Below are 57,671 nucleotides of genomic sequence, written 5' to 3' on the forward strand. Positions count from 1 at the left end.
GTCTTGTAGGGAACCACCACTCACAAGCGTCGCCGGTCTCCTCGTGACACGCGGCGCTCACAGAAAGGGCCGGTCAACGACCGGCCCTTTCCAGTAAAGATCCGCAAACCTATTCAGCCGCGACTTTGATCACGGGTTGCATCCGTGCCAGCACCTCTTCGGACAAGTGGCACTTTACCTGATGACCCTCGGCCAATGTCTGCACTGGCGGTACATGCGACTCACAGCGACCGTCAGGCACTTCGGACTTCCAGCGACACCGTGTCTGGAACGGGCATCCCGGTGGCGGGTTCATGGCCGAAGGGATATCACCCTCCAGTACGATGTGCTGCTTTTCGACCGATGTATCGGCGATGGGAACAGCACTCAGCAGCGCTTCGGTATAAGGGTGGTAGGGGGGTGCAAAAACCTGGTCAGTTGTGCCCAGCTCGACCACGTGGCCCAGATACATCACCATTACCCGGTCGCTGAGGTATCGCACGATGGAAAGGTCATGGCTGATGAACAGCAACGTGGTTTTGTGCACGCGCTGAATTTCCATCAGCAGGTCGGTCACCGCAGCTTGCACGGAAACGTCCAGCGCTGATACGGGCTCGTCGGCCACCACGATGCGCGCATCACCAGCAAAGGCGCGAGCGATACCAACGCGTTGCTTCTGACCACCTGACAGCTGACGCGGCATCCTGTCTGCAAAGGCGCGCGGAAGTTTCACCAGATCCAGCAGTTCCAGCATCCGCTTCTTGCGATCGGCCTCGGAATTGCCAACACCGAAGATCTCCAATGCACGGATGATCTGGCGCCCGACGGTCATCGAAGGGTTCAGCGTGTCGAACGGGTTCTGAAACACCATCTGAACTTCACCAACGGTCTTTGCGTCACGCTCTTCTATGGGCACTTGTTCGATATTGCGGTTGTCCAGCAGAATCTGCCCATCCGTTGCCGTCTCAAGACCCATCAAAACTTTGGCGAACGTGGATTTGCCGCAACCGGATTCGCCCACGATGGCCAACGTCTCGGATTCATGCGCCTCGAAACTGAGCGTTTCGTTTGCTTTCACAACCTTCTTTTCGCCACCGCCGAACAGGGCGTTTGCCGCAACCTCATAGTATTTCTTGAGGTTGTCCATCTTCAGAACGACCCTGCCGATCTCACCTTTCTCTTTCTGTTCACCCACCGTGATCGGTGCGTTCCAGTCGATCTCTTTGAATTTCAGGCAACGGGTATGGTGCCGGTCATTTCCGGGCACTGCCTCCATCAGGATGTCCTTGGCGTCACAGCGACCCTCTTCGAAATAGTCGCAGCGCGGGCCGAAATTACAACCAGGGGGCCGCTCATGGGGTAGAGGAAAGTTCCCCGGTATAGCCACCAGCGGGCGCGAATTCTTGTCGGCCCCCGGCAGCGGGATCGACCGGAACAGGGCCTGCGTGTAAGGATGCTGCATCTCATCAAACACATCCTTGATCGAGCCGCGCTCGACCGCCTCACCTGAATACATGACGCAAAGCCGGTCGCAGGTTTCCAGAACCAGACCGAGGTTGTGCGAAATGAACAGCATCGAAGTGCCGTATTTCTTACCCAGATCCTTCACCAGTTCGACCACGGCAGCCTCAACCGTCACGTCAAGTGCCGTCGTTGGCTCATCAAGGATCAGCAGCGCCGGTTTTGACATCAGTGCCATCGCGATCACGATCCGCTGTTGCTGACCGCCTGACAGCTGGTGCGGGAACGAGTTGAGCATTCGCTCTGGGTCCGGCAGGCGCACATCGGTGACAACTTCCAGAGCGCGCGAATACGCTTCTTCTGCGCTGACGCCCTCGTGAATCATGGGCACTTCCATCAGCTGCTTGCCGATCTTCATCGCCGGGTTCAGCGAGGCCATCGGCTCCTGATAGATCATCGCGATCTCATTGCCGCGTATGTCGCGCAATTCATCTGAACTCATTTCCGCCAGATCACGACCCTTGAACTTGATCGTACCGCCAACGATGCGACCGTTTTTACCAAGGTCCTGCATGACGCCCAGCGCCACCGTGGATTTACCGCAACCAGATTCACCGACCAGACCAACAGCTTCACCGGGTTGCACACTGACAGAGAAATCCATCACGGCCGGAATTTCCCGCAGGCGGGTAAAGAAGGAAATCGACAGCTTGTCGATCTCAAGGATCGGGCCGTCATAATCCGCCATCTTGCTCATCTTGTATCTCCTCACCAGATCGAGGGGATCCCATTCATCTGGCTAAAAATATCTCGGGGGGTCCGGGGGGCTGGCCCCCCGGGCGCTTTCACATCAGTCCTTCAGGCTTTCTTCGCGCAAACCGTCGGCCAGCAGGTTCAGACCCAGAACCAGCGTCAACAAGGCCAGCGCGGGCGGCAGAGCAGGGTGCAGGTAGATCGACAAAAGCTTGCGCCCCTCGTTGATCGTCGACCCCCAGTCAGGGCTTTCGGGCGGCAGGCCCAGCCCAAAGAAACCTAAGGTTCCCAGAAGAATGGTGGTATAGCCAATGCGCAGGCAGAAATCGACGATCAGCGGGCCACGCGCGTTGGGCAGGATTTCCCACAGCATGATGTACCACGGACCCTCGCCACGGGTTTGTGCTGCCGCCACATAGTCACGGGTTTTGATGTCCATCGCCAGTCCGCGCACAATGCGGAACACGGTGGGCGAATTCACAAAGACCACCGAGACAAAGACCACCAGAATACCGCCTGGAATATCGAAAAGATCCAGATAGGTCGGCAGACCCCAGATACGATAGGCGTCGGTATTGATGATGTAGCCACCGGTCGAAATCAGAGACAGGTAGAACCAACCTGCAACCCCCAAAACTCCGATCAGCAGCGGTGTTCGGAAGTTCGGTCTGGTATAGTAGCGTGAGTTCAGCAGCACGCCGAGGAATATGATAGGGAATACGAACAAGACAGCCGCCATGTAGTTCGGCACACCGGTCGCAACGATCTCAGGTGTGACCAGCAGATAGAACAGCAGGATCACTGGGAAGGCCAGGATCAGGTTTGCAAGGAAGGACAGCAAAGTATCCAGCCGACCACCGTAGTAGCCTGCCGGCAGACCCAGCGTGATGCCAACCATGAAGGCAAATATCGTGGCAAGCGGGGCGATCTGAACAACAATCCAAGCCCCTTTGACCATGCGGCTGAACACGTCGCGGGCCAGGTTGTCGCCACCCAGCAGATACCAGGCGTATTGACCGTCCTCCAGATTGGACAGTGGCGTCCCTGGCACTTTGTTCTTCATGCCCGAGACCTGCGACAGCGGATCATGTGTAACGATCAGATCCATCGCGCCGAAAATCCCGGTGAAGACCCAGAACATCACAAGGCCAAAGCCAATCATGCCGATTGGACTGTCAAACAGTTTGCCGTAGAGGCCAAGCTTGCGTTTGAAAGCGATCGACATGGCATAAAGGATGATCAAAGACACCCATACGGGCAAAAACTGCTGGGACATGGCGCCAATTATTCCGGCGCTGGTGCCCATCAGAACGCCTAGCACAATATAGGCGAGTGCGATTCCTACACTGGCCAGGAAACTGTAACGCAGCGCCAATTGTATCAGTGTCCGCAGGCCTGAGCTTGAGCTCAACGTACCGTCCGGGTTCACCGTCATCTGGTCTTCGGGCAGCACGATGCTGGCCAGCATCCATACGGCAATGGACAAGAGCATCAGCGCAAGGCCAAGTGCAAAAAGCGGGTTCAGGAAGGCGATAGAGCCGGTCCAGGTAAGTGGTTCCATGATCTAACCCTCCTTAAGAAATGCGTATGCGCGGGTTGAGGTAGACATAGCCGATATCAGAGATCAGCTGGGTCACCAGCACCACAAAGACCGACACGACCGAAATTGCCAGTAACAGCTGAATGTCGTTATTGCCCGCGGCCTGAACCAGCGCCCAGCCGAAGCCCTTGTAGTTGAACAGGGTCTCGACGATCACCACGCCATTCAGCAGCCAGGGGAATTGCAGCATGATGACGGTGAACGGTGCGATCAGCGCATTACGCAGCGCATGTTTCATGACGATATTGGGGAAGGACACACCTTTCAGACGCGCCGTCCGGATATATTGGGCGGTCATCACTTCAGTCATCGAGGCGCGGGTCATCCGGGCAATATAACCCATCCCATAAAGCGCAATGGTCAGGACCGGCAGGAAGAAGTTTTCAAAGGTCGGGTTCTCCATCGCTTGCGTGGCCGTACCCTTGAACCACTTCAATCCAACTGCAGAAGAGGTGAAGATGGCGATAAAGATCACGCCCGAGACGTATTCCGGTGTCGCCGTCGTTGTGATGGCGAAGGTCGACAACGTCCTGTCGGTGGCAGATCCTTCTTTCATTCCTGCCAAAACACCAAGGATCAACGCAGACGGAACCATCAGCAGCATGACCCAGAGCATCAGACGGCCAGTCAGAGCCAATCTGTTGCCAACAACGGTCGAAACCTCTTCTTTGAAGACGGTCGAATAGCCCCAATACCCTTGCAGGATTCCGCAAAAATTCGGAGATTCCTCGGCGGTTTTGCCCGGCAGAATGCATCTTCCCTGAACGGTTCCGTCTTCATTCGTGTACCGATATGAGGGCAGGACACCCAGCCATTCGCCGTATTTTATCGGAGTGGATTGGAGGTAACCATTTTTGTTCAGGTAGCTCTCAACCTGCTCATCCGACATCCGAAAGTTGCCCTGCGTTTTCGCCAGCTTTTCGAGGTTCGGATAGAGGTTGGTTAAGAAGAAAACCAGGAATGTCAGACACAATGCCGTCAACAGCATGATGCCAACGCGCCTTAGAATGAAAAGTCCCATATTTGCCCCTGTGGGTCGGCTAGCGCGGGTTTCATGGAACGCCACGCTTAGCTGTTATTATTTGTTCGCCGCATTCAGGAAGAAGAGGCCGCGCCGAGGTGGCGCGGCCTTTTGTGTTTTGGCTCAGGACGTAAAGCCGAACTTATAAAGCTGCGGCAGGTCAGCGATATGCTTTTCAACACCCACCAAATTGTCGCGATGATGGCGCATCGCAGTCCGCCAATAAGGTTGGATCGTGACACCTTCGTCGATCATGATCGCCTGCAGTTTGGCCATCACTTCGCGACGCTTATCTACGTCCGCGATCGAGTTTGCTTCAGACAACAAGGCGTCGAACTCTGCATTGGCAAAACCTGATTCATTCCAGGCAACACCTGACTTGTAGGCCAGCGCCAGAACCTGGGTGCCCAATGGGCGGTGGTTCCAGTTCGTCGACGAGAAGGCGTATTTCGTCCAGTCGTTCCAGAAAGTTGATCCCGGCAGAACTGTGTGCTTGGCCTTGATGCCAGCGTCGTTCAGTTGCGCTACAACCGCAGCTGTGGTGTTACGACGCCAGTCATCGTCGATCGATTGCACTTCATGCTCAAAGTCACCCATACCCGCTTCGTCCATCAGGGCTTTCGCGCCGGCAGGATCATACGGAATGCGAGTTACGGCCGAGTCATGTTCAGGGTGCATTGGCCCGACGTGGCAGTTGTCAGCCGGAATGCCATAACCCGACATACCCAGTTCCAGACACACTTCGTTGTCCACCGCCATGGCTAAAGCCTGACGAACGCGCTTGTCGCCGTAGATTTTGTTACCGTTTTCGTCCTCCGCCAACTGGTTCGGTCGGATAACGATGGTGAAGCCCGACGGGATTTCCGAGCGCACAAGCCCAATGCCGTCGAAGATGTCGACGAATTCGCCAACAGACTCCCAGTTCATGTCGATCTCTTCGGCCTCATAAGCCGCAAGGAATGCAGCCGGGTCAGTGCCGTAGTCGATGAACTCGATGCGGTCTATATAGCCGCCTTTGCCGGCCTCATAACCCCACCATTCGAAGCCTTCGTTGCGCACCAGTACGCCTTTGACGCCAACTTCGTGGCTGTCGGGCAGCATGAAGCCTGTGCCGACCGGGTTTGAAAGCATGTCGTTTGCATCAAAGCTGCTATGAACGATAGGAGCGGGATAGTCCGCCATGCCCGGGATGATCGTGATGTCAGGCGCGTTGCACTTCAGTTTGACAGTATGGGAGTCGACAACGGTGATTGCACCGTCCGCAGCTTGCTGAGTGCTTTCGTCGATAAGCGACGCCATACGCGATGCCATCGAGTTGCCTTCCAGACCAGCGTCACACCATCCTGCGATGTTGCGGGCCACGTCTTCGGCTGTGAAATCGTCGCCATTGTTCCACTTTACGCCCTTGCGAACGTTCAATGTGTATTCGGTGGCATCGGCGTTGGCTTCCCAGCTTTCCAGCAGCATCGGCTTGAACGAGCCGTCGTTGTTGTATTCGACGAGGTACTCCAGCCAGCCTGCTGTGAAAGTAGCAATTTGCGTCCAGTCATAAGTCCGCGGATCTTTGAGCGCGCGCACTTCCATCTGATAGCGGATGGTGCCGCCGCGCTGCGGCTCTTGCGCCGCCGCAGGCGACTGCAGACCGATCAATCCATAGGCTGCCGGTACCGCGACACCCAGCGCCGTCGCGCGGGCCAGAAATTCCCGGCGGCTAAGCTTGCCGTCACGGTATTCCTGCGCGTGCATCTCGGCCGCCCAGTGCACCTTGTCTGTGGTGATTGCCGTATTGGTCATAAATGTCTCCCTGTGACATTGATTTTGTTGATTTGTTATTGTTCTAAGCGACACGGGCTTGTCCTGTCGAAAGAAAGAAGGGTTCCGGTTTTTGGACTCTGTGCATCCCCATGCCGCTATTCGGCACCAGAATTCACTTAACGTCAACGTTCGGAATCGACATAAAATGCACAAAAGCGACGTTCCCGCAGTGTTGATACTTTGGCGCGGATTTTGTCATGTGGCGCTTCGTCAGGAGAAATCCTTGCGGAGATTCTGTGTCAAATCACTGATAACAGACGAAAAACTAATTCGTTTCCGTTGATCCGTTTACTTTGGTTGTCAAATCTTGTGGAATGAACAACACCAGATATCACTTTGAGAAATCAACGTGATTCCATGTTTTCATTCTGGCCCGGAACCACGTGCGTTGGCGTTTGGCAAATTGCCTGGTCGAGATCGTGGCCCTTTCACGGGCCTGATCCAAAGTCAGTTTTCCATCCAGATAGGCCATAAGCTCTGGCACACCAATGGCTTTGCAGGCGGGAAGAACGGGGTCGAAACGATCCCGCATGGCGCGAACTTCGTCGATTGCGCCCAGTTCCAGCATCTGGTCAAAACGGCGTTCAATCCGGTTCAGAAGCCACGCTTTGTCGACGTCGAAAACGATTGGAACCACATCTTTCAGCCGTAAGATTGGCGGTGGAGTATCGGCCTGCCAGGACATCAGGCTGCGCCCCGTGGCACGCTGCACTTCCCAAGCGCGCTGCACGCGCGCGCGGTTCTGTATATCCAGACCAGCCAGAGTCTGTTCGTCAACCCCGGCAACAAGATCAGCAAGGGTCAGTAAGTCTGCTTCGGCCCGCACCTGCACTGGGGTAGCAGGGATCTCGGCCATGCCTTCGGTCAGGGCCGTGAAATACAATCCTGTGCCGCCGACGATGATTGGCCGCTGGCTCCCGGTCAGCAGTGGCACCACTTCACGCAGCCAGTGACCGGCTGAATAATCCTGATCATAGGCGATGTGACCATAGAGCAGATGCGGTGCGCGTTCTTCTTCTTCGGCAGATGGTCGGGCCGAAATCACGCGCCAACAATCATAAACCTGACTTGCATCGGCATTGACGATGACCCCGCCATGGCGTTCGGCGATCTCCAGTGCCAGCGCTGATTTCCCGGATGCTGTCGGCCCTGCAATCAGGACAGGCTTGTCATCAGGAATAGGGGGCAATTGCCGAAATATCGCGTCTGTTGATCGCCGGGTCATATGCGGTTGCCTCAATCCTCACCAACCGCATTGAACCTGCGGAGCTTTTGCTTCATTTTGCGCCGGAAATTAACCCCGTGCCAGCCCGGAGCGCAACATGAGCCTTTCCCCGTCTTCTGAAACTGCCGAAACCCCGAAAACCACATACAAACGTGTCATGTTGAAAATTTCAGGAGAGGCATTGATGGGGGATCAGGGCTTTGGCCTGCACCCGCCGACAGTTCAACGCATCGCGCAAGAGGTGAAATCGGTTCACGATCTGGGCGTTGAGATCTGCATGGTTATCGGTGGCGGAAACATTTTCCGGGGCCTGAGCGGGTCTGCCCAGGGTATGGAGCGGACCACAGCAGACTATATGGGGATGTTGGCCACGGTGATGAACGCGCTGGGAATGCAGTCTGCCCTGGAAGAGATTGGGGTGTTCACCCGGGTCATTTCGGCCATTCGGATGGATGAGGTGTGCGAGCCCTATATCCGCCGTCGTGCCGTGCGGCACCTTGAAAAGAAAAGGGTGTGCATCTTTGCTGCCGGAACCGGTAACCCGTATTTCACCACCGACACCGCGGCGACATTGCGCGCCAATGAAATGGCATGCGAGGCGATTTTCATGGGCAAGAACGGTGTTGACGGCGTTTACGACAAGGATCCCAAGCAACATGCCGACGCGGTGCGCTATGACACGGTCACCTATGACGACGTTCTGGCCAAGCGCTTGCGGGTCATGGATGCGTCGGCCATCGCGCTGGCGCGTGACAACAACCTGCCTCTGATCGTCTTCGGTCTGGATGAGCCCGGTGGTTTCCGTGGTATTCTTGCAGGCGAGGGGACGTATACCAAGGTTCAGGGTTGAGGCCCGAACGAGACTTGGCCCAGAGTATGAGCAACTCAGCCCTGGCAGTCCCGCCGGGGCTTTTTCTTTTGCTTCAGCTTGACGGTCGCGGATGGCGCTGTCTAAGTAACGGTGTCCTTCTGCGGTGAAGGGCTGCCCGGTGTTTCGTCAGTCCATGACGCAAGCACAGGCTGGGCTGGAAGACCTGCCATGATTTCTGAGATGTCCGGAAACATGAGCGGGCATCTTGTTGATATGACAGCACAACTAAGGAGCAATGAGGCATGAGCTCTCTGGATATCAATTTCGTTCGGGCACAGTTTCCGGCTTTTTCCGAACCCAGCCTGAAAGGACAGGCGTTTTTTGAGAACGCGGGCGGGTCTTATACCTGCAAGCCGGTGATCGACCGTCTGACTCGGTTCTATACACAGCGAAAGGTTCAGCCCTACGCCCCGTACGAGGCCAGCCGTCTTGCAGGCGCAGAGATGGATGAGGCACGCACGCGCATGGCCGCCATACTGGGTGTTGAAACCGATGAGCTGAGCTTTGGCCCTTCGACAACTCAAAATACCTATGTTTTGGCGCAAGCATTCCGGCAGTGGATGAAACCTGGCGAGGCGATTGTCGTGACCAATCAGGATCACGAGGCAAATTCGGGCCCTTGGCGCCGTCTGGCCGAGGCAGGGATTGAGGTGCGGGAGTGGCAGATCGATCCGGAGACCGGATCACTGAACCCGCAGGATCTGGAAAACATGTTGGACGAAAAAGTGCGTCTGGTCTGTTTCCCGCATTGTTCCAATGTCGTGGGAGAAATTAACCCGGTCACCGAGATCACTGCGATTGCCCACGCTGCAGGCGCATTTGTCTGCGTGGACGGCGTATCTTATGCCCCGCACGGGTTTCCGAATGTTGGCGATCTAGGGCCGGATATCTATCTGTTTTCGGCCTATAAAACGTACGGCCCTCATCAAGGCTGCATGGTCATTCGCCGAACATTAGGAGAGTTGTTGCCCAACCAGGCGCATTATTTCAACGCCGATGTTCTGTATAAACGCTTTACCCCGGCAGGCCCGGATCATGCCCAGATTGCGGCAAGTGCAGGTATGGCCGATTACGTCGAGCTTCTGTGTGCTCATCACGGCGGGCCTGACATGGGCGCGGCAGAGCAGGGTGCATTTGCCCATGATCTGATGCGCGCGCATGAGGTGTCCTTACTGCAACCGGTTCTGGACGCGGTAACGGATCGCAATGCGGTGCGTCTGATCGGCACATCAGACGCCACCCGGCGCGCGCCGACCGTTGCGCTGTCGTTGAACCGCCCGGCTGAACCTGTTGCAGCGGAACTGGCGCAATACGGCGTTATGGCCGGAGGCGGCGACTTTTATGCTGTGCGCCCCTTGAAAGCGATGGGAGTAGATCCGGCACAGGGCGTTTTGCGGGTCAGCTTTACGCATTATACCTCGCAGCAGGAGGTTGATCAGCTTTTGGAGGCGCTTGAACGCGTTTTGTAATCCACTTTCCGCCGGGATTCGTAGAATGAAGAAAACCACAGGGCGGATATGGAAAACGAGCATTCTCCGATCATCTTATGGTTCCGACGGGATCTGCGCCTGTCGGACCATCCGGCATTAACTGCAGCTGTCTCAAGCGGTCGTCCGATCATACCAGTTTTTGTTCATGACCCTCTTGTGCGACACCTTGGCGCGGCCCCGAAATGGCGGTTGGGGCTGGGTCTGGAGGTCTTTAGCGACGCTCTGACGAGGCTGGGTAGCCGCCTGATCCTGCGGCGTGGAGATGCGCTTGAGCATTTGCAGACACTTGTTAAAGAGACGGGCGCAAAGGCTGTTTTTTGGTCGCGGGCCTATGATCCGGCGTCGATCACACGCGATACGCAGATCAAAACGGCTCTGACCGAACTGGGGGTATGCGCAAAGTCTTTTTCCGGTCATTTGCTTTTTGAGCCCTGGACGGTATCAACAAAACAGGGCCAGCCGTTTCGTGTCTACACCCCTATGTGGCGCGCGGTTCAGCGGCGGGACGTGCCCGCGCCGGATGCGTTGGTGTCACGCTTTGCAGCGCCAGCGACTTGGCCTTCCAGTGACAGACTTAGCACCTGGCAGATGGGTGCGGACATGAATCGGGGTGCTGCAATCGTGCGTCCCCATGTCCAACCCGGCGAGCAGGCCGCCCGCGATCGCCTTGAGCACTTTCTCGACCATGTCCCCCGTTATTCCACTGACCGTGACCGATTGGATTTGGAAGGAACATCAAACCTGTCAGAATACCTTTCATTGGGCGAGATCGGGCCACGTACAGTCTGGCACAGGGTTCAACAGGCTGCGATGATGGGAACCCCCGGCACTGAGGCATTTCTGCGGCAGATGGTCTGGCGTGAGTTTGCCTATCACCTGATGTATCACTCACCGCATCTGCTGACCGAAAACTGGAAAGCGGAATGGGATGATTTCCCCTGGAACGTCGATCCGCACCATCCTGAAGTTGCCGCCTGGAGGCAGGCCCGAACCGGAATTCCTGTCGTCGATGCTGGCCTGCGACAGATGTATGTGACAGGCCGTATGCATAATCGGGCCCGGATGATTGTTGCCAGCTACCTGACCAAACATCTGATGACACACTGGAAAATCGGGATGAGTTGGTTCGAGGATTGCCTGATTGACTGGGACCCGGCCTGTAACACCATGGGCTGGCAGTGGGTTGCTGGGTCAGGCCCCGACGCGGCACCTTTCTTTCGCATATTCAACCCTCAAACGCAGGCGGAAAAGTTTGATCCGCAGGGGTCTTACCTGCGGCGCTGGATCGCCGAAGGCCAGACGAAACCCAGTGACATTGCGCTTTCTTATTTTGCTGCGGTTCCCCGGTCATGGAACCTGTGTCCGCAGGCGGATTATCCCGAACCTGTCGTGAAACTGGCGGACGGTCGAAACCGCGCCTTGCGTGCGTATGAAAGCCGAAAATCCCACTAAGGAACTGAAAACTTGCCAGAAACAAAATCGCGCCCTAGCCTGATAACTGTACCGCAGAGGGGAGAGCGGATGGTGCTGACGACGACAGAGGGGCAGTCGGATTTGCCCAGGTATTTCGCCCAGGTCTTTAAGATGCTGACCCGAATGGAGTCGGGGCGGTTGGACATTACATTGCCCGATGGCCGCACTTTTCGCGCTGAGGGGCCCAAGGCAGGGCCCGTCGCCCAGATCGACATTCACAACGGAGATGTTTTTGCCCGCCTGATCCGCGAAGGCGAACTGGGTTTTTCTGATGCCTACCTTGAGGGACATTGGAGCACGCCAGACCTGCGCTCATTCATGGATCTGGTCCATTTGGGGTCTGAGACCGTCTATGACGGATTCACTGGGAAATTTATTGTTCAGGCCTATGAACGGCTGCGGTTCTGGCTTCACCGTAATAACAGGACGCAGGCGAAGAAGAATATCTCGTACCACTATGATCTAGGTAACGACTTCTACGGTTTGTGGCTGGATGACACGATGACCTATTCCAGTGCCATTTTTGAGACCGGGCAAGAAAGTCTGGAGAAGGCGCAAACTGCCAAATACGCCAGCCTTGTCGATGAGATGGGGGCCAAACCCGGCGACCACATTCTGGAAATCGGATGCGGATGGGGCGGTTTTGCCGAATATGCCGCGAAAGAACGGGGCCTGCATGTAACCGGCCTTACGATCAGTGAGGAACAATTTAAATATGCGAAAGAGCGTATTGAAAAAGCAGGGCTTTCGGATCAAGTGACGTTCAAGTTGCAGGATTATCGCGACGAGCGTGGACAATATGATGGCATCGCCTCAATCGAGATGTTCGAGGCGGTGGGCCAAAAATACTGGCCGGTTTATTTTGAAACCGTTCGTGAGAGACTGAAGCCGGGGGCACAAGCGACCTTGCAAATCATAACGGTGGGTGACCACCGCTGGGATTACTACAAGAACGGTGTAGATTTCATTCAGAAATACATCTTTCCGGGCGGAATGCTCCCATCACCTTCGATCCTGCGGCAACAGATCAATCAGGCCGGTCTGAATGTGGTGAAGTCGAAAGAATTCGGCAAAAGTTACGACCTGACACTGCGGCGGTGGTATGAAACGTTCAACGCAAAATGGGAACAGATCGCAGATCTGGGGTTTGATGAGCGTTTTCGCCGCATGTGGAATTATTATTTGACGGCATGTGGCGCAGCCTTTGACACGCGCAATTGCGATGTGACACAGATCACCGTAGCAAAGCAAGTTAACTGACGGACCGTTATATGCCCACTGCCTCGCGTCTCGTAGCCGCCGTTTGCCTCATCGTGCTGGCCTTCATTGTCTCTGGCATGATCATCGAAAACGGTGAAGAAGGTAAGGATTATGGGTACTTTACCGTGGTCAACATGGCCCTTGGTGCGGTTTGCGGGTGGGGCATCATGGGTAAGCGGGCCGGGCGCGGTTGGACTGCTGCGATCAACAATGGGCTGACTGGTGTCGCCTCGCTGATTTTCTGGGCGCTGTTCGTGCAGGGCTGTTATGAAATGTTCCGGCTTGCCATGCGCAATCGTTACGGTGGCCCGTTCGAGGCCATACTGGCCATTTTCAAAATCGGGATTGAGTACGGTAAGCTGCTGATTTATCCGGAAATCCTGATTGCATTCCTGATTGGTGCCGTTGTCTCGGGGCTGGCCACAGAACAGGCCAACCGTTCGTGGCGCTGATCCGTTTCCTTACAAGAGAGATCGAATTTGTCTGATTTGTTTTTTTATGGAACGCTGCGGCACTTGCCGTTGTTGGAACGCGTTCTTGGTCATCCTCTGAGCGAAAGCAAAGCACGGCCCGCCCGACTTCGAGGCCATGCTGTCCATTCTGTTCAGGGGCAGGATTTCCCGATGATCCTGGAAACGGAAGGCGCCAGTGCCGAAGGGTTGCTCGTGCAGGACTTGTCGCCTGAGGATCTGGCCAGGCTGGATTATTACGAAGGGTCTTTCGACTATGATCTGAAGCCTTTGAAAGTCGAATTAGAAGACGGGACCGAGGCCGAAGCGCAGGTCTTTTTTCCGGCACCCGATGCATGGAGACCGGGTGATTTGTGGTCGCTTCAGAACTGGGCGGACAGATTGGGCGAACTCACAACGCTCGCGGCTGAGGAAGAGATGGCCTATTTTGGGAAGGTCGCCCCCCAGGTCATGGCCCGCAGTATTCGCGCCACTCAAACGCGTGCCTGGTCAAAGATTATGGCCGGGCAGCGGCGAACCGGTGATCCGCGGGACATCGCAAAAGACGTGATCGTGCATCGCCATGACCGGGTGTACCTCGATTATTTCGGGATGGAGGAAATCGATCTGCAACACCGGCGGCATGACGGCAGCATGGGTCCGGTGCTGCGCCGTGGAAGCTTGTTGCAGGGCAGTGCGGTCGGCGTTCTGCCCTATGATCCGGTCCGTGATACCGTTTTGATCGTGGAACAGTTCAGACCGCCGGTTTTCCTGAACAACGATCCGGAACCCTGGCTTTGGGAAGCGGTGGCCGGGATGATTGATCCGGGCGAGACACCCGAACAGGCCGCGCATCGCGAGGCGATGGAGGAGGCGGGTATTCGTTTTGATAGGCTGGAATATGCCGGCGGGGCCTATACCTCGAGCGGATCTTCCACCGGGTTCATGTATCTTTATGTTGGCCTGGGTGAGTTGACACACACCACAATCACTGGCGGCCTGGACACAGAAGGTGAAGACATCCGTAGTCAAATCTTGCCGTTCGATGAATTCATAGACTTGACGGATCGTCATGTTTTCAAGGATCTACAATTGGTGTCTCTGGCTTATTGGCTGGCCCGCCATCGGGACAGATTGCGCGGGTGACTATCCCGCTTGTGGTCGCGGCGGTGCGGCTGTAAATCTTCGATGGTACAAAACGACAAGGGGCCATCATGCGCATTGCACGAGATCTTGCTGACGCAGTAGGAAAAACACCGTTGATCCGGCTGCGCCGCATCAGTGAAGAAACTGGTTGCGAAATTCTCGGCAAAGCCGAATTCATGAACCCCGGTCAATCGGTCAAGGACCGTGCTGCACTCTATATTATCCGTGATGCCATTGCGCGGGGCGATTTGAAGCCCGGCGGCACCATTGTGGAAGGCACCGCAGGCAATACTGGTATTGGCCTGGCGCTGGTGGGTGCGTCAATGGGGTTCAAGACCGTGATTGTGATCCCGGAGACCCAGTCGGAAGAAAAGAAAGACATGCTGCGGCTGGCAGGTGCACAACTGGTTCAAGTTCCGGCCGCACCTTATCGCAACCCCAATAATTTCGTGCATTATTCCCGCCGTCTGGCCGAGGAATTGGCGCAGACGGAACCTAATGGGGCGATCTGGGCCAACCAGTTTGACAACGTGGCGAACCGTCAGGCCCATGTTGAAACCACAGGGCCCGAAATCTGGGAACAAACAGCAGGTAAGGTCGACGGGTTTATCTGTGCTGTCGGGTCGGGCGGTACGTTGGCCGGGGTTGCCGAAGCGTTGCAGCCCAAGGGTGTGAAAATCGGTCTGGCCGATCCTATGGGTGCGGGTCTCTACTCTTACTACACCACCGGTGAAATCGCGATGGAGGGCGGATCGATTGCCGAAGGTATCGGACAGGTGCGGATAACAAAGAACCTGGAAGGGTTCACGCCGGATCATTCCTATCAGATCACTGACACCGAGGCGTTGCCCTATATCTTTGACCTGCTCCGTGAAGAGGGGCTGGTTATGGGCGGGTCAACCGCGATCAACATGGCGGGCGCCGTGCGTCTGGCCAAGGAAATGGGGCCGGGCCACACGATTGTGACTGTCCTTTGCGACTATGGCACGCGGTATCAGTCCAAGCTGTTCAACCCGGATTTCCTGCGCGAGAAAGAATTGCCGGTGCCGGATTGGATGACTGAAGCACCGCGCAGCATTCCCGGCGTTTTCGAGGACGTGTGATGCCTGGGCACGTTCGCCTGTTTCTGACACTGGTATTCCTGTGTCTTGTCGGGCTCGCAGGCGGTGCTGTCGCGCAGCTGACCGACAGGCAAAGTGAGTACTACCGGGGCTGGATAAAAACGGCTGATCGTGCCGAGTCCGTGATTGAAGCGAACCGTGCGTCAAACGCTGCGTTTGAGAATTTACGTTCTGAAATAAACGGTTACCGAGAGGACTTTAACAAGGCACGCAGCGCCAACACAGACCGTATCGCAACGCTGGAAAGCCAGATCAAGGCGCTTGGTCCGAAACCCGAAGGGGACGCGGCCGAACCTGAAGACATCGCTAAATTGCGAACTCATCTTAATGAGCAGCTCAACAGTTTGCGGGTGCCGCGCATCATTTCCGAAGAAGCTTATACCCGCGCAAATGGATTGATCAGTGAAATCGATCGGATCATCCGGACGCGGCAGACAAAACAATTCTTTGAGCGCGGGCCGTCACCGATCAACCCCGTATATTGGGGACCTGCATGGCAAGACGTAAAAGAGGCGCTTCAGAGCCTGACAAATGAAACAATTACCAACCTGCGTTCGGACGTAGTGAAAGAACGTATCCGTGATCGTGGCTTGGGAATCCTGTTTCTGGTGATCCTGGCCGCGGTTTTACTGATCTTCGGCAAACGTTGGTCCGAGCGGGGCGGCGACTATCTGAGGTTGCTGGGCGGAGCGGGCACTGGTGTTTGGTCCTTCATCATTTCTCTGTTGCGGATTCTGTTGCCATGGATCGGTGTCGTTGCCGCCATCGCCGCGATCAGTCTTTCGGGTATTCCGGGTCTGCGGGGCAGTTTGTTGCTGGAAAAAATCCCCTACTGGGCGGCAATTGCCTTCTTCTACGACTGGATTGGCCGACAGATTTACGTGATTGGCGCTTCACAAGGATTCAAGCGCCTGTCTGCTGCTCGGATTACCGAATTGCGGATATACATTGATCTGTTGGCTTTGATGTTGATCCTGCACGAACTGGCGCTTCTGTTTCAGCAGATCGAAAACGTCTCGGATGCGACCCGTGCGGTTATTAGCTTTCCCGTGATCGTCGGAACGGCATTGCTTTTGCTCCGCGTGCGGCAGACCCGAACGAACGACCGCCTGCTGGACCAGACGGCGTCTACGCGGGCCGCCGGATTCAGCCAGTTGTTGGAATTCCTGCGCAAGGCCATGTTCCTGCTGGGGATTGCAACACCCGTTCTGGCAATCGCCGGGTATACCAATGCGGCCGAAGCGATCGTGTTTCCGGCGGTAAAAACGCTGGTTCTGATTGCCGCACTGGCAATTTTTCAACGGTTCGTCAGTCAGATATACGGATGGATCACAGGGCAGGGCGACGCTGCGCGCGACTCTCTTTTTTCAGTCTTGGTGGGCTTTGCACTGGCCATCGTCGCGCTGCCTGTTCTGGCAATATACTGGGGTGCGCGTGAAACGGACCTGCTAGAGGTGTGGTCACGTCTGCTGCTTGGCTTTGACATCGGCGGTGTCATGATCTCGCCCAGCAATTTCCTGACATTTATCGCTGTATTCGCAATCGGATATACGCTGACACGGTTGTTGCAAAGCGGGTTGCGCAACTCGCTGTTGCCCAAAACCAGCATCGATCCGGGCGGGCAGAATGCGATTGTCGCTGGCTCGGGGTATATCGGGATCTTTCTGGCTGCGTTGGCTGCGATCATGGTCGCGGGGTTCGACCTGTCATCGCTGGCAATTGTTGCTGGTGCACTGTCTGTCGGTATTGGCTTTGGCCTGCAGACGATTGTGTCCAACTTTGTGTCCGGCATCATCCTTCTGGTGGAACGGCCAATCTCCAAGGGTGACTGGATTGATGTGAACGGGATGATGGGCTACGTGCGTGACATTTCCGTCCGCTCGACCCGTATCGAGACGTTCGACAGATCGGATGTGATCATTCCCAACTCGGACCTGATCAGCGGTGTTGTCACCAACTATACGCGTGGCAATACAATCGGCAGGGTGATTGTTCCGGTCGGCGTCGCATATGGCACTGATACGCGTCTGGTCGAGACCATCCTGAGTGAGGTTGCGAACAACCACCCGATGGTTTTGGCCAACCCGGCACCCAGTGTGGTGTTTCAGGGGTTTGGAGCGGATGCATTGGATTTTGAAATCAGGGCGATCCTGCGGGATGTGAACTGGGTTCTGTCCGTCAAATCCGACATGAACCACGAAATCAACCGACGCTTCCTTGAAGCAGGCATCGAGGTGCCGTTTGCACAGCGTGATATCTGGTTGCGTAATCCCGAAGCTTTGCAGACCTCAAACAAGGTGAAAGCGGCTGGTTCTGCGTCCAAACAGAAGGCAGATGAGTCGACGACAAGAGAGCCAGTTGAACTGACCGAATCTGATCTGGACCCCGACGCTGGCGATGAATTCTGACGACCTGTCCGAAAGCTGAAGGGTAGCCTTTCCGGTGGTTTGGCGCACCGGAAAGGCGACCGGATTTAATTGATCTTTCCCGTGATTTCGCCGAATTGGGGCCTTGCAAATTCCATGACATTGGTCCAAACATCGCCGGCACGGAGAGGTGGCCGAGTGGTCGAAGGCGCACGCCTGGAAAGTGTGTAGGCGGGGAACCGTCTCCAGGGTTCGAATCCCTGTCTCTCCGCCATTGCCCCTTTGTACAGAGAACTATGTCTGCCCCGGCGTCTTGGCTGTGCAACGCAGTTTCGTGAACCACGCCAGATTTCCGAAAGCCCAGGATCGTGTACCCTGGTCGCTATTGCTTTCCCTTAAAAGAATACCCGGTAAACCGGAAAATAAAAAACACCATAAACATTAACAAAAATATCAATTTGATATAGAGTTATAGTGTTTTTGTTCTGTATCGCTTGGGTTTTCGTGTGACACAAACGCTTTATGACAAATACGGTGGCTTCAAAACGATCAGCCGTGTCGTGATGACCTTCTATGAAATGGCGTTGGATTCGGATGATATCGGCCATTATTTTGAAGATATCGACATGCCTCGGCTGATTGATCATCAGACGAAATTCGTATCGTCCCTGATTGGCGGACCGGCGTCATTCAGTGATGACAGGATCGAAGCCGTTCACAGGCATCTGGGTATTTCACACGACGAATTTGATGTGATGGCTGAGCTGTTTGGCGAAGCGCTGAGCGTGCATGGTATGTCCGATCAGGATATCAAAACCGCGCTGGCTGCAATTGAAGGGAAGCGTTCAATTATCGTCGCCCGAAACGCGGCATGAGCATTCATGCGATAAACGAACAGCTGTTACGCGCCATCGGTGTCGGCATTGCCGTGGTGCGCGCCTCGGATCTTCAGTTCGTGTTTCATAACGGACCTTTCGCAGAGTGGTTTGGAACCCCCGAGAACGGCAGTACTCTTACGGACATTCTGCCTGCCCTTGATCCCAAAGAACTGGAAGACGTCAAGCAATCGGGCCTGAGATATTCGGTTGAGTTGCAGATCAAACCAAAGCGGCGGACCTTGATCTTTGCGGTCGCAGTTTCGTTGGCAAGCGGATTGTCCGAGCAGGTTCTGATTGTCGAATGCCAGAACATCACGCGCATTCGCGAGCTGGAAAGCATGATCGACAGCTATTCCACCATGGTCGAACGCAACACACGAGAACTGGAACGCGAAAAAGAACGGGTTGAACGCCTGCTTCTGAACCTGATGCCACGGGCTGTTTATGAAGAGTTCAAAACCTTCGGTGTCGTCACTCCGCAGCTCTACAAGCAGGTGTCTGTGGTCATGCTGGACTTTGTGGGTTTCACCGATTTCGCGGCCAAGACCGACCCGACAGTGACCCTGAGTGAGTTGAACGACATTTTCACGGCGTTTGACAGGATCGTTGAACAATTCGGGTGTGAAAGGATCAAAACAATAGGTGACGCATATCTTGCGGTCTCAGGCATGCCTGACCCGACACCCGATCATGCGACTGCAGTGGCCCATTGCGCGGTACGTTTCCTGCGTTATCTCGAACGCCGTAACGAAAGCCATCCGCACAAATGGCAGGCCCGGATCGGTTTGGGCATGGGGGCCGCAGTCGGGTCTGTCGTGGGCATTCAGAAATACGTCTACGACGTTTTCGGTCCGGCGGTAAATATCGCGTCCCGACTGCAAATTTTCGCCAATCCTATGAAAATAGTTGCGCCGGAAGAGATGAAATACGCCCTGATTGATGAGTTTCAGGTCTCGGACCTGGGACGTGTCGACATAAAGGGAATGGGCGAGATGAATCTTATCAACGTTACGTCCGGGCTGAGCTTACCGCAAAGCAGTCGAACTTTTTGAAAGGTGTCAGTCGTCCTGCGGGATCAGACCCAGCCCTCGCAGATAGATACCAATGCCGCTTTCCAGCAGGTCTTCCGGGGGGAAGGGAGACGTCGCCCCGGTATTGCGCGCGTATAATTCGACCACGCCATGGCTCATCGCCCAGATGTGCGCGCTGAACATCGACGCGGGCGGGCGCTTTTCTGGTGGAATATGTTGCGACAAGTCAGCGGCTGCTTTCTCGAGAACCGATTTGGCCCGATTGGCGGCCATGGATAATTCTGGGGTGCGATTCAACGAAATTCCGCTTTCAAACATGGCGATGTAGTGGCCGGGGTTCTTCCGGGCAAAAGCCAGATAGGCCCGCCCGGTTGCCTCGAAGGCGGATAGGGCAGAGGGTTGGCCTGTGTCATAAGCGTATTGCATCAGGTCCGCGAACATCTCGAATCCCTGCCGTGCGGCTTCGGCGATAAGGTCTTCGCGCCCTTCAAAATGGCGATAGACTGCGGCTGGTGTTACGCCAGCGGTTTTGGCGGCTTCAGATAACGTAAAACCTGTCGGCCCCTTTTCTTCGATCAGGGACAAGGCTGCCTCGATCAGAGCTTGCTTTAGGTTTCCGTGATGATAACCGCGTTTCGACATCCCGGCCTCAGGTTCTTCGATTAGGTATTGGAAGACAAGGGGATAGACCAAATACACCCGGTCGTCCAACACTTGCCCTTGAAAGCCTTGGCCGGGCAGGGCGAAAACGCAACCTACGCTTCCCAGACATCCGGACCACCGCAGATCAGGGGATCAATGTCACCAATGCTTTTTGCGTCCTTCTCATCATAGTCCAGCGTGTGCAGGACCGATTGAATTGCTGCAAGACGGGCGCGTTTCTTGTCGTCGGACCGGACTATTGTCCAAGGAGATATGTCTGAGTGTGACCGGGTAAGAGTTTCCGAAATCGACTGTGTGTATTCGTCCCACTTGTCCAACCCTGCCACGTCAATCGGGCTGAGTTTCCATTGCTTTAACGGGTCGGTTTCACGGGCCAGAAAACGGTTCAGTTGCTCAGCGCGCCCGACATTGAGCCAGAACTTGAAGAGTTTGATGCCATCATTGACCAGACCCGTTTCAAGCGGCAGAACCTGACGAAAGAACCGCTCGCGCTCTTCCCGGGTGCAGAAACCAAAGACGTTTTCGACCACGCCGCGATTGTACCAGCTGCGGTCAAAGAACACGATCTCGCCGGCTGCAGGCAGGTGCGGGATGTAGCGCTGAAAGTACCATTGACTGCGTTCAGTTTCCGAGGGTTTGCTGAGCGCCACATTGCGCGCTCCGCGCGGGTTCAGGTTTTCGCGAAACCGTTTGATCGTTCCGCCCTTACCGGCAGCATCGCGGCCTTCGAAGATGATGGCGATCCGTTGCGCCGTGTCCTTGACCCAAGACTGCATTTTGACCAGCTCGATCTGGAGCAGTTCCATCTGCTCATCATAGTCCTTGGGTTTCATCTTCTCGCTATATGGGTAGGTCGGGTTCAGGATATCGCCTTTCTTCGAATTCTCGATCTCATCCCGCACAGCTTTGGGCGCGCTATCCTGAAAATACTTCTCGATAGAACCTTTTTCGGTCCGAGCCATATGTCACCTCGCGATAAAACCCATATCCGACTATGGATTAGAGCTTGGATTAACGCAAACCTGCACGCTGCACTGCACGATCAATTGCGGCAGCAACCTCGGGCGCTGCGACAACCTGCGGCATGTGACCGATCCCCGGTAACGCGACCAGTTCGGCCTGCGGGATTTGCTGGATCAGACGTTGCGAATGCCATTCAAGGCCGACAGTGTCGTCGGCGGTGCCGTGAACGATTTCGGTTGGCACTGAAATCTCACCGTATCGCGGCTGCAATTGGGTTATCTCATCCAATAGGTTGGCCCGTTGCTTGGCATTTGCATGCATGGAACTGCGCCGGATGGTCAGGCCGGGCCCAAAATGTTCAGCATATCCAGCGGGGGCCGATTGGGGCGCAAATACACTGTCCAATGCCCGCGTTACGTACCAATCGGGCACAAAGGAAGAAATCAGAGGCAGGGCGAGCGTATTGCCGAGCGTGGTAGACGCTAATTGGTTAAACCCATCCAGCGGCGTTTCCCACGGAATGGCGGCGGGTGCGATCAGAACAAGTGCTGAGAGGTCGTCGGTCCTGGTGACCGCCCATGCAAGCGCCACTGAACCACCATAGCTTTGGCCCGCCACGACAGGCTTGTCCGCCCCAAGCTGGGCAGCAGCTTTTTGCAGGATATCCGCTTGTTCCGTGATCGTTTCACCGTCTGGGTTGAAACTTTCTGAAAACCCCAGGCCGGGCCGGTCAAAAACGATGACGCGGTAGTTTTCCGCCAGAATAGGTGCCAGCGCAAAGGTCATGTCGCGGGTGTTGCCGCTTGAGCCGTGAAGAAGGACAACATCCGGCCCATTCCCTATGACAACCGCATGAACCGCGATTCCGTCGACATCAAGAATCTGGCCTTCGGGTGGGAAAGCCGCTTCTGCATGTGCTTCATTCCGGGCGCTGCGCCACGCAGTCACAGCGACAAGGCCCAGAATGATGAGGCTAAAGGATATCAAGGTTTTAGTGGCCAATTTTGCTCATATCAAAAGGCGTCGTCTGATAGATTTCGTTTATCCAGTTTCCGTAAAGAAGATGCGCGTGACTGCGCCAACGGTTTTGAGGTGTCTTGGATGGGTCATCATCCGGATAATAGTTGATCGGCACGTTGATGGGCGTGTTATTGGCGACGTCGCGGTCATACTCCTGTTTCAGCGTGTCGCTGTCATACTCAAAATGATTGAAGATATACAGCGCGCGGTGGCTGGGATCTTCGACCAGACAAGGGCCCACATCATCGCTGCCCAGCAGGGTCGTCAAACCCTGCGCGGCGTCGATCTCATCTTGCTTCATTTCCGTCCAGCGGCTGACCGGGATAACGCAATCGTCAGAGAACCCACGTAAAAAAGGTGATGCAGGGTTCAGATTGCGGTGGCGGAAACAGCCAAAGGCCTTGGCATCCAGCATGTGCTTTCGAACACCATGAAAATGGTTGATCATCGCCATCCCTCCCCAGCAAACACCAAAGGTTGAATGAACGTTGGTTTGGGTCCAGTCGAAGATTTCGCTGATTTCATCCCAATAGGTGACATCACCGAATTCCAGATGCTCGATCGGCGCGCCAGTAATGATCAGGCCGTCAAATTTCTGGTCCTTGACCTCCTGAAAAGGCTGATAGAACTCGGACATATGCTCGGCGGCAGTAGTTTTTGTCTGATGTTCCGTCATACGGATCAATGACAGTTCGATCTGCAATGGGGTTGCACCGATCAGGCGCGCAAACTGGTTTTCCGTCTGGATCTTCTTCGGCATCAGATTTAGCAGCCCGATGCGCAGGGGGCGAATATCCTGACGCATTGCCTGATCCTCGGACATGACCATAACGCCCTCTTTGTTCAGGACGTCAAAGGCGGGCAGATCAGAGGGAATTTTGATGGGCATGTGTCTGACTTCGAAGAGATTAGGGAAAACTGGTAGTTAGGCGTTATTGCGTCTGGCCTCAAGGGTGCGTTCGATCAACTCATCGAAATCGGCCGCATCGCGGATCTTGCCGATGTCGTTGGCATCAATCGTCACGCCCCAGTTCTTTGCCATCGCCTCGTATCGGGGCTGACGATGGGCCAGGGCTTGCGCATAGGTCCAGCGGACAAAATCATCGGGGTTGACCTCGGCCTCTGCACAGCCGTGTTGATCCAGATACTCGGCCCAGGAACGTGTCAGGAAATCAGCCTGATAGGACATGGGTTTTGGGGCCTTGTCGAAACGGCGCACAAGGTCGGCTGTGTGACCCTCGTCACCCTTCAGCCAGATCATGAGGGTGTGCCGCGCGAGTTCGGACAAAACCTGATCCCTTGGGTCTTCGGGATCTACCCACTCGCAGATGGATCCGCCCGTATCGCAGATAAAGTGAGGATATTTGTACAGACGCTCGGCGCGGTCGATGAAGTATTCGGTGTCCAGCAGCGCATGAATTTCGGCCAAGCGAAACTGTTCCTGCCTGCGGCGGTACTCCGGCATGTCCAAGCCGCCCAGATCGGGGTTTCCCGGCTTGCCCAGATAAGCGGCAACAGGTGTCAGGTTGGCGAATGAAATATTCGAACCGATATAGATCGAATCCGACAACAGCAGTTCACGCAAGAACGGAACTTTCATGGCCTCGGCCTTGGCATTGTCGGTGATGTACTCGCCCATATAGCGCGTGCCAATCCGGTAATCGATCGAGTAGTGGAACCAGTTCCCAGAATCTCTGAGGATGTTGGATACATAGGTCTTGCCCAACCCCGACATGCCAAAGAACAGCACTTTCTTTCGGCTTGCCGTGCGCCAGTCATTGGCTGAGGTGTAGATCATTTTGCGCTGTCCTTTTTTGCCCTAGCTAAATCGGGCAGCGCACGGCGTCAATTGGGCCGGGACGAACGATTGAGAACCAAAAGGCCAATCGCCAGAACGGCAAAGCCCAGAAAGGCATTTGGGGGCAGGGACTCTTCGCGCAGTAATGCACCCAGAACAATAGCGACCGGAGGTATGACAAGTGTGACCAGCATCAGATTGCCACTGCCGGCCATTGCCAAAACCCGGTAGTAAAGCAGATATGCGCCGGCCGTTGCGACAATCGCATAGTACCCGATGGCCACCCAGGTTATTGCGGGTAACGCCAAGCTGGGTACTCCATCAACTGCTAATGTTATTGGCAATACCAGCACTGTCGAAGCCGTCAGCATACCGGCGGCGGCAATCACCGGGGGAAGATGCGATAATGTCTGCCTAGCCCAAGCCGCGGCACATGCGTAGGAAACTGTTCCGGCCAACACTGCAAGCTGAGCGGTGCTTTGCAGGCTGAAACTCAAGAAGTTCAGCACTCCAATCGCGATTGAGACACCAAGAAAGCCCAGGCAGACACCCAGTAGCCGGGTTTTTGTCAATCGCTCGTCGCGAAAAAACAGTGCTGCTATCAAAACGCCGAAGATCGCAGTCGCCGCGTTCAGGATCGCCGTCAGACCCGTGTCAATGTAAAGCTGCCCCCAAGCCATCAGGCTGAAGGGGATGACGTTGTTCAACAGCCCCATGACCAGAAAAGTGCCCCAGATACGGGGCGCGCGCGGCACTTTGATCCCCCTGATCCAAGTTACCAGCCACAAAACCAGCATGGCCCAGAATGTGCGATGCAAAACCGAGGTCATCACGGGAAGCGTGTCCAGAGCGACCCGGATGGAAACAAAGGAGGCGCCCCAGATCAGTCCAAGGAGCAAAAGCTCGGCCCAGGCGCGGAGAGAGAGGTGTTTTTGTTCGTTCATGCGGGCACTGTTTCATTGATGTTAACCAACGGCGACCCGGTTCATGCGAAAAAGCCCCGCAGAAACTGCGGGGCTTTACAGTTACATAAGATTACTCAGATCAGTTCAGAGCGTATGTGATCTGGAAACCAACGCTCCAGGCGCTGTTGCCTGTGAACGTACCACGTGCCGCGGGACCAGCACCATTCGCGGTGGCATCCCCGATGTCGGTATAACGAACACCGCCCGAGATTTTTGCCTTCTCAAGCGAATACGTGCCACCCAGACCGATGCTCCAGAACCCATCTGTCGGACCGAGGTTCGAAACCGGCGTACCTTGGGAAGTTTCGTAGCCCAGTGTCACAGCACCAGAAAACTCTTCCGAGAACTGATAACCCAAACCCAGCGAGTAGGTGAACGTGGCGTCGTCATAGTCAACCAGGTTGCTGGTCGGCGGATAGTTTGGCGGATTATACACAAGTTGTGGCCAGTCGACCCAACGGATCGAGCCAAACAACAATGTCTTGGGCGCCACGCCCGTTTGAAAATCCAGATTCACCGACTGCGGTGTTTCAATCTCACTCGAAGTGTTTACAGGCAACCCTCCGGTCAAAGCACTGGATTCTGTCTGTGAAAGATCGTGGCTGATCTTGGAGTTATAGGTCAGAGATACGCGCGCGGCGATCTCAGGTTTTTCCCAGGCGACGCCCACGACATACCCGAATGCGGTATCTGCGTCAGTATTCACCTGATAGCCTGCGGTAATGGGAACAGTAATCGAAGCCTCGACGCGCTGCGCGCGAATACCGCCGATCGCACTGAATCCACCGTCGAATTTGTACCGTAGCAAAGCGGTAATCGCATCAGTGTCAGCAGTTGCCTGCAACACGCGGGGGTCTGTGGGATTAACCGGGTTGATCGAAAGCGGGTAGGCGGCCGCATACTGAATATCGGCACCGTAGGGTTGATCATAGATCAGTGCGAAATCAAGCTTTTCGGTAAGCGCCGTTTTGAACCCAAGGTGCGGTGTAAAAAAGTCGTTCGCAACTTCACCTGAACTAATGGGTTGGCCGCCGTTTGTACCAAAAATGTCTGGCATCGTGCCGGTCACGCTTGGGTCGGTATACCCCAACCGAAACTGAACTGCAGAGCCTTCTTCAAAGATCAGGTTGATACCCTGACCGCTGCGGTCCAGACCGCCTGCAAAACCAGCCGTTGCTCCAACGCACAATGCGCACGTTGCGAGTAGTGTTGTTTTCATTCTGTCCTCCCGAACTTTTTTCGAGTATTTGCCTGGCGAAGAATTGAGTGAGTCCAGCGCTTACCCGTGTGTAATGCGCGATACTTTCTTTTCAGTTAGTTTAAGGTCAACTGGTGACGGTGCGTTACTTGTTGCCACTACAGTTCTGAACTGTTGCCAAACTGTTACGATTTTCGGACCAGATGTTCAGGAAAATGCCAGTAAAGATGACGGCAGCGCCGATCAGTACCCAATGGTCGATGGGTTCATGATAGAGGAGCATCCCGATTACTGCGATTGTCGGAAGACGTGCAAAATCAAAGGGAATGACCACGGTTGCCGGGGCTATGGATAGGGCATTGGTAATACAGAAATGCGCCAGCAAACCCGCCAGCCCAACCAAAATCAGATAGGGAGCGGTCTGCATTGTCGGAAGCGCAATCTGACCATCGATGCCAGCGGCTGTGGCTCCAAGGACTGCTTGCATTGTAGTCAGCCAGAAAACAATACACCCAATGCTGGCAAATCGCGTGAGCTTCTTGGTGGTAATCGTTGTAAACGCAAAGAATACTGCGGATGCGGCGGCTGTCATAAGGCCGGGGCTCAAAGGGGCAGCGCCGGGGCGCGTGACGATCAGAACGCCCGAAAACCCGATAAGCGCCGCTATCAACCTGAGCGGCGTCAACCGTTCGTTCAGAAACAGCGGCGAGAGCAGGATTACCCAAAGCGGCTGTGTGAACTCCAGCGCGAATACCTGCGCCAAGGGAGCCACTGCCACGGCGTAGAACCAGAGATTTTGCCCCGTGAAATGTAAGGTGTTTCGTAAGGCGTGCAATCCCAGCCGTTCCGTCGAAACTTGCTGCCAGTTGCGAGTCACAGTCAGGACAGTTGCAACAACAACGAACCCAACGATGCTGCGATACATCATGATTTCAAAGGTATCATGCGCAGAACTCAGTTCACGCCCTGCAACCGCCATGGAAGAGAATGAGGCGATCGCGCCGGTCATCCATAGACCGGCCTTGATTACGTCTTTCTGCGCATGGCTCATTTCGAGCGTCCCTCAGGTTCGTCGCGGGGCCGCGCTGCCAAAAGACCGCAAAGCCAAGCGCTTATGATAAGCAGACTAGGTTCGTCCGGCTAATCAAACGCCGAAGGTGCGCCAGATTCAAGGTCGCATAGGTGACTGCCCGGTACAAAGGCTTTAACGAGTAGGGCGTTTTGCCGCTCAATCAGTTAAGTTTTACGCAGACACCCGCCGGTCATTCCCACTCGATGGTGCCGGGGGGTTTCGATGTGATGTCATAGGTACACCGGTTGATGCCTTTGACTTCGTTGATGATCCGCGTTGCCGTTTCGCCCAGGAATTCATGGCTGAACGGGTAGTAGTCTGCGGTCATGCCATCGACAGATGTTACGGCCCGCAGCGCGCAGGCGTAGTCATAGGTGCGCCCGTCGCCCATGACACCTACGGTCCGCACTGGCAAGATGGCAACAAAAGCCTGCCAGATGTCGTCATAGAGGCCGTGTTTACGGATCTGGTCGATAAAGATCGCATCAGCTTCACGCAAGATGCCCAGTTTTTCGCGGGTGATTTCACCGGGGCAGCGGATTGCCAGACCAGGGCCGGGGAAAGGGTGACGTCCGATGAAGCTCTGTGGAAGGCCAAGTTCGCGGCCAAGCGCGCGAACCTCATCCTTGAACAGCTCTCGCAGGGGCTCGACCAGCTTCAGGCCCATCTTTTCCGGCAAGCCACCGACATTGTGGTGCGATTTGATGGTTACAGAAGGCCCGCCCGAAAATGACACCGATTCGATTACATCCGGATAAAGCGTCCCTTGCGCCAGGAACTCGGCCCCTTCAATGGTGTCAGCGTGTTTTTGGAAGACGTCGATGAACAGCTTACCGATGATCTTGCGCTTGGTTTCCGGGTCGCTTTGCCCTTCAAGCTCGCCAAGGAACAGTTCGGATTCGTCCGCGTGGATCAACTGGATGTTGTAGTTGTCGCGGAACATGCCGACGACTTCTGTCGCCTCGTTCTTGCGCAACAGCCCGTGGTCGACGAAGACGCAGGTCAACTGGTTCCCAATCGCCTCGTGGATCAGGATCGCCGCGACCGAGCTGTCAACACCGCCCGACAAACCGCAGATGACCTTCTTGTCGCCAACCTGCTCGCGGATCTTGCGGATCATTTCTTCGCGATAGGCCCCCATGGTCCAGTCGCCCTTGAAACCGGCCAGCTTGACGAAGTTCGCATACAGCTTCGCGCCCTTGGGCGTGTGGTGCACCTCGGGGTGGAATTGCACGGCATAGAAGTGACGCGACGGATCGGCTGTGATCGCAAAGGGCGCGTTAGGCGATGTGCCGAAGACCTGAAACCCCGGTGCGATTTCACTGACGTGGTCGCCGTGGCTCATCCAGACCTGTTCATCCCCGTCGTCAAACCAGCCGTTCAGAATTGCCAGTTTGTCTTTTGGCGTGACAAAAGCCCGACCAAACTCGGCCGTGCCATGGCCGCTTTCGACCTTGCCGCCAAGCTGGTGCATCATCACTTGCTGGCCATAACAGATGCCCAGAATCGGCACGCCATAGTCAAAAATCTCTTGCGGAGCACGGGGCGAGCCCTCGCGCGTCACACTGTCCGGCCCGCCCGAGAAGATCACCGCGCGCGGGGCCATTTCCCGCACGAAATCCATCGTGACATTCTGGTAAGGGTGAATTTCGCAATAGACATTCAGCTCACGCAGGCGGCGGGCAATAAGCTGCGTAACCTGGCTGCCGAAGTCGATGATCAGAAGGCGGTCGTGGGATGTCTGGGTCATGTCAGCGCCTTAGGGCAAGCCCGCACATTTCGCAAGAGCGAGGTCCGATTCCAGCGCGGGAATCAAAAAAGATCACTGCAATGATTTTTGACACGAGGGTTTCCACCGGTGGCTCCGTCGGCGCACATGGACAGGGCAGAAGGGTACGCTTTCCAATTCCAGATTTCACCCTTGGCGGCCGGTTCGCCGGATTGCCGCGCGGCAATGTCGCTTTTCCCCCCAACGTGCCGCAATCCCTATGCTTGCGCCCCGGCAAACCTGTATCAAACGCTCAATCTAACCAACAACACGGGATCTTCTCATGACCGAGGCAAACACCCGGCGCAGGGCGAGAGGTGGCGGTGGCGCTGCCCGCCGTGCCGAGCGGACTGCAGTTCGTATCGAGACCGCGAAATACATCGAACGCAACATTCCGAACTTTGAAATCCTCAACGAAGAGGCACTGGAGATCATTGAAAACAACGCGGAAACCGTGTTGGAAGAGATCGGTGTTAACTTTGTTGATAACCCTGCCGCTCTGGAACGCTGGCGCGACGCGGGTGCGGATATCGACGGTGAACGCGTGCGCATTCCGCGCGGCCTTGCTCGTGAGCTGATTAAAACAGCGCCCAGCGAGTTCACCCAACATGCCCGCAACCCCGAGAAGTCGGTCGTGATTGGTGGCCGGAACATGGTTCTGGCCCCGGTTTACGGCCCTCCTTTCGTGCGCGATGCACAAGGCGGCCGTCGTTACGCGACGATGGACGACTTCAACAAGTTCGTGAAACTTGCCTATATGTCCAAGTGGCTGCACCATTCGGGCGGTACGGTGTGTGAACCGACCGACATTCCGGTGAACAAGCGCCATTTGGATATGCTGAAGGCGCATATGACTCTGTCGGACAAGCCTTTCATGGGCTCGGTGACCGATCCCAGCCGGGCGCAGGATTCGGTTGAAATGTGCGAAATCCTGTTCGGTAAGGAATTCGTCCAGCAAAACACGGTGATGACGTCGCTGACCAACATAAACTCGCCGATGACATTCGACGATGTGATGATGGGCTCGCTGGAAGTCTATGCCCGCAACAATCAGGCCTGCATCATCTCGCCCTTTATTGTGGGCGGTGCGATGGCGCCGGTCTCGGTGGCCGGTACTTTGACCCAGGTTCTGGCCGAGGTTCTTGCCGGTGTGGCGTACAGCCAGATCGTCCGTCCTGGTGCTCCCGCGATCTTTGGGGCATTCGTGACCTCGATCGACATGAATTCTGGCGCGCCGACCTTCGGTACGCCGGAAGCTTCGCATATCACCTATGGCGCGGGTCAGCTGGCGCGGCGTCTGAACTTGCCGTATCGGTCCGCAGGGTCGTTCTGCGGCTCGAAACTTCCGGATGCGCAGGCGGCTTATGAGACAGCGAACTCGCTGAACATGGGTCTGTTGGCTGGCGTGAACTTCATGCTGCATGCCTGCGGCTGGCTGGAAGGTGGCCTGGTGGCCGACTTCGAGAAATTTGTTATGGATGCCGACCAGTTGGGCGTTTTGCATTCGCTGGCCAAGGGCGTGGCCTATGATGACAACGCGCAGGCCATGGATGCGATCCGGGAAGTTGGCCCCGGCGGGCACTATCTAGGATGCGCCCACACGCAGGCGAACTTCAAGGAATCGTTCTGGAAGTCCGATCTGCTGGACTACAAGCCATATGAAACCTGGCAGGAAGAAGGTGCGCGTGATACGCGGGCTCTAGCCTCTGTGCGGGTTGAACACCTGCTGGCGAATTATCAGCAACCGCATATGGAGCCGGATACAGCCGCAGCGCTGGAAGCCTATATCGCCGAGAAAAAGGCCTCCATGCCGGATGCGTTTTCCTAATTATTGAAGGACCGGGGCGCGGTTGGCTTGATACAGCCGCGCCTCACCCAACAGCGCGATAAGAATGTCGAGATGCCGGACCAGAGAGTATGCGGCATCATCTTCTTTGCGCAGTTCATTCACCTCTTTTTCCATCTCCATCAGTCGCAGTAGGGCCTGACCTGAACCCGGCAATGACCCGTATCCCAGAATACGTTGCAAATGCCTGTCCCGGTTGTACTCTCTCGCTCCGAAATTGGCGGCTCTTGCCAACATGCGTGGGCGGTGAAGCGTTGAGATCATTGTCATCAGGTCCTGCATCTTACGTGTCCTGTGTCTGAAGGTTTACCGGACTATTTAATGCACAACCTAAGCGGGTGTTGCCTGCGTGACAGCCTCTCCGAACGATGGTTTCACGACTGTTTATCTTTTTGAATCAAATCTGGTTCGTGCCTTGTGCGGTTAACGAACGAGTAACGAATGGACCTCTAGTTAGATTTGGTTAACCGGCTATCCGAGGGCGAAAAGTGACATTTTGTTTTGTCGACGAGGGCAAATAATCATGGAAAACAACATGGCTTTCACCATTCCGGCATGGGTTCCAGAGGGGGCGCAAAGATACCTTGCTCATACCGAAACCGGACGCTCGATCCGCGATATCGCGAGATCGGCAGGTTGCCATGCGTCAACCATCCTCCGGCAAATCCGGCGTATCGAGATGCGCCGTGACGATCCTTTGGTGGATGCGGCGTTGCAGTCGCTGGCAGAAACACATTTTTCCATGCCCGACGACGCAGGCGACTCGGTCGTGATCGCGGATGAAGCTGCCCAGGAAGAGGCGTTCGAAAGAGAGGCATTGCGCATTCTGCGCCGCCTGAGCGAGACAGGTTCGGTTCTTGCCGTGGCTGAAGAAATGGACAAAGCGGTAGTCGTTCGTGACACCGGCAACGCCGGAGCGACCAGAACCGCGGTCGTCGATTGCGAGATCGCTCAGGCTCTGGCCTTAAAGGACTGGATTTCCTGCGATAACCCCGGTCGCATTTCACGGTACAGAATTTCTGCGGCTGGCCGAACGGCACTGAGCCACCTGATCGCAAAAGCGGAAAACAAGGCGCGGGTGGGGACCGAAGTCGGATTTGCCGAAGCTCAGTCGTTGTTTCAGGCAAAAACATCGGGTGGGGCGACTGACCGGATCAGGCGCATTCGCTATAGCGCCACGGAAAGCCCGTTGGTTGCCCTTGCACGCAGACGCGACCGCGATGGCAAGCCTTTTCTGGATGAATCGCTTGTCAGCGCAGGAGAGCGGTTGCGCGAAGATTTCGAGTTGGCGCAGATTGGTCCTCAGGTTTCACAGAACTGGGAGCGGTTTCTAACGGCTGGTGGCCGCAGCAGTTATGACAGTGAAAGCCACGGAGGAAAGGGATCATCGGATGCGCGGGACCGCGTGGCGCGGGCCCTGTCTGACCTTGGCCCCGGACTAAGTGATGTTGCCCTGCGGTGTTGTTGCTATCTCGAAGGGTTGGAACTGGCGGAAAAACACATGGGTTGGTCGGCACGATCCGGAAAGATTGTTCTGCGGATCGCGTTACAACGGCTGAAACGTCACTATCGGGATCAGGCTGAACGCGACCGCATGATTGGCTGAAGGTACAAAAAAAGGCCCGTTAAAACGGGCCTTTTTTCGTCTTGTTATTACTCAAGCCAGTTCGGGTTCTGCCATCGCCTGAAGATGTTTCATCAGGTTTTCGGGCGAAGACACGCCATAGGGATCTTCGGGGCAGTTATCCATCAGGCCAGGTTCTTCGAACCAGGCTTCGACAACACCGTCGTTTACGATGGCAGCATAGCGCCATGACCGCATGCCAAAGCCCAGATTGTCCTTGTCAACCAACATACCCATTTTACGGGTGAACTCGCCCGATCCATCCGGAATGACCTTGACGTTGGTCAGGCCCTGATCTTGCGCCCATTTGTTCATCACAAAGCTGTCGTTGACAGACATGCAGTAGATTTCATCGACACCCTGGGCAATGAAATCGCCATATCCGTTTTCAAAGCTGGGCAGTTGATATGTCGAACAGGTGGGCGTGAACGCGCCGGGCAATGAGAACAGGATCACGCGTTTTCCGGCAAAATAGTCAGCGGTGGTCTTGTCTTCCCAACAGAATGGGTTTGGTCCTTCGATTGATTCATCGCGAACACGGGTGTGAAAGGTCACGTTGGGCAGTATTGCGCCGGATTTCATGTTCAAGCTCCTGTGATTCACCTGTGATTTTGCTGTGACTTAAAACAGTTCTAAACTGCCTTCAATCGACGAAATGCTGCATTTTGAATTAATAACCTCTTCTCATTACTCATTGAAAACATGCGGTGAAACGGATTTTTACTATCTCGTTTTCGCTCATGCGCGGCGGCGTTGCATAGCGGCTATGCGCCGCTGGTGTAACACTGCACATCTGTCTATGTTATGAGCGACAAGATTGACCCAAAGTCAGGAATATTGCCCGTGCGAGATCTGAAGATCCCCGAACAGCGCCATCCGGAAAAAGCGCACCGCCCGGATAATGCGCAGCCCAAGAAACCGAACTGGATCAGGGTCAAGGCACCCGGCGGCAAAGGTTATGCAGATACGCGCCGGATCATGCGCGACAATAATCTGGTCACAGTCTGCGAAGAGGCGGGATGCCCCAATGTCGGCGAATGCTGGAGCCAGGGCCACGCCACCATGATGATCATGGGCGAGATCTGTACCCGTGGCTGCACATTCTGCAATATCGCTACTGGCCGCCCAGACGACCTTGACGCCTTTGAACCCGGCCGGGTGGCACATGCGGTCGAAAAACTTGGCCTGAACCATGTGGTTATCACCTCCGTTGATCGGGATGATCTGAGTGATGGCGGTGCCGAGCATTTTGCTCAGACCATCCGCGCGGTGCGGCACCGCTCTCCCAAAACCACGATCGAGATTCTGACGCCCGATTTTCTGAAATGCGATGCTGACGTTCTGGAAATTGTGGTTCAGGCAAAGCCGGACGTCTTCAATCATAATCTGGAAACCGTACCGGGTTTGTACCCCGAGGTTCGCCCCGGCGCGCGGTACTTCCATTCACTGCGTCTTTTGCAGCGGGTGAAAGAACTTGATCCGTCGATCTTTACCAAGTCTGGCATCATGGTTGGGCTTGGCGAAAACGAACAGCAGGTGCGTCAGGTCATGGATGACATGCGCGCGGCGGATATCGATTTTCTGACGATTGGCCAGTATCTGCAACCAACACCGAAACACCACGGTGTTGATCGTTTCGTGACACCCGACGAGTTCGCGTCATACGAAAAGGCAGCTTACGGCAAAGGCTTTCTGATGGTATCTGCGTCGCCGTTGACCCGGTCTTCCTATCACGCTGGTGATGATTTTGCCCGGCTGCGCGCGGCGCGTCTAGAAAAGCTGCAACACGCGTGACACCGGATCAGATCGCGCGACTGACATGTCTGCGCCACGAGCTGCATCAACAGCCTGAACTTTCGGGACAGGAAAAGAATACCGCAGCACGGTTGGCTGAACTTCTGCGTGACGCAGGCGCTGACCATTTCCTGACCGGAATAGGTGGGCACGGGATTGCCGCCGTTTTCGAAAGTGGCCAACCTGGTCCCACCCTGGGCATTCGCTGCGAACTGGATGGGTTGCCGATCCAGGAGTTGGCGGACCATTCCTATGTATCACAGGTCGCGGGCAAAGGTCATTTATGCGGCCACGACGGGCATATGACTATGGTTCTGGGCGTAGCAGACGGGTTGAAACATCACCGCCCCAAGAAGGGCCGCGTCGTATTGATCTTCCAGCCAGCAGAAGAGACCGGCCATGGTGCAATCGCTTTCCGGGCTGATCCCCAGTTCGCCGGGGTTGCGCCCGACCTCGTACTGTCTTTGCACAACTTACCAGGATTGGAGTTGGGCGCGGTCGAAATTTGTGACGGTCCTTCTAACTGTGCCTCACGCGGGATGCAGATTGTTTTGACTGGAAAGACGTCACATGCCGCTGCTCCGCAAGATGGGGTGTCACCTGCCAGTGCGCTGGCAAGTCTGATGCCGGCTTTGACCGCGTTAGGTGGCGGAGGGGATCTGAATGACGACTACGCATTGACCACCGTCACACATGCCACGTTGGGTGAGCGCACGGTCGGAGTAGCACCGGGGCAGGCCGAGCTGTGGGTGACGCTTCGCACAGTCACGGACGCGCGAATGGCGCAGCTGATCAGCGACGCTGAATCGTTGGTCCACGAAACGGCCAAAGCCGAAGGGCTGGCGGTCGAAATCAGTTATGACGAAGTGTTTGAGGCTTGTGCCAATCACCCGGAAGCAGTTTCGATCCTGTCCAAGGCCTGCACGGAGCAGGGCGTTTTTTGCAGATTGGTCGATCAGCCACAGCGGTTTTCAGAAGATTTCGGCCAGTTTGGAAAAAGCGCGAAAACCGCCATGTTCTGGTTGGGGTCGGGAAGTGACCAACCCCAGTTGCACAACCCGGACTATGATTTCCCGGATGCGCTTATTCCGATTGGGACCGGGATATTTCTGAGGGCCATCGAAGCTGTGTTAGGCCGCGACTGCTAGGACCGAGGCTTTCAATTCATCAGATCGCCAACGATTCCAACAGCTTCTATTACAGTCTTCGTATCATCTGATATCGAGATTATTTCGTCGTCGACCCGAATATACCGTTGCCCCGGCTTCAGCGGTTTGAGCTTCCAGTTGTCGAGGTCGTCAACATAGTCAAAACGCAGGTCGTCCGGTAATTTCTGACCTCGGGTGTATCGTTTGATTTGACCGGGCGGAACAGCCTTGCCGTTTGACTTAATGGATTTCTCTACTTTGGTTTTGTTGGCACCTTGTCCTTTGCCCTTGTTGTCTTTTGCATATGACGCGCTTGCAAGGGAGACGATCACCAAAAAGACGCCCGCTATCGAGATAAGACGCTTCATCAAAAATCCTCCTGTGACTACCTGAAAGGTAAAGCAACGAGGCGATGGTTGTCCATTGATATTCTAAATAATGAATTTTTAATCGGGTCTGAGTACGAGGCCGGAAAAGGCCCGCTCGGGCTATTCGTCCGTAAAGCGGACTTTGCCAATATAGGGCAGGTTGCGATTGCGTTGAGCATAGTCAATTCCATAACCCACGACAAATTCGTCGGGTATCTCAAAACCGATCCAGTCTGATCGAAAATCCACTTCGCGGCGGCTCGGCTTGTCCAGCAAGGCAATGGATTTCAGGCGCGCGGGGTTACGGCTTTGCAGCAACTTGGTGACATGGTTCAACGTATGGCCTGTGTCAACGATATCCTCGACAACCAGCACGTCGCGCCCTTCAATTGCGCCGCGTAAGTCTTTGAGAATGCGAACTTCCCTGCTGCTTTCCATCGCGTCTCCGTAAGAAGATGCTTCAAGGAAATCCACCTCGATCGGAAGGTCAAGTTCGCGCACAAGGTCGGCGATGAAAACAAAGCTGCCGCGCAGCAGACCCACGACCACCAGCTTGTCTGTTTCTTTGAACTCTGCCGAAATGTCGCGACACAGCTCCTCGATTCGAGCGGCGATGGCCTTTGCCGAGATCATCTCATCTATCACATATGCGCGGTCAGTCATCGCAGCCCCCTTGATCTTTGGCGCGCAACATACGACATGACGCGCCATTGTCACCTGCAAATACCGGACCTCATGCCTATCCATTCGGAAACCCGCCACCTGCCGTATACAGCCCAGCAGATGTACGACCTGGTTGCCGATGTGGCCAAGTACCCCCAATTTCTGCCGTGGTGCGCTGCTGCCCGCATTCGCAAGACCTATGCGATGGAAGAGGCTGAGGTGATGGAGGCCGATCTGATCATCTCGTTCAAGGTTTTCCGGGAACGATTTGGCAGCAAGGTAACCCTGTTTGCGGATCAAAAGAAAATCGACACCGAATACCTGGACGGCCCCTTCAAATACATGAAATCCGACTGGCAGTTCGAGGACGCGCCTGATGGGGGCTGCAACGTCTCGTTCCATGTGGATTTCGAATTCAAGAACGCCATCCTGCAAGGGATTATCGGTGTGGTTTTCAACGAAGCCATGCATCGGATCGTGCGCGCGTTCGAGGCGCGCGCGCAAGAACTCTACAGCTAGGTCTTTACCCTTGTCAGGCGCACGCTAGACTACGCGTATGACGGAATTTACAGTATCATTGGCCGCTTTTGCGGCAGGGCCGATTTCTACGTCGTCTCAGGCGCGAATCGTCACATCGCTATCTGTTCTTGACTGGGTCGCTGTGGGCCGGGCAGGCGCGCGCGAACCCGTCTCAACCACGGTTCGCGACATGATACTTTCCGAGGGCGGGAACCCTCAGTCGCATCTCTTTGGCGGCGGCCCGGCGCCGCTACGTGGTGCGGCGTTGGTGAATGGCACGGTGTCTCACGCGCTGGATTACGATGACACGCATTTCGCCCATATCGGGCATCCTTCCGTCGCCATTTTGCCTGCAGCCCTTGCGGTGGCCGAATGGGATGACCGTATTCTTGTCGACTTTCTCGAAGCCGCTTTGGTGGGTATGGAAACCTCAATCCGAATTGGCTTGTGGCTGGGGCGCGGTCACTATCAGGCAGGGTTTCACCAGACGGCGACATCCGGTGCCTTTGGGGCGGCAGTCGCTGTTGGCCGTTTGCTGGGTTTTGACGCAAACCAGATGCGAATGGTTCTGGGTCTGACGGCGACGCGTGCGGCGGGGCTGAAGGCGCAGTTCGGAACCATGGGCAAGCCGTATAACGCCGGACTTGCCGCTTCAGCAGGGGTCGAGACGGCCTTGCTGGTACAGCGCGGTTTTCAGGCCAACGCCGACGCGCTGGAGGGTCCTTATGGATTTGGGGCAACGCATCAAGGTGCAGCGGATCAAACTGCTCTGGATGGGTTGGGCGATGAATGGCTGTTTGAAACGGTCAGCCACAAGTTTCACGCCTGTTGCCACGGTCTTCACGCCGCGCTGGAAGCCGCGCGGGAGTTGGACATAGCGGAGCCAGAGGTCGCCGAGATCCAGATTAAGACTCATCCGCGCTGGATGAGTGTGTGCAATCAACTGTCACCGACAACCGGACTGGGGGCCAAGTTTTCCTATCGGACAGTGATCGCGATGCAGGCGCTGGGATATGATACGGCTTTGCCAGGTAGTTTCACCGACAAGGTCTGCGTCGACCCGCGTATAACGTCTTTGCGCGACCGCATCACGGTCGAGGCAGATGACAGCCTGTCAGAAACGCAGGCGCATCTGTCCCTGCTGCGTCGCGATGGCATTCGCCGCGAAGCGACGCATGATCTGCTGAACACAGTGTCGTTGTCGGACCGTGAGGATCGCGTGCGCGACAAAGCGACCAAGCTGATCGGTGCGGATGAGGCGGACACGATCTGGTCGATGCTGCGCACTGGGGGACGTGCCCGCGATCTGGCCGAACGTATGGCGGGTTAAGCCACGCACCAGTGCAACGGAAAGCCCGGGTCAAATACAGTCACTGGTCCATCGCCTGTTTCAATCTTTGAGGGATACGAAACGGGCTCACCCTTGGTCAGGGTAATCATATCCTGGTTCACCGGTAAGCGATAGAAACCCGGCCCGTTGAGCGACACGAAGCCTTCCAGCTTTTCCAATGCACCTTCCCGGTCAAACATTTCAGCCACCAGAGACATGGTGTTGGTCGCCGTAAAACAGCCCGCACAGCCACAAGCCATTTCCTTGTTTGCATCCGTGTGCGGGGCACTGTCCGTGCCCAGAAAAAACCGCGCATCGCCCGATGTTGCGGCGGATAGCAGGGCCAGACGGTGTTCCTCGCGCTTGGCAACAGGAAGGCAATAGTAATGCGGTTTGATGCCACCAACTAGGATATGGTTGCGGTTGATAATCAAGTGATGCGCCGTGATCGTTGCACCCAGATCAACCGCGTTGGCTTTGACATAATCCACACCATTGGACGTGGTGATATGTTCCATCACAACACGCAGGCCCGGAGTCGATCTGCGGATCGGATCCAGAACACGGTCGATGAATACGGCTTCGCGGTCAAATATGTCGATCTCCGGATCCGTCACCTCGCCATGCACACACATGGGCAGGCCGATTTCGGCCATCTTCTCAAGCACCGGGCGCACTTTGTCGAAGTCGCGCACACCCGAGGCGGAGTTGGTGGTAGCCCCGGCAGGATACAGCTTGACGGCTTTGATCAGACCGTTGGCATGGGCCGCTGCGACATCTGCGGCATCTGTATCTTCGGTCAGATACAGGGTCATCAACGGCTCGAACGTCATACCATCGGGCAGAGCCGCCATAATGCGGTCTCGATAGGCGGCGGCCTGATCGCCGCGCACAACCGGCGGTACAAGGTTCGGCATAATGATCGCACGGGCGAAATGGCGCGCGGTTTCGGGCAGGACGGCCTGTAGCATCGCGCCATCGCGCAGATGCAGATGCCAGTCGTCGGGGCGGCGGAGCGTAAGGGTGTCGGTCATGGCCTTCCGCTAGCATAGCTGTTGCGAAAGACCAACTGCGTCCGCGCAAGGCACAAAAAAAATCTTGTCAACCGACCTGAACGTCGTAGCTCTGTCCAAGGTTGAGGCCTTGACGCCCAGACACTTGCATGACCTGTTTATCCCTAAAGCAGAGAGGGGTTCCATGACACAGCCAGATTCCATCGATGCCGTGCAGCAGATGCTGGGTCGTCAGGGCTATGTCTGCGGTCGCGCCCTTGCGACGGTTGTGTTCCTGTCGCTGAAGCTTGGACGCCCGTTATTTCTGGAAGGCGAAGCAGGGGTTGGAAAGACCGAGATCGCCAAGGCTCTGGCATCCGGGCTGAACCGGCGCCTGATCCGGTTGCAGTGCTACGAAGGGCTGGATGCGTCGTCAGCTGTTTACGAATGGAATTTTCCGGCGCAGATGGTCGCGATCCGAACGGCTGAGGCCGCGGGTGGGGCCGACCGGGGCGCGTTGCAGACTGAACTGTTCTCGGACGAATACCTGATCGAACGCCCCTTGTTGCAGGCGATGCGCCCGGACGAAAACGGAGCGCCAGTTCTGCTGATCGACGAATTGGACCGGACCGACGAACCGTTTGAAGCGTTTCTGCTCGAAGCGCTCAGTGACTTTCAGGTCACCATCCCCGAACTTGGCACTATAAAAGCACCTGAACCGCCCATCGTGATCGTCACCTCGAACCGGACGCGGGAAGTGCACGATGCTCTCAAGCGCCGTTGCCTCTATCATTGGGTCGATTACCCCAACTTCGAGCGTGAGCTCGAAATCCTGCACGCCCGTGCGCCTGAAGCTGCGGAAGCACTCAGTCGCGAGGTTGTAGCCTTTGTTCAGCGTTTGCGCACCGAGGATTTGTTCAAGAAACCCGGTGTGGCCGAGACCATCGACTGGGCGAAATGCCTGTTGGCGCTGGATGTGATGAACCTCAGCCCCGAGGTGATCGGGGATACGCTGGGTGCGATCCTCAAATATCAGGACGACATTCAAAAACTTCAGGGGTCCGAGGCAAAACGCATCCTCGACGAGGCCAAGGCCACGCTCGAACCGGTCTGATGTTTCATCTTTTTTCAAATACTCCGGGGATATGGGGGCAGAGCCCCCGTAACGTCTGATGGCCGAACAACTTCCGCTGGATATCCCGGACAACCCAAAGCTGGCGCACAACATCACCCATTTTGCCCGCGCACTCAGAAAGGCTGGGCTGCCAATCGGACCCGGTCGCGTGATCGACGCTATTCGTGCCGTGCAGGCGGCAGGTTTTTCCGAGAAACAGGATTTCTACTGGACCTTACACGCCTGTTTCGTGAACCGCCCGGAACACCGCGTGATTTTTGCGCAAGTCTTCCGAATGTACTGGCGAGACCCGCGTTACATGGAACACATGATGGCGATGATGCTTCCTGCAATTCGGGGCGTTCAGGAGGAGCGCAAGGCCGACGCCGGTGAAAAGCGCGCGGCTGAGGCACTGCTGGACGGGGTTGAGCGTGATTTGCCGGACGCTGCCGGGCAAGAGGAAGGCGAAACCGAGATCGAAATCGACGCGACCCAGACCGCCTCATCCGAGGAACGGCTGCGCAATCTGGACTTCGAGCAGATGAGCACGGCCGAAATCGCGCAGGCCAAGCGCGTATTGGCGCGGATGACACTGCCGGTAAAGCCAATTGAATCACGCCGCGGGCAGACAAGTCATTTGGGGCACCGCATCGACCGTGCCCGCACATTGCGCGCGGCCATGCGGCAAGGGGGTGAGTTGCGCGAAATTGCCAGGCTACAGCCCAAACTACGCTGGCCAAATCTTGTCGCACTTTGCGATATTTCCGGCTCGATGAGCCAGTACAGTCGGATCATCCTGCATTTCCTGCATTCAGTGTCCAACGCCAAGGGAGCGGGTTGGGCCAAGGTCCATGCCTTCACATTCGGCACACGCCTCACCAACATAACGCGCCACCTGCACCAACGGGATGTAGACGCGGCACTTGCCGCAGCAGGGGCCGAGGCGCAGGATTGGGAGGGCGGCACGCGTATCGGAGAGTGCCTGCATCAATTCAATAGGGACTGGTCACGCCGGGTGATGGGGCAGGGGGCGGTTGTTCTGTTGATCACAGACGGGCTCGAGCGGGGTGATCCCGAGCTCCTCAGGAAAGAGATCGAGCGTCTGCACCTGTCCTCAAAACGCCTGATCTGGTTGAATCCCTTGTTGCGTTGGGACGGGTTCGCGCCCAGGGCGCAAGGGGTTGCCGCGATGCTACCGCATGTTGACAGTTTTCGCGCAGGGCATTCGATTGCCTCACTCGAAGACTTGGCCGCAGCGATTTCACAACCCGACGATGAGGGGCAGAAAGCACGGCTGATGGCCGCGCTTTCCGACTAGCAGCTTACGACAGCTGTTCTTCATTGCACTTGCGGGCCATCTCCATGGCTTTGTAAGTGCCTGTCAGATCGACGGTGAAGGCGTAGGATGTCTCGGGAAACACGATCATGACCTTCTTCTTGGCCAGATCATCCGCGAACTGTGGGCTGTCCGACAGAACATAACCACCGGAATAGCCTTTGGTGATGTTACCTTTCATGCCGGTCGCTTCACCCAGATATATGTTGTCGCCCAGCAGGATGGCGACTTCTTGCGTCTCGCCACGTTTGATATCGGTTTCAGCCTTGGTGAAGATGCCGACATATCCCACGCCACGATCTTCGGTCAGGCCCATCTGAACGACGTTTTCCGCATCATCCACCGCCTCGATCAGGCAGGATTTCTTTTCAGTGTCGATGAAGACTTTCCAGCCTTCAACCTCTCCATAGCGTTGGAATGTGTCAGCCCACGCTGCGGTTGAAGTCAAAAGACCAACTGCCGCGCCCAATGCAAGAATACGTTTCAACTGCATGTCTCCGATCTATGATTTGTATGGTATGCAAGCCAGACCTGAAGTCGGTTGCCTGCACAGGCTAGAACTCGGGTCACAAACAATCAATGCTATGATTTGTTGAATATGGCTCGGGCAATGGCGTTGCCTTATGGGGTTCAATATAGACCTTTTGGTAAGCCTGATGCGCTTTTCATCACGCAATTCCCGCTTATGTTGGTGTCATAGGTCATCCGGAGGTTCCGATGGAACGATTCGACAACAGTCCTGAAACGGCGCTTGACTGGCACCGCAGCGGGCGCGGCGCGGCGCTCGCTACAGTTGTCGAAACCTGGGGCAGTGCACCGCGGCGGGTGGGATCCCAATTGGTGATTGGTGGCGATGGTCGGATAGAAGGTTCCGTTTCTGGTGGATGTGTCGAAGGTGCTGTTATCGTCGAGGCGCTTGAAGCCATTGATGAAGGCGAAGCGCGTTTGCTTGAATTCGGGATCAGTGACGACGATGCTTTCGCGGTTGGTTTGGCCTGTGGGGGGACTATACGCATTCTTGTCGAACCCATAGGAGAAGTCCTGCCCGAATCTATGTTGGCGGAACTGGTTGCCGCTCGGGCCGCTCGTGAGCCCGTTGCCTACGAAGTCAATGTCGAGACCGGGCGCAGGGCGTTGCGCCGCAATGCTTATGCCGACAGGCTGCGTATGGATCGGTCAGGGTTCGAAGAGGATGGCCAGACCTTTGTCGCAGTACATAACCCACCGCTGAGGTTGCTGGTCGTTGGGGCGGTTCACATCGCGCAGGCTCTGGTGCCGATGGCGCGGATTGCGGGCTATGATCCAACCATTATCGACCCGCGTGACGCCTTTGCGTCCAGAGCACGTTTTCCCGGTGAAACGATCCTGACGGATTGGCCGGATGAAGCCGTTGCGAAGCTGGGACTGGACGCGCGGACCGCTATTGTCCTGCTGACACATGACCCAAAACTTGACGATCCGGCGCTACAAGCCGCGTTGGCCGCCGATGTGTTCTATATCGGTGCATTGGGGTCAACGCGCACCCATGCCAAGCGCATTGAGCGTATGAAAGCAGCTGGTTTCACCGATGCGCAAATCTCTGGCATTCATGGGCCCATTGGCCTGGATATCGGGGCCGCCGGTCCCTCGGAAATCGCGGTTGCGATATTGGCGCAGATCACTTCAGTTCTGCGAGGGAAAGCATGAAATTTGGGCCTGTGCCGTTGTCCCGGGCAGAGGGGGCCATTCTGGCGCATTCGGTTACAGCGGATGGGCGAAAGCTTCGCAAGGGGCTTGAATTGCGCTCGGAACATGTGGCGCAACTGATAAAGGCCGGTCTAAGCGAGGTTATTGTTGCCCGACTGGATTCCGGTGATTGCCATGAAGATCAGGCGGCACGTAAGCTGGCGTCTGCGCTGGCACCTGATCCAGCATCAGCCAACTTGCGGGTTACCGAGGCATTTACCGGGCGGGTAAACCTTTTGGCCGATGGGCCCGGGGTTGCCGTGCTTGATGTTCACGCACTTGAAATGTTCAATCTGGTCAATCCGATGATTACCGTTGCGACCGTTCCACAGTACCAGCAAATGGGGGCGAACGGCATGATGGCGACCATTAAGGTCATCTCATATGCCGTGCCAGAGGCTGATGTTCAGCGCGCCGCCGGGCTGGCACAAGGAGCTGTGCGTCTGGCGCGGCCTGTTCATCGGACAGCCGGTCTTGTTGTAACGGAAATTCCCGGTGGTCCACCGAACGAAAAGGGGATTGCGGCCATTCGGGGACGGGTCGAGGCATTGGGAATGGAGCTTGCGGAGGTGCAGATTGTTCCGCATCGAACGGATTCCTTGACCAGCGCGATTTCTAAGGGGAAGGGCGATCTTCTGATGATATTGACGGGTTCGGCCACCTCGGATCCCAACGATGTCGCACCGTCGGCCGTTCGGCAGGCCGGTGGGACGATTGATCGCTTTGGTATGCCGGTTGATCCGGGAAACCTGCTGTTTCTTGGGGACTTGCAGGGCCGACCTGTGATCGGCTTGCCGGGATGCGCGCGCTCTCCGGCGTTGAATGGGGCGGATTGGGTGCTGTCGCGTGTCGCATGCGGGATTGAAACAACAGGCGCCGATATTGCCGGAATGGGGGTTGGCGGATTGTTGAAGGAAATCCCGACCAGACCTCAGCCGCGGGCGAAAAGAAACGACTGACCGCCGCCAAGGTCCGCGATATGGCGTATCACACCGTACTTGCGGCCAATGTATTATTGATATTCTAGGGTTTTCTCATCCTTGGCAATACGCCGGGCCGCCAATACGCGCCGGTGTCCTCCCGGGCTTTTTGAAACTGTTCGACCCTATCCCGTGCGGCGTCTCCTCCTGCATCAAAGAGATGTCCGAGCAGGCATTCCAGAACCGCCATCGCGCCAGAAAAGCTAGAAAACGGATGTAAAGTGCGGGTGCTGACGGGCAGAACGACATCCGGGTTGACGCCGGGTGCAATCACCTCGCTATCCGACAGCAACACAATCTTCATGGCCCGGTCGCGGGCAAAACGCATCGAATGGATCGTATCTGCGGAATAGGGATGGACGGTGATGGCAAACAAACAATCCTCGGACGTGGCCTCGACCAGGTCATCGACAGCCGAGCCCATGTGTCTTGGTATCAGCTGTAATCCGGGATGGGCCATGCGGCCGGCGTAGTGAAAATAATAGGCCAGCGCATGACTGGACCTTGTGGCGGTCACATAACAACGACGTGCAGACACCATGTATTCAACGGCACGCTTGGCCAATTGCGGCTCCATCAGGCGCAGGGATCGGGACACAACATTCATCTCATTGCGCGCAAATCTGGCCTGTGCGTCATTGAAAGGGTCTTGTCTGGGTGACGTGGTTAACCATTCCTGACCAATCCTGTCTTCACTGTCGGTTGTGAGAGCAAGGCGAAATGGGTGGCGAAAGGCGTCAAAACTGTCGAAACCCATACGCTGCGCCAGTCGAACAAGAACACTGGTGCTGATGCCGATCCGGTCGGCGGTCGCTCGGACCGGGTTCAGGCCGAAATCACCGGGATGGTCGATGATATATTTCGCCGCGACTTGCATCTGCGCTGGCATCTCATCGATCTCGCGTCGAATTTGGCTGGTCAAGGCTGTAAGGGTGGGTGTCATACCAAAAAGAAACATATGTTTTCTTTTGTGTAAATTGAATACGTCGTCCAGCGACTCTAACTGAGGGCAAAGATTTGGGTGGTGCTATGACATCAATAACAACTGACAGCTCGGACAGGCCCTACGTTCTAGTTGCGCCAAACGGTGCCCGGCGGAACGCGTTGGATCATCCAGCCTTGCCACTCAGGATTGATCAGATCGTCATATCTGCGCGGGATTGCCATGCCGCAGGTGCGGATGGGTTGCATCTGCATATTAGGGATGCAGACGGACGGCATTCACTGGACGCCGGATTGTACCGGGAAACGCTTGCGGAATTGCAGCGCGAGGTTCCAAAAATGGAGCTACAGATCACGACCGAAGCTGCCGGGCAGTTCGACGTGGCATCGCAACTGGACTGTTTGCAAAAGGTGCGACCTGAATGGGCATCAATCTCGGTGCGTGAAATCGCCCGCGATCTGAACCTTGCGCCCAGGGTCTATGCACTATGTGCGGATCAGGGCACACGGGTTCAGCATATCTTGTACGATACTGAGGACGCACGTTTACTGGAACAGTGGCTCGCTTTGGGCATCGTACACGCGGATCAGACAGATCGTTTGCTTGTTCTGGGGCGATACAGCGATGGCCAGCAATCTGTGCCTGCCGATCTCGACGCCTTTCCAGAATGCCCGGCCCGTTGGATGGTGTGCGCCTTTGGAACGCAAGAACATGCCTGTCTGGCTGAGGCTGCGCGACGCGGTGGTGACGTGCGGGTTGGGTTTGAAAACAGTCTGACGGGGCCGGATGGCAGGCTGTGGGCAGATAACGCGGCCTCGGTTGCAGCATTAGTCGAATTGCTTGGAAGGGCACAGAAATGAGTCATGTTTTCCCACGTCACACGAAATCGGACCTTCCTGTCGCGGTTGGCGGCGATGGCTGTTATCTGATCGACGCAAAGGGCAAGCGTTACCTGGATTGCGGTGATGCGGCGGTATCTTGTCTGGGCCATTCGAATCAGGCCGTGATCCAAGCGGTACAGCAGCAGGTGGAACAGATTGCCTTTGCACATACAGGGTTCATGACATCAAAACCGGCTGAGGCTTTGGCCGAATTGTTGATCCGGCACGCGCCGGGGGATCTGGACCGGGTGTATTTTGTTTCGGGCGGGTCCGAGGCGACCGAGGCGGCAATCAAACTGGCGCGCCAGTACTTTCTAGAAATCGGACAACCTGAACGCCGTCACGTTATCGCGCGAAAGCAAAGCTATCACGGCAACACTTTAGGGGCTTTGTCCGCTGGGGGTAACGCATGGAGACGGGCGCAATTCGCCCCGATGCTGATCGAGATGACGCATATCTCTGCCTGCTACGAATATGCCGAAAAATCGGAAGACGAGAGCAGCTTTGACTATGGTCAGCGTGTGGCCAATGAGCTGGAATCCGAAATCCTGCGGCTGGGCCCTGATACTGTCATGGCATTTATGGCCGAACCAGTGGTTGGAGCTACCCTTGGCGCAGTCCCTGCGGTTGAAGGGTACTTCAAGCGTATTCGCGAGATCTGCGACCACTATGGTGTGTTGCTGATTTTGGATGAGGTGATGTGCGGTATGGGCCGAACCGGTCACCTGTTTGCCTGCGATCATGACGACATCGCGCCGGATATTTTGTGTATCGCCAAGGGGTTGGGGGCCGGATATCAACCGATTGGAGCCATGCTGTGTACCGGCAAAATCTATAACGCGATCCGCGACGGATCAGGGTTTTTCCAACATGGACACACCTATGTCGGTCATCCGGTCGCCACAGCCGCCGCATTGGCGGTAGTCCGTGAGTTGACCGAACGGGATTTACCTGCGCGTGCCGGGGTCATGGGCAACAAGCTGCGATCCGCCCTCGAGGCTGCATTCGGACAGCACCCGAACGTGGGAGATATCCGTGGGCGCGGGTTGTTCCGTGGTGTTGAACTGGTCGCTGACCGCGACGGCAAGGCCCCTTTTGATCCATCACGTGGCATCGCAGGTAAGGTGAAAAAGGCAGCACTGGCCGAAGGGTTGATTTGCTATCCCATGGCTGGCACGCGGGATGGCCGGAACGGCGATCATGTCCTGCTGGCGCCGCCCTTTGTTATTGAAGAGGAACAGATAGGCGAACTCGTCAGCAAACTGGAACGCGCCCTTTCTGCTGTGCTTTGACATTACCGTGAGCGCACTGTTCGCCCGCAGCTTATTTGTTAATGTCGCGGGAGAAGTATCTGAAAAGGCGAAATCAATAGTGCTGGATATTTGGCGCAGTTTCCGTGCGCTTCCCCTTTGGGTGCAGATCTGGGTGGCCGTAATATTGGTGCCGGTTAATCTGGTTCCGCTTGCTTTCCTGGATCAGCCACAAGGGATGCTCATCGCTGTTCTGGCGATTACCGGTATGGCGCTGAACATACCCATCATGGCGGTTGCGCGCGGGATGAGTGGCGCGATGGCCTTGCCGCACATTCTGTGCTGGATTCCACTAGTTGTCATTGTCGCGCTATTATTGTTCTCCGATGCGACCCTGAGCGCTGCTTTTGCCAAGTTTCTTTGGGTGCTTCTGATCGTTGACGTAATTTCCCTGCTTTTCGATTTCAGGGATGCGGTCAACTGGTTACGAAGCAGACGCGCGACCTGAACAAAAAAAACCCCTTCGGCAGCGAAGGGGCTTTGATCGTTTTGGTCTTTGAAGCAGATTACTTATGCGGAAGCGGACCGATCATCATGACCATCTGACGGCCTTCCATCTTCGGCATGTTCTCGATCTTGCCGACCTCTTTGATGTCTTCGGCCACACGCTCCAGCAATTCGCGACCCAGGTTCTGGTGTGCCATTTCACGGCCACGAAAGCGCAGGGTGACTTTGACTTTGTCGCCCTTTTCCAGAAACTTAAAGACGTTCTTCATTTTGACGTCATAGTCATGCGTATCGGTGTTGGGTCGGAATTTGACCTCTTTCACTTCGATGACTTTTTGTTTTTTGCGCGCTTCGTTTTCGCGTTTTTGCGTTTCGTACTTGTACTTGCCGAAATCCATGATCTTGCAGACCGGTGGGTTCGCATTAGGCGAGATTTCGACTAGATCAAGACCTGCATCTGCGGCCATCTGCATGGCTTTGGCGGGATGAACCACCCCGACGTTTTCACCTTCGGCACCAATCAGCCGAATTTCGGGGGCACGGATTCTTTCATTTACGCGCGGGCCGGTTTCACGTTGAGGCGGCGCGTTGTGAGGTCTGCGAGCTATGGGTTCATTCCTTTGATGATTGCAGAATTTCGAGCCCGGAATTTAAACCGGGCGAGACCGCACTTCAAGCGGCATAAATACAGGGTAATGCGAAAAAACTTGTTTTCTGCCGGTGTTTTTCGCGTTCAAGGCGGCAAAGCCCTGAACGCAGGGTTGCTTTAGCCGACAAAGGCTTTTTCGATCACGAACTCCTTGGGTTCCGAGTTAGCTCCTTCACGCAAACCAAACCCCTCGAGAATTTCCTTGATATCCAGGTTGAAAGCCAGCGAACCGCAGACCATTGCACGGTCGGTTTCAGGCTTGATGCCGCCATCAATACCCAGATCGGAAAATACGGTGCCATCCTGAAGAAGGGTGGTGATGCGGCCCATCTTGGGGCTCTCTTCCCGTGTGGTGGTCGGGTAATAGCGGATCTTGTCGGCAAATCCTTCACCGATCAGTTCGGCCAACAGTTCGTCCTGGCGGATGCTGTCGATCAGCTGACGGCCATATTCCAGCTCTGCCACTTCGCGGCAGGTGTGGGTGATGATGACCTCGTCATAATCCTCATAGGTCTGTGGTTCACGCAGCAGCGAGGCAAAAGGTGCAAAGCCGGTGCCGGTTGCAAAAAACCACAGGCGTTTGCCGGGCAGCAGGGCGTCATGCACCAATGTGCCAACCGGTTTGGGACGCAAGATGATCTGATCACCCGGTTTGATATGTTGCAATTTCGACGTCAGCGGGCCGTTCTGAACTTTGATCGAATAAAACTCCAGCTCTTCATCCCACGAGGGCGAGGCGATGGAATAGGCGCGCAGCAACGGCTTGCCGTTGTCACCCAGCAGACCAATCATCACAAATTCGCCCGAGCGGAACCGCAACGAGGCCGGGCGCGACACCTTGAAAGAAAACAGGCTGTCGGTCCAGTGTTTGACGTCGGTTACGGTTTGCGCGTCCGGAAGGACGGGGACTTTTACTGCGGTTGCTTCGCTCACGGGCTTCATCTCTGTCATCGTTTACCTGCCGGTCTGCTAAACCGACATCTCCGTTTAATCTTTGATCCAAGTCAGGAAAAGGGGACAGATTGCCCCCTTTGCGTCACAAGCTGGCAAGTGCGGGATTAGCCGCGCAGGCGGGCCTGATAGTTATTCTCTTTCCAGTTCGCGCGGGCCAGCCACTGATCTTCGGGTTGGCGGTCTGCCAATTCTCCGTCGATCTCGACCTCGTCAAAGCCGCTGCGGCGCGCCATGGCGTATTGATCGGCAAGCACATGCCCTTTGGCGCGCAACCGGCCTTTGTAGCCCTTCAGGCGCAATGTGCGGGCGATGGTAAAGCCGCGACCATCTGCGAAAGAGGGGAAGTCTACCCGAACCAGCCTGGTGCCGCCCAACCGGTCATACAGTTCGTCTGGGTCTGTCTCCGAGCTCACGTCCAGCGCGACCACGTCATTGGCGGCGTCATCCAAAGTGACAAAGCCGTCGGTCCAGTCATCGGGCGAAAAGCCCTCATCCGTTACGATTACGTTCATGTTTTCTCTCCGACGCGCATCATCTTGCCATCGACAAAATGGATGCCGCATTCTTCCTTGTTCTGGTCGCGCCAGCGTCCGGCGCGGGGGTCTTCGCCCTCTTTGACCGGCGAGGTGCAGGGCGCACAGCCGATCGAAGGGTATCCTTTGGCCACCAGCGGGTGCCGGGGCAGGTTGTTTTCTTCCATATAGGCCCGCACATCCTCGGGCGCCCAATGGGCCAGCGGGTTGACCTTGATCCGGCCTGTACCATCCTCGACCTCGAAGAATTCCAGCGCGGCGCGCGTGCCTGCCTGAAACCGCTTGCGTCCGGTTATCCAGCCATCGAACCCCACCAGTGCTTTTTGCAGCGGGAAAGTCTTGCGCAGGTTACAACATGCATCCGTGTCGCGCAGGCGCAACGCACCGTATGGGTCTTCGCGTTCAACTTCTGCATCCTCGGCCCGGATGATGCGAATGTTGGTAAGCCCTAGACGCTCGCTCACCTCCTGCTGGTATTCCAGCGTTTCGGTGAACAGCATTTGCGTGTCCACGAAAAGAACGGGCGTTGCCTTGTTCACCACCGCCGCCATGTGCAAAAGAACGACAGATTCAGCACCAAAGCTCGAGACCAGAGCAAGCTCATCGATCTCTTCAATTGCCCCATGCATGACATCATGAGCGCTGTGGTGCCGGAACCGGGCATTCAGGTCTTCGACACGTTCAGTCAGTTCGCGTCTGTCCCGGCCCAGTTCCGTCTGGATCAGGTCAAGCGGCATTTGCTCGGGCCTCGGGGTAGAGGGCGTCTTTGAACGGCGCCATGCCCACCCGGCGATATGTTTCCAGGAATGTCTCCTCTGCGCTTGCACGCTGGTTCAGATAGGTGTCGACAATGCGCTCAACGGCAGGAACGATTTCGTCATAGGCAAAGCCCGGACCGGTGCGATCACCAATTGCCGCAGTTTCGGTCGCATCGCCACCCAAAGTGATCTGGTAGTTTTCCACGCCTGCGCGGTCCAGACCCAGAATGCCGATATGGCCGACATGGTGGTGACCGCAGGCGTTGATGCAGCCTGAGATCTTGATCTTCAGGTGGCCGATGTCATGCTCGAGCTTCAGGTCCTCGAACCGCGTCGCAATTTCCTGAGCAACCGGGATCGAACGCGCCGTCGCCAGCGCGCAATAATCCATGCCGGGGCAGGCGATGATATCGCTGATCAGACCGATATTGGCGGTTGCCAGTTCGTATTCCTTCAGCTTGGCGTGGATCGCGGGCAGGTCCGATTTATGGACATGCGGCAGGATCACGTTCTGCTCGTGGCTGATGCGCAGCTCGTCATAGGCGAACTCTTCGGCCAGATCGGCCATCACGCGCATTTGCTCGGCAGTTGCATCGCCCGGCGTTGCCCCATGCTTCTTGATCGAGATCGTGACAATCGCATGGTCCGCGTCCTTGTGCGGCGCGATGTTGGTATCGACCCACGAGCGGAAAACCGGATCGTTGGTATAGGAGCTTTCAAACGACGCGACCGAAGCTTGGCGGAAGGCAGGCGGTGCAAAGTGGCCCTTGATCTCTTCCAGCAGGTTCATGTCCGCGCCTTTGAACTGCGGGCGGACCTTCAGGAAACGTTCGTTAACCTTGGCGCGGATAGCGTCGATGCCATGCTCGTGCACGGTGATCTTAATACGTGCTTTGTACTTGTTGTCGCGGCGACCAATCTGGTTCCATACGGAAACGGTGGCTTCCAGATAGGCCAGCAGGTCATCAAAGGCGACGAATTCGGACAATTCCTTGCCGATCATGGGCGTACGGCCAAGGCCACCGCCAACAATGACGCGCGCGCCAAGAACGCCGTCACGCTCAACCAGTTGCAGGCCGATGTCATGCGCCTTGATCACGGCGCGGTCGTTTTCACTACCAGTGATGGCGATCTTGAATTTGCGCGGCATAAACTGGAATTCCGGGTGGTCGGTCGACCACTGGCGCAGCAATTCGGCGTAAGGGCGGGGATCAGCGACCTCATCCGCGGCGGCACCAGCAAAGTGGTCGGCGGTCACGTTGCGAATGGTGTTGCCCGAGGTCTGTATGGCGTGCATGCCAACCTCGGCCAGCGCGTCCAGCATATCCGGCACGTCGCTCAGCTTTGGCCAGTTGTACTGGATGTTCTGACGCGTCGTGAAATGGCCATAGCCTTTGTCCCACTTCTCGGCCAGCAGCGCCAGTTGGCGCATCTGCGCACTGTTCAGCGTGCCATAGGGAATGGCGACACGCAGCATGTAGGCGTGCAGTTGCAGGTACAGCCCATTCATCAGGCGCAGCGGCTTGAATTCGTCTTCGGTCAACGAGCCGTCAATGCGACGTTCGACCTGGGCGCGGAACTGCGCGTTACGTTCTGCCAAAAATGCTGTGTCGAACTCAGAGTAGCGATACATGTCTAGCTGTCCTTGTTTGCAGCCCCGAACCTAGGGGCCTTGAAGGGGAGAGATATGGCCAGAGGTCAGGCCCGGGGCTGCGGGGAAGTTTCCTGTTTGCCGTGGGCATAGTTGGACGGACCAGTCCGGCGGAAATCTTCCCGAAAATGGGTGGGCTCGGGGCCGTTCTTGCCAGCAACGGCATCGGCCAGATAGGCGCCAACGACTTTATTTGCCTGACGCGCCGCATCCAGCAGACGCACCTGAGCATGTGCTTCGTCAGTGATCAGTTCCGCTTGGGACAGATCACGCGTCCAACTGTCATCTTCGGTCTGGTAAATGACGTCACCTACCAGCAAATCATTTGCGGTGACGACTTTGGGGGTAAAAGCGCGGGCCATCAGGCAAGCTCCTTATTGAATTCGGTTACGGCCTGCGCCGCTTCGCGCGGGGCAAGGCCATAGAAAGTCAGGGCCGGTCCGTCCAATTCGGCGGCGGCCAGGTCGGCGGGCAGTTGATCCAGTGTGGTGGACAGTATCCGTTGGTTCGGGCGCGAGGCGTTTTCGACCAGCGTGACAGGGGTGGCGCGATCGGCGCCATGCATGATCAGGCGACCCTGGATAAAGCGGGCAGATTTCTTGCCCATATAGATCGCAGCAACCGAACCAGCCCGTGCCAGGGCATTCCAGTCATGATCGGCAAAACCTTTCATGTCGTGCCCGGTCAGGAACCGCACCGAGGAATTTCGACCGCGTTGAGTCAGGCTTTGGCCGATGCCAGCCACTGCGGCAGAGGCCGCTGTGATACCAGGAACGATCTGCCACGAAATGCCAGCCGCCTCGACGGCCTCGATCTCTTCATCCAGACGGCCAAAGACAGTGGGATCACCGGACTTCAGGCGGACCACGCGGTTACCATTCAGGGCATATTCGACCAAAAGCGCGTCAATATCACTTTGCTTCCAGGATGGGCCGAACCCGGCTTTGCCGACATCAACCAAGGCGGCGCTTTGACCGGCTATGTCCAGAACGGGTTCACTGATAAGGCGGTCATGCAGCACAACATCAGCCCGCTCAAACGCGGTCAGCGCCTTGAGCGTCAGCAACTCGGGGTCGCCCGGACCTGCGCCGACAAAGTCGACATGTCCTTTGGGGCCTGTTGTGCGAACGTCCTGCATTGGATCATCTCGGGTGTGGTTTGACTTGACCCTCAATATAGGAAATATTCCCACCAAAGCGCCATATGGACGCTCAAATAAGGACAAATGTTCCATCAATGAAAAATTTTGGAACGAAAACTTCGATGTGGAAGGAAAATTGGAATGTCGGTGCGGATAGATGATACGGATCGGAAAATTCTGGCCGAGCTGCAACGCGATGCAGGGCAGTCACTGGATGAAATAGCGGCTCGGGTCGGCAGTTCAAAGACGCCTGTCTGGAATCGTATACGCAAGCTCAAGAGTGCAGGAATAATAGGTCAGCAAACGGTTTTGCTGGATGCCGAAGCGCTCGGGTTTGAAGCGACTTTCTTTGTTTTGATCCGCACATCGGAGCACGAGGCCGAGTGGCAGCGAAAGTTCCTTAAAGCATTGCGCGATCATCCCGAAGTGCAAGAGGCGCACCGGCTGGCCGGAGACATTGATTATATCCTCAAGGTTCGGGTCAAGAACGCGCGCGCCTATGACCAATTCTACCAGTCGCTGATATCGGAGGTGCGGGTGCACAACGTAACCGCGCTTTTGTCGATGGAAGAAATCAAGTCCACAACCATGCTTCCCCTCAACGCATTGGTTGAAGGGGCGTAAAAGGCAGGTGCTTCCAACGCCGGATCGAGCCGCGCCTTATACAGGTCAGACCTGAACCATTAACCGTTCCAAACCATGGAAGTGATAGCTGTCTGAATAGGTTGGCTCTGTAGCGAGCCGCAGGTTCGGGCAGCTGTTGAACAGAATGGGCAGGGCTATGCGCATTTCCAACCTTGCCAAAGGGGCGCCGACGCAGAAGTGGATGCCTCCGCCAAAACTTGTGTTGACCTCAATCGAGCGCGTCGGAACAAACCTTTCGGGTTCATCCCAGACGGCAGGGTCGCGGTTTGCAGCGCCAAGCAAAAGCGCGACCTGATTACCGCGCCTGAACGAATGCCCAAATATGTCAACGTCTTCATACGCATAACGTGTGAACATGTGCAAAGGCGGGTCATAGCGCAGAATTTCTTCAATCGTTGCGTCGATCTGGTCCGGTGCCAGAACGCCGGGGCTGGTATAAGTTTGCAACAGAGTTTTCACACCGTTCGCCAGCGAATGCACAGTTGCTTCGTGACCTGCATTCAGCAGCAAGATGCATGTTGCGACCAACTCGTCGATGGTCAGCTTTTCACCTTCTTCCTCGGCGCTGATAAGCCGGGTGATCAAATCGTCACGGGGATCATTGCGTCGCTGGTTAATGTATCCCAACAGGAAATCCGTGAACTCCTGAGACGACTTGGCCGCCTTATCCTCGGTCGCCTGCGTCCGGTTGGCCTGATACATGGCGACCATGTCATGCGACCACTGCAACAGGTTGGGTGCCATGTCTTCGGGAACGCCCAGCAGTCGGCAGATGGTTATCACCGGGACCTGCGTGCAATAGGCACTCAACAGGTCGAAAGGTGTATTCGGAAACGTCTCGATAAGACTGTGGCATAGCGATTCAATGGAAGGCTGCAATGCAGAAATTTCCCGCGACGTGAAAGCGCGCATGACAAGCGCTCTCAGGCGGGTATGTCGCGGGGGTTCAGCTTCAAGCAGCGAGTGAGCTTCGATAGCCAGCCAGGGGGCCAAATGGGCAGGGCCCTGTGTCGCGCATTCAGGCGGAACTTCCCGCCCAAACCGGCGGTCGCGAAGAAGTGTCCGCACCGCCTGACAGGACGTTGCAGCAACCATATTGTAGTCGCGCCAATAGAATAGATCTCCAGCAGTGCGGGCATGATCATAGAAAGGGTAGGGGTTCTGAACGAAACCCGGATCTGTCGGGGATTGCGAGAATGACTTCATGCGACGCACACTTGCCACGAGCCGCGTTGAATGCAAGACCCTGTCTATGCAGAGAGTTTGGATCATTGCTGGTTTTTTGTCCGCTGTCGGACTGCTGTCAGGTTTTGTTTGGTCTTATGGTTATCGTCAGGCGCTGTCTCAGCTAAGTGACAAGGCTGAAGCAGACCTTGAACTGGCGGCGGATCGGCTCAGCACCCAGATGCAGGTCTATCAGGAACTGGCGGTTCTGATGGCGACACATCCCGCTTTGCACGCGTTGAATACACCAACACACGTACATGACGCGCAAGCGATGTTGCTGGACGTCGCCGACAAGACAGCGGCCGTCAACATGATGTACCTGGATCGCAACGGTCGGGTTCTGGTCACCGCACAGCCAGTGGCACAGCGAGATATGTCCGCACATCCAGCGTTCAGGCGCGCCATGCAGGGTGCGGTGGGTACCGCGCATGAGGTGGTTCCAGAGAGTGGCGACCGGATATATTCCTATGCCGCTCCGGCCTTTGCCCCGTCCGGGCAAGTCGAAGGTGCGGTGATGGTGGTTGCCGACGTCCAGGACATTGAACAAACCTGGCGGGGCAGTACCGAAGCCGTGTTCTTTGTTGATTCTGACGGTGTCGTCTTCATCTCGAACCGATCAGACTTGCTGTTCTGGAGCCGCGAGGCTGGCCAGTCCGGGCTGACACCGCCAGAAGGTGCGTCGGTGGATTTTGCAGCGACGCGGGTCGGCCAGCATGAATTGTGGCGGCTGAACTGGGGGCGGTATTTGCCACGCGACGCGTTGCACCTAACGCTTGAACTGCCTGTGATCGATATGACCGCCGAGGTTTTGGTGAACGTGGCCCCGGCCCGGCGACTTGCGGGGTTGCAGGCGGCGGCGGTCGCAGCGATCTGTCTGGCGTTTGGTGCCATGCTGTATCTTGCCATGGAGCGGCGACGGACGCTGGCTAATGCCAACATGGTTCTGGAAAGCCGGGTGGCGCAGCGTACCCGTGCATTGACCCAAGCGAACACAGCGTTACGCCGCGAAGTTGCAGAACGTCAGGAGGCCGAAGCAGCCCTGAAAAAAGCGCAGGCCGAACTGGTGCAGGCAGGTAAACTCAGCGCATTGGGGCAAATGTCGGCGGGGATCAGCCACGAACTCAACCAACCCTTGATGGCAATCCAGCAATTCGCCGACAATGGCACGGCCTTTCTTGAACGCGGCAAAGGCGACAGGGCCAGCGAAAACCTTGGGCGTATTTCGGAAATGGCCGCCCGCATGGCCCGGATCATCAAGAATCTGCGCGCGTTTGCCCGCAACGAAAGCGAACCAATGGGCCGGGTCGATCTGGTGCAGGTTCTGAAAACCGCCGTCGAGTTGACCGAAACCCGTTTGCGTGACGATGATGTGACGCTGGAATGGGAGCCGGGACAGTCTGCGGTTTATGTTTGGGGGGGTGAAGTCCGATTGGTGCAGGTCTTTGTTAATCTGATCAATAACGCGGCGGATGCGATGCTGGGGCGACCCAAACGGCACATTTCGATTGTGATGCACGAAGAAGACCGGTTGCGCGTTTCTGTGCGGGATACCGGCCCGGGGATTGAAGACCCCGACCGTGTGTTCGAGCCGTTTTATTCGACAAAAAGCGTAGGATCCTCTGAAGGTCTGGGGCTCGGCCTTTCAATATCATATGGTCTGGTTCAAAGCTTTGGGGGTGAAATCCGTGGGGCAAACACGACTGATGG

General features: G+C 56.0%; 53 protein-coding genes, 1 tRNA gene and 1 pseudogene (1 of these 55 running past the window's edge). 26 read left to right on the plus strand and 29 right to left on the minus strand.

All coding sequences use genetic code 11. The features are described from left to right. Positions 1-109 precede the first annotated feature (109 nt). From ACR0BK_RS00535 to miaA, 5 genes are all read right to left on the minus strand, one after another. On the minus strand, positions 110-2,197 hold the full coding sequence (locus tag ACR0BK_RS00535) for a dipeptide ABC transporter ATP-binding protein (RefSeq protein WP_480472418.1): 2,088 nt from the start codon (positions 2,195-2,197) through the stop codon (positions 110-112). Positions 2,198-2,290: 93 nt separating this feature from the next. Continuing rightward, positions 2,291-3,754, minus strand: a complete 1,464-nt coding sequence (locus ACR0BK_RS00540) for an ABC transporter permease (RefSeq protein ID WP_480472420.1) — start codon at positions 3,752-3,754, stop codon at positions 2,291-2,293. Positions 3,755-3,767: 13 nt separating this feature from the next. Continuing rightward, on the minus strand, positions 3,768-4,814 hold the full coding sequence (locus tag ACR0BK_RS00545; RefSeq protein WP_480472422.1) for an ABC transporter permease: 1,047 nt from the start codon (positions 4,812-4,814) through the stop codon (positions 3,768-3,770). Between the two features lie 123 nt (positions 4,815-4,937). Continuing rightward, complete coding sequence (locus ACR0BK_RS00550) at positions 4,938-6,608, minus strand: ABC transporter substrate-binding protein (protein ID WP_480472425.1); 1,671 nt, start codon at positions 6,606-6,608, stop codon at positions 4,938-4,940. Between the two features lie 352 nt (positions 6,609-6,960). After that, positions 6,961-7,854, minus strand: a complete 894-nt coding sequence (gene miaA / locus ACR0BK_RS00555) for a tRNA (adenosine(37)-N6)-dimethylallyltransferase MiaA (RefSeq protein WP_480553334.1) — start codon at positions 7,852-7,854, stop codon at positions 6,961-6,963. 97 nt (positions 7,855-7,951) lie between these two features. Here miaA and pyrH point away from each other — a divergent pair, with 97 nt between their 5' ends. The 11 genes from pyrH to ACR0BK_RS00610 all read left to right on the plus strand — a co-directional run bounded on the left by pyrH (position 7,952) and on the right by ACR0BK_RS00610 (position 19,960). After that, positions 7,952-8,704: a UMP kinase gene (gene pyrH / locus ACR0BK_RS00560; RefSeq protein ID WP_209504110.1), complete on the plus strand. Its 753-nt coding sequence runs from the start codon at positions 7,952-7,954 to the stop codon at positions 8,702-8,704. Between the two features lie 263 nt (positions 8,705-8,967). Continuing rightward, entirely contained in the window at positions 8,968-10,194 is a 1,227-nt protein-coding gene (locus tag ACR0BK_RS00565; RefSeq protein WP_480553335.1) for an aminotransferase class V-fold PLP-dependent enzyme, read from the plus strand. A gap of 48 nt (positions 10,195-10,242) precedes the next feature. Then, positions 10,243-11,667, plus strand: coding sequence for a cryptochrome/photolyase family protein (locus tag ACR0BK_RS00570; protein ID WP_480553337.1), 1,425 nt, complete (start codon positions 10,243-10,245; stop codon positions 11,665-11,667). A 69-nt stretch (positions 11,668-11,736) separates the two neighbouring features. Continuing rightward, complete coding sequence (locus ACR0BK_RS00575; RefSeq protein ID WP_480553338.1) at positions 11,737-12,948, plus strand: class I SAM-dependent methyltransferase; 1,212 nt, start codon at positions 11,737-11,739, stop codon at positions 12,946-12,948. 11 nt (positions 12,949-12,959) lie between these two features. Next, positions 12,960-13,400 (plus strand): TrgA family protein, encoded by a 441-nt coding sequence (locus tag ACR0BK_RS00580; RefSeq protein ID WP_480553340.1) that lies wholly within the window; start codon positions 12,960-12,962, stop codon positions 13,398-13,400. A gap of 27 nt (positions 13,401-13,427) precedes the next feature. After that, positions 13,428-14,543, plus strand: a complete 1,116-nt coding sequence (locus ACR0BK_RS00585; protein ID WP_480553341.1) for an NUDIX domain-containing protein — start codon at positions 13,428-13,430, stop codon at positions 14,541-14,543. A gap of 68 nt (positions 14,544-14,611) precedes the next feature. Further along, positions 14,612-15,646, plus strand: coding sequence for a cysteine synthase A (locus tag ACR0BK_RS00590; RefSeq protein ID WP_480553342.1), 1,035 nt, complete (start codon positions 14,612-14,614; stop codon positions 15,644-15,646). Then, positions 15,646-18,072, plus strand: coding sequence for a DUF3772 domain-containing protein (locus ACR0BK_RS00595; protein ID WP_480553344.1), 2,427 nt, complete (start codon positions 15,646-15,648; stop codon positions 18,070-18,072). Before ACR0BK_RS00590 ends, ACR0BK_RS00595 begins: the two co-directional genes overlap by 1 nt. A gap of 142 nt (positions 18,073-18,214) precedes the next feature. Beyond that, a tRNA-Ser gene (locus ACR0BK_RS00600) sits at positions 18,215-18,304 on the plus strand. Positions 18,305-18,536: 232 nt separating this feature from the next. Then, positions 18,537-18,905, plus strand: a complete 369-nt coding sequence (locus ACR0BK_RS00605) for a group I truncated hemoglobin (RefSeq protein WP_480493317.1) — start codon at positions 18,537-18,539, stop codon at positions 18,903-18,905. Then, entirely contained in the window at positions 18,902-19,960 is a 1,059-nt protein-coding gene (locus ACR0BK_RS00610) for an adenylate/guanylate cyclase domain-containing protein (protein WP_480472441.1), read from the plus strand. The genes ACR0BK_RS00605 and ACR0BK_RS00610 overlap by 4 nt, the downstream gene beginning before the upstream one ends. 6 nt (positions 19,961-19,966) lie before the next feature. Here the strand turns inward: ACR0BK_RS00610 and ACR0BK_RS00615 are convergent, their stop codons facing one another. The 9 genes from ACR0BK_RS00615 to guaA all read right to left on the minus strand — a co-directional run bounded on the left by ACR0BK_RS00615 (position 19,967) and on the right by guaA (position 29,368). Beyond that, the gene (locus ACR0BK_RS00615; RefSeq protein ID WP_480476721.1) at positions 19,967-20,581 is read right to left on the minus strand and encodes a TetR/AcrR family transcriptional regulator; all 615 of its coding nucleotides are present in this window, start codon (positions 20,579-20,581) and stop codon (positions 19,967-19,969) included. Positions 20,582-20,694: 113 nt separating this feature from the next. After that, positions 20,695-21,564, minus strand: a complete 870-nt coding sequence (gene ppk2, locus ACR0BK_RS00620; protein WP_480553346.1) for a polyphosphate kinase 2 — start codon at positions 21,562-21,564, stop codon at positions 20,695-20,697. A gap of 49 nt (positions 21,565-21,613) precedes the next feature. After that, positions 21,614-22,552: an alpha/beta fold hydrolase gene (locus tag ACR0BK_RS00625; protein ID WP_480553347.1), complete on the minus strand. Its 939-nt coding sequence runs from the start codon at positions 22,550-22,552 to the stop codon at positions 21,614-21,616. A gap of 4 nt (positions 22,553-22,556) precedes the next feature. Continuing rightward, positions 22,557-23,474 carry a homoserine O-acetyltransferase MetA gene (gene metA / locus ACR0BK_RS00630; protein ID WP_480516816.1) on the minus strand — a complete coding sequence of 306 codons (918 nt, stop codon included), beginning with the start codon at positions 23,472-23,474 and terminating at the stop codon, positions 22,557-22,559. 36 nt (positions 23,475-23,510) lie between these two features. After that, on the minus strand, positions 23,511-24,383 hold the full coding sequence (locus ACR0BK_RS00635; protein ID WP_480553349.1) for an ATPase: 873 nt from the start codon (positions 24,381-24,383) through the stop codon (positions 23,511-23,513). 47 nt (positions 24,384-24,430) lie between these two features. Next, on the minus strand, positions 24,431-25,327 hold the full coding sequence (locus ACR0BK_RS00640) for a DMT family transporter (RefSeq protein ID WP_480553350.1): 897 nt from the start codon (positions 25,325-25,327) through the stop codon (positions 24,431-24,433). Positions 25,328-25,427: 100 nt separating this feature from the next. Then, positions 25,428-26,567: an OmpP1/FadL family transporter gene (locus ACR0BK_RS00645; protein ID WP_480516822.1), complete on the minus strand. Its 1,140-nt coding sequence runs from the start codon at positions 26,565-26,567 to the stop codon at positions 25,428-25,430. A gap of 124 nt (positions 26,568-26,691) precedes the next feature. Continuing rightward, positions 26,692-27,597 (minus strand): DMT family transporter, encoded by a 906-nt coding sequence (locus ACR0BK_RS00650; protein ID WP_480553352.1) that lies wholly within the window; start codon positions 27,595-27,597, stop codon positions 26,692-26,694. A 211-nt stretch (positions 27,598-27,808) separates the two neighbouring features. After that, the gene (gene guaA / locus ACR0BK_RS00655) at positions 27,809-29,368 is read right to left on the minus strand and encodes a glutamine-hydrolyzing GMP synthase (protein WP_480553353.1); all 1,560 of its coding nucleotides are present in this window, start codon (positions 29,366-29,368) and stop codon (positions 27,809-27,811) included. A 301-nt stretch (positions 29,369-29,669) separates the two neighbouring features. Here guaA and ACR0BK_RS00660 point away from each other — a divergent pair, with 301 nt between their 5' ends. Further along, the gene (locus ACR0BK_RS00660; RefSeq protein ID WP_480472461.1) at positions 29,670-31,214 is read left to right on the plus strand and encodes a trimethylamine methyltransferase family protein; all 1,545 of its coding nucleotides are present in this window, start codon (positions 29,670-29,672) and stop codon (positions 31,212-31,214) included. On the opposite strand, the gene ACR0BK_RS00665 is transcribed toward ACR0BK_RS00660, so the two are convergent. Further along, complete coding sequence (locus ACR0BK_RS00665) at positions 31,215-31,514, minus strand: DUF6477 family protein (protein WP_480472463.1); 300 nt, start codon at positions 31,512-31,514, stop codon at positions 31,215-31,217. A gap of 241 nt (positions 31,515-31,755) precedes the next feature. Between ACR0BK_RS00665 and ACR0BK_RS00670 the strand changes: the two genes are divergently transcribed. Continuing rightward, complete coding sequence (locus tag ACR0BK_RS00670; protein ID WP_480553355.1) at positions 31,756-32,838, plus strand: DUF6456 domain-containing protein; 1,083 nt, start codon at positions 31,756-31,758, stop codon at positions 32,836-32,838. A gap of 51 nt (positions 32,839-32,889) precedes the next feature. On the opposite strand, the gene ACR0BK_RS00675 is transcribed toward ACR0BK_RS00670, so the two are convergent. Beyond that, a complete protein-coding gene (locus ACR0BK_RS00675) occupies positions 32,890-33,438 on the minus strand; it encodes a redoxin family protein (RefSeq protein ID WP_480553357.1) in 549 nt (182 codons plus the stop codon). A gap of 261 nt (positions 33,439-33,699) precedes the next feature. Here ACR0BK_RS00675 and lipA point away from each other — a divergent pair, with 261 nt between their 5' ends. Both lipA and ACR0BK_RS00685 read left to right on the plus strand, forming a co-directional pair. Next, on the plus strand, positions 33,700-34,650 hold the full coding sequence (lipA, locus tag ACR0BK_RS00680) for a lipoyl synthase (protein ID WP_480472469.1): 951 nt from the start codon (positions 33,700-33,702) through the stop codon (positions 34,648-34,650). After that, positions 34,647-35,798, plus strand: a complete 1,152-nt coding sequence (locus ACR0BK_RS00685) for an amidohydrolase (protein ID WP_480553358.1) — start codon at positions 34,647-34,649, stop codon at positions 35,796-35,798. Before lipA ends, ACR0BK_RS00685 begins: the two co-directional genes overlap by 4 nt. A gap of 11 nt (positions 35,799-35,809) precedes the next feature. Here the strand turns inward: ACR0BK_RS00685 and ACR0BK_RS00690 are convergent, their stop codons facing one another. Then, positions 35,810-36,166, minus strand: a complete 357-nt coding sequence (locus ACR0BK_RS00690; RefSeq protein WP_480553359.1) for a hypothetical protein — start codon at positions 36,164-36,166, stop codon at positions 35,810-35,812. 120 nt (positions 36,167-36,286) lie between these two features. Then, the gene (gene hpt / locus ACR0BK_RS00695) at positions 36,287-36,829 is read right to left on the minus strand and encodes a hypoxanthine phosphoribosyltransferase (RefSeq protein ID WP_480516838.1); all 543 of its coding nucleotides are present in this window, start codon (positions 36,827-36,829) and stop codon (positions 36,287-36,289) included. A gap of 72 nt (positions 36,830-36,901) precedes the next feature. Here hpt and ACR0BK_RS00700 point away from each other — a divergent pair, with 72 nt between their 5' ends. Beyond that, positions 36,902-37,348 (plus strand): type II toxin-antitoxin system RatA family toxin, encoded by a 447-nt coding sequence (locus tag ACR0BK_RS00700; RefSeq protein ID WP_480553360.1) that lies wholly within the window; start codon positions 36,902-36,904, stop codon positions 37,346-37,348. A gap of 37 nt (positions 37,349-37,385) precedes the next feature. Next, on the plus strand, positions 37,386-38,678 hold the full coding sequence (locus tag ACR0BK_RS00705) for an MmgE/PrpD family protein (protein WP_480553361.1): 1,293 nt from the start codon (positions 37,386-37,388) through the stop codon (positions 38,676-38,678). On the opposite strand, the gene pyrC is transcribed toward ACR0BK_RS00705, so the two are convergent. Further along, positions 38,675-39,712, minus strand: a complete 1,038-nt coding sequence (gene pyrC / locus ACR0BK_RS00710) for a dihydroorotase (protein WP_480472481.1) — start codon at positions 39,710-39,712, stop codon at positions 38,675-38,677. The genes ACR0BK_RS00705 and pyrC overlap by 4 nt on opposite strands. A gap of 163 nt (positions 39,713-39,875) precedes the next feature. Between pyrC and ACR0BK_RS00715 the strand changes: the two genes are divergently transcribed. Both ACR0BK_RS00715 and ACR0BK_RS00720 read left to right on the plus strand, forming a co-directional pair. After that, positions 39,876-40,784, plus strand: a complete 909-nt coding sequence (locus ACR0BK_RS00715; RefSeq protein WP_480553362.1) for an AAA family ATPase — start codon at positions 39,876-39,878, stop codon at positions 40,782-40,784. 58 nt (positions 40,785-40,842) lie between these two features. Beyond that, positions 40,843-42,102 (plus strand): vWA domain-containing protein, encoded by a 1,260-nt coding sequence (locus tag ACR0BK_RS00720; protein WP_480553363.1) that lies wholly within the window; start codon positions 40,843-40,845, stop codon positions 42,100-42,102. 4 nt (positions 42,103-42,106) lie between these two features. On the opposite strand, the gene ACR0BK_RS00725 is transcribed toward ACR0BK_RS00720, so the two are convergent. After that, positions 42,107-42,613, minus strand: a complete 507-nt coding sequence (locus ACR0BK_RS00725) for a hypothetical protein (RefSeq protein WP_480472487.1) — start codon at positions 42,611-42,613, stop codon at positions 42,107-42,109. 224 nt (positions 42,614-42,837) lie between these two features. Between ACR0BK_RS00725 and ACR0BK_RS00730 the strand changes: the two genes are divergently transcribed. Next, the gene (locus ACR0BK_RS00730; protein WP_480553365.1) at positions 42,838-43,806 is read left to right on the plus strand and encodes an XdhC family protein; all 969 of its coding nucleotides are present in this window, start codon (positions 42,838-42,840) and stop codon (positions 43,804-43,806) included. After that, positions 43,803-44,804, plus strand: a complete 1,002-nt coding sequence (locus ACR0BK_RS00735; RefSeq protein WP_480553366.1) for a molybdopterin-binding protein — start codon at positions 43,803-43,805, stop codon at positions 44,802-44,804. The genes ACR0BK_RS00730 and ACR0BK_RS00735 overlap by 4 nt, the downstream gene beginning before the upstream one ends. A 64-nt stretch (positions 44,805-44,868) precedes the next feature. Here ACR0BK_RS00735 and ACR0BK_RS00740 read toward each other — a convergent pair whose 3' ends face one another. Further along, positions 44,869-45,768: a MurR/RpiR family transcriptional regulator gene (locus ACR0BK_RS00740; RefSeq protein WP_480553367.1), complete on the minus strand. Its 900-nt coding sequence runs from the start codon at positions 45,766-45,768 to the stop codon at positions 44,869-44,871. A gap of 86 nt (positions 45,769-45,854) precedes the next feature. On the opposite strand from ACR0BK_RS00740, the gene ACR0BK_RS00745 reads away from it, so the two are divergent. Genes ACR0BK_RS00745 through ACR0BK_RS00755 form a run of 3 tightly spaced genes read left to right on the plus strand, consistent with a single transcriptional unit; the run spans position 45,855 to position 48,407 of the window. Next, entirely contained in the window at positions 45,855-46,628 is a 774-nt protein-coding gene (locus tag ACR0BK_RS00745) for a beta-keto acid cleavage family enzyme (RefSeq protein ID WP_480472495.1), read from the plus strand. Beyond that, entirely contained in the window at positions 46,625-47,941 is a 1,317-nt protein-coding gene (locus ACR0BK_RS00750; RefSeq protein WP_480553369.1) for an aspartate aminotransferase family protein, read from the plus strand. Before ACR0BK_RS00745 ends, ACR0BK_RS00750 begins: the two co-directional genes overlap by 4 nt. A gap of 7 nt (positions 47,942-47,948) precedes the next feature. Beyond that, on the plus strand, positions 47,949-48,407 hold the full coding sequence (locus tag ACR0BK_RS00755; RefSeq protein ID WP_480553371.1) for a hypothetical protein: 459 nt from the start codon (positions 47,949-47,951) through the stop codon (positions 48,405-48,407). A gap of 58 nt (positions 48,408-48,465) precedes the next feature. Here ACR0BK_RS00755 and infC read toward each other — a convergent pair whose 3' ends face one another. From infC to cobA, 7 genes and pseudogenes are all read right to left on the minus strand, one after another. After that, the gene (gene infC / locus ACR0BK_RS00760; RefSeq protein ID WP_480476723.1) at positions 48,466-49,056 is read right to left on the minus strand and encodes a translation initiation factor IF-3; all 591 of its coding nucleotides are present in this window, start codon (positions 49,054-49,056) and stop codon (positions 48,466-48,468) included. A gap of 116 nt (positions 49,057-49,172) precedes the next feature. Beyond that, positions 49,173-50,006 (minus strand): ferredoxin--NADP reductase, encoded by an 834-nt coding sequence (locus ACR0BK_RS00765; RefSeq protein WP_209504075.1) that lies wholly within the window; start codon positions 50,004-50,006, stop codon positions 49,173-49,175. Between the two features lie 107 nt (positions 50,007-50,113). Then, entirely contained in the window at positions 50,114-50,521 is a 408-nt protein-coding gene (locus ACR0BK_RS00770; RefSeq protein ID WP_480472503.1) for a DUF934 domain-containing protein, read from the minus strand. Beyond that, positions 50,518-51,279: a phosphoadenylyl-sulfate reductase gene (locus ACR0BK_RS00775; protein WP_480553372.1), complete on the minus strand. Its 762-nt coding sequence runs from the start codon at positions 51,277-51,279 to the stop codon at positions 50,518-50,520. The genes ACR0BK_RS00770 and ACR0BK_RS00775 overlap by 4 nt, the downstream gene beginning before the upstream one ends. Beyond that, entirely contained in the window at positions 51,269-52,933 is a 1,665-nt protein-coding gene (locus tag ACR0BK_RS00780; protein ID WP_480553374.1) for a nitrite/sulfite reductase, read from the minus strand. Before ACR0BK_RS00780 ends, ACR0BK_RS00775 begins: the two co-directional genes overlap by 11 nt. Positions 52,934-52,998: 65 nt before the next feature. Next, complete coding sequence (locus tag ACR0BK_RS00785; RefSeq protein ID WP_480472509.1) at positions 52,999-53,313, minus strand: DUF2849 domain-containing protein; 315 nt, start codon at positions 53,311-53,313, stop codon at positions 52,999-53,001. Next, positions 53,313-54,059, minus strand: a pseudogene (gene cobA, locus ACR0BK_RS00790) (uroporphyrinogen-III C-methyltransferase); the annotation flags it as partial. The gene ACR0BK_RS00785 and the pseudogene cobA, both read right to left, overlap by 1 nt. 174 nt (positions 54,060-54,233) lie before the next feature. Here cobA and ACR0BK_RS00795 point away from each other — a divergent pair. Next, complete coding sequence (locus tag ACR0BK_RS00795) at positions 54,234-54,716, plus strand: Lrp/AsnC family transcriptional regulator (protein WP_480472511.1); 483 nt, start codon at positions 54,234-54,236, stop codon at positions 54,714-54,716. Positions 54,717-54,761: 45 nt separating this feature from the next. Here the strand turns inward: ACR0BK_RS00795 and ACR0BK_RS00800 are convergent, their stop codons facing one another. Next, entirely contained in the window at positions 54,762-55,943 is a 1,182-nt protein-coding gene (locus tag ACR0BK_RS00800) for a cytochrome P450 (protein WP_480553375.1), read from the minus strand. A gap of 46 nt (positions 55,944-55,989) precedes the next feature. On the opposite strand from ACR0BK_RS00800, the gene ACR0BK_RS00805 reads away from it, so the two are divergent. After that, positions 55,990-57,671 carry the 5' portion of a sensor histidine kinase gene (locus ACR0BK_RS00805; protein ID WP_480553377.1) on the plus strand. The gene runs 52 nt beyond the window's last position, so 1,682 of the gene's 1,734 nt are visible here — the first part of the coding sequence; it begins with the start codon at positions 55,990-55,992; its stop codon lies off the right edge, out of view.

This window comes from Ruegeria sp. AF1, assembly GCF_056542125.1.

Excerpts from the sequence above, each read along its gene's own strand:
- ACR0BK_RS00700 (WP_480553360.1), top strand. The coding sequence starts at position 36,902 with ATGCCTATCCATTCGGAAACCCGCCACCTGCCGTATACAGCCCAGCAG.
- ACR0BK_RS00705 (WP_480553361.1), top strand. The coding sequence starts at position 37,386 with ATGACGGAATTTACAGTATCATTGGCCGCTTTTGCGGCAGGGCCGATT.
- ACR0BK_RS00690 (WP_480553359.1), bottom strand. The coding sequence starts at position 36,166 with ATGAAGCGTCTTATCTCGATAGCGGGCGTCTTTTTGGTGATCGTCTCC.
- ACR0BK_RS00660 (WP_480472461.1), top strand. The coding sequence starts at position 29,670 with ATGACCGAGGCAAACACCCGGCGCAGGGCGAGAGGTGGCGGTGGCGCT.
- ACR0BK_RS00670 (WP_480553355.1), top strand. The coding sequence starts at position 31,756 with ATGGAAAACAACATGGCTTTCACCATTCCGGCATGGGTTCCAGAGGGG.
- ACR0BK_RS00610 (WP_480472441.1), top strand. The coding sequence starts at position 18,902 with ATGAGCATTCATGCGATAAACGAACAGCTGTTACGCGCCATCGGTGTC.
- ACR0BK_RS00800 (WP_480553375.1), bottom strand. The coding sequence starts at position 55,943 with ATGAAGTCATTCTCGCAATCCCCGACAGATCCGGGTTTCGTTCAGAAC.
- ACR0BK_RS00590 (WP_480553342.1), top strand. The coding sequence starts at position 14,612 with ATGCGCATTGCACGAGATCTTGCTGACGCAGTAGGAAAAACACCGTTG.
- ACR0BK_RS00550 (WP_480472425.1), bottom strand. The coding sequence starts at position 6,608 with ATGACCAATACGGCAATCACCACAGACAAGGTGCACTGGGCGGCCGAG.
- guaA (WP_480553353.1), bottom strand. The coding sequence starts at position 29,368 with ATGACCCAGACATCCCACGACCGCCTTCTGATCATCGACTTCGGCAGC.
- ACR0BK_RS00780 (WP_480553374.1), bottom strand. The coding sequence starts at position 52,933 with ATGTATCGCTACTCTGAGTTCGACACAGCATTTTTGGCAGAACGTAAC.
- ACR0BK_RS00570 (WP_480553337.1), top strand. The coding sequence starts at position 10,243 with ATGGAAAACGAGCATTCTCCGATCATCTTATGGTTCCGACGGGATCTG.
- ACR0BK_RS00785 (WP_480472509.1), bottom strand. The coding sequence starts at position 53,313 with ATGGCCCGCGCTTTTACCCCCAAAGTCGTCACCGCAAATGATTTGCTG.
- ACR0BK_RS00745 (WP_480472495.1), top strand. The coding sequence starts at position 45,855 with ATGACATCAATAACAACTGACAGCTCGGACAGGCCCTACGTTCTAGTT.
- ACR0BK_RS00725 (WP_480472487.1), bottom strand. The coding sequence starts at position 42,613 with ATGCAGTTGAAACGTATTCTTGCATTGGGCGCGGCAGTTGGTCTTTTG.
- ACR0BK_RS00635 (WP_480553349.1), bottom strand. The coding sequence starts at position 24,383 with ATGATCTACACCTCAGCCAATGACTGGCGCACGGCAAGCCGAAAGAAA.
- ACR0BK_RS00640 (WP_480553350.1), bottom strand. The coding sequence starts at position 25,327 with ATGAACGAACAAAAACACCTCTCTCTCCGCGCCTGGGCCGAGCTTTTG.
- ACR0BK_RS00750 (WP_480553369.1), top strand. The coding sequence starts at position 46,625 with ATGAGTCATGTTTTCCCACGTCACACGAAATCGGACCTTCCTGTCGCG.
- hpt (WP_480516838.1), bottom strand. The coding sequence starts at position 36,829 with ATGACTGACCGCGCATATGTGATAGATGAGATGATCTCGGCAAAGGCC.
- ACR0BK_RS00735 (WP_480553366.1), top strand. The coding sequence starts at position 43,803 with ATGAAATTTGGGCCTGTGCCGTTGTCCCGGGCAGAGGGGGCCATTCTG.
- ACR0BK_RS00540 (WP_480472420.1), bottom strand. The coding sequence starts at position 3,754 with ATGGAACCACTTACCTGGACCGGCTCTATCGCCTTCCTGAACCCGCTT.
- ACR0BK_RS00795 (WP_480472511.1), top strand. The coding sequence starts at position 54,234 with ATGTCGGTGCGGATAGATGATACGGATCGGAAAATTCTGGCCGAGCTG.
- ACR0BK_RS00730 (WP_480553365.1), top strand. The coding sequence starts at position 42,838 with ATGGAACGATTCGACAACAGTCCTGAAACGGCGCTTGACTGGCACCGC.
- ACR0BK_RS00535 (WP_480472418.1), bottom strand. The coding sequence starts at position 2,197 with ATGAGCAAGATGGCGGATTATGACGGCCCGATCCTTGAGATCGACAAG.
- ACR0BK_RS00615 (WP_480476721.1), bottom strand. The coding sequence starts at position 20,581 with ATGTCGAAACGCGGTTATCATCACGGAAACCTAAAGCAAGCTCTGATC.
- ppk2 (WP_480553346.1), bottom strand. The coding sequence starts at position 21,564 with ATGGCTCGGACCGAAAAAGGTTCTATCGAGAAGTATTTTCAGGATAGC.
- pyrC (WP_480472481.1), bottom strand. The coding sequence starts at position 39,712 with ATGACCGACACCCTTACGCTCCGCCGCCCCGACGACTGGCATCTGCAT.
- ACR0BK_RS00650 (WP_480553352.1), bottom strand. The coding sequence starts at position 27,597 with ATGAGCCATGCGCAGAAAGACGTAATCAAGGCCGGTCTATGGATGACC.
- metA (WP_480516816.1), bottom strand. The coding sequence starts at position 23,474 with ATGCCCATCAAAATTCCCTCTGATCTGCCCGCCTTTGACGTCCTGAAC.
- miaA (WP_480553334.1), bottom strand. The coding sequence starts at position 7,854 with ATGACCCGGCGATCAACAGACGCGATATTTCGGCAATTGCCCCCTATT.
- ACR0BK_RS00770 (WP_480472503.1), bottom strand. The coding sequence starts at position 50,521 with ATGAACGTAATCGTAACGGATGAGGGCTTTTCGCCCGATGACTGGACC.
- ACR0BK_RS00765 (WP_209504075.1), bottom strand. The coding sequence starts at position 50,006 with ATGACAGAGATGAAGCCCGTGAGCGAAGCAACCGCAGTAAAAGTCCCC.
- ACR0BK_RS00775 (WP_480553372.1), bottom strand. The coding sequence starts at position 51,279 with ATGCCGCTTGACCTGATCCAGACGGAACTGGGCCGGGACAGACGCGAA.
- ACR0BK_RS00675 (WP_480553357.1), bottom strand. The coding sequence starts at position 33,438 with ATGAAATCCGGCGCAATACTGCCCAACGTGACCTTTCACACCCGTGTT.
- ACR0BK_RS00580 (WP_480553340.1), top strand. The coding sequence starts at position 12,960 with ATGCCCACTGCCTCGCGTCTCGTAGCCGCCGTTTGCCTCATCGTGCTG.
- ACR0BK_RS00665 (WP_480472463.1), bottom strand. The coding sequence starts at position 31,514 with ATGCAGGACCTGATGACAATGATCTCAACGCTTCACCGCCCACGCATG.
- ACR0BK_RS00740 (WP_480553367.1), bottom strand. The coding sequence starts at position 45,768 with ATGACACCCACCCTTACAGCCTTGACCAGCCAAATTCGACGCGAGATC.
- ACR0BK_RS00645 (WP_480516822.1), bottom strand. The coding sequence starts at position 26,567 with ATGAAAACAACACTACTCGCAACGTGCGCATTGTGCGTTGGAGCAACG.
- pyrH (WP_209504110.1), top strand. The coding sequence starts at position 7,952 with ATGAGCCTTTCCCCGTCTTCTGAAACTGCCGAAACCCCGAAAACCACA.
- ACR0BK_RS00715 (WP_480553362.1), top strand. The coding sequence starts at position 39,876 with ATGACACAGCCAGATTCCATCGATGCCGTGCAGCAGATGCTGGGTCGT.
- ACR0BK_RS00545 (WP_480472422.1), bottom strand. The coding sequence starts at position 4,814 with ATGGGACTTTTCATTCTAAGGCGCGTTGGCATCATGCTGTTGACGGCA.
- ACR0BK_RS00575 (WP_480553338.1), top strand. The coding sequence starts at position 11,737 with ATGGTGCTGACGACGACAGAGGGGCAGTCGGATTTGCCCAGGTATTTC.
- ACR0BK_RS00565 (WP_480553335.1), top strand. The coding sequence starts at position 8,968 with ATGAGCTCTCTGGATATCAATTTCGTTCGGGCACAGTTTCCGGCTTTT.
- ACR0BK_RS00595 (WP_480553344.1), top strand. The coding sequence starts at position 15,646 with ATGCCTGGGCACGTTCGCCTGTTTCTGACACTGGTATTCCTGTGTCTT.
- ACR0BK_RS00720 (WP_480553363.1), top strand. The coding sequence starts at position 40,843 with ATGGCCGAACAACTTCCGCTGGATATCCCGGACAACCCAAAGCTGGCG.